Annotated in this window: 44 protein-coding genes and 1 tRNA gene (1 of these 45 running past the window's edge); 17 read left to right on the top strand and 28 right to left on the bottom strand. The window is 59.5% G+C overall.

Features of this window, described 5'->3' with window-relative positions; translation table 11 throughout:
• Positions 1-157, bottom strand: the start of a protein-coding gene (locus tag LC334_RS14605) for a nuclear transport factor 2 family protein (protein WP_085799634.1). 308 nt of this gene lie to the left of the window's left edge; only the first 157 of its 465 coding nucleotides appear in the window; the start codon lies at positions 155-157; the stop codon falls past the left edge of the window.
• A 119-nt stretch (positions 158-276) separates the two neighbouring features.
• Here LC334_RS14605 and LC334_RS14600 point away from each other — a divergent pair, with 119 nt between their 5' ends.
• The gene (locus tag LC334_RS14600; RefSeq protein WP_223413014.1) at positions 277-849 is read left to right on the top strand and encodes a TetR/AcrR family transcriptional regulator; all 573 of its coding nucleotides are present in this window, start codon (positions 277-279) and stop codon (positions 847-849) included.
• Here LC334_RS14600 and LC334_RS14595 read toward each other — a convergent pair.
• The gene (locus LC334_RS14595; RefSeq protein WP_085799635.1) at positions 846-1718 is read right to left on the bottom strand and encodes an NAD(P)-dependent oxidoreductase; all 873 of its coding nucleotides are present in this window, start codon (positions 1716-1718) and stop codon (positions 846-848) included. The two genes, LC334_RS14600 and LC334_RS14595, sit on opposite strands and share 4 nt — an antisense overlap.
• A 77-nt stretch (positions 1719-1795) precedes the next feature.
• Between LC334_RS14595 and LC334_RS14590 the strand changes: the two genes are divergently transcribed.
• Complete coding sequence (locus tag LC334_RS14590; protein ID WP_085799636.1) at positions 1796-4270, top strand: penicillin acylase family protein; 2475 nt, start codon at positions 1796-1798, stop codon at positions 4268-4270.
• Position 4271: 1 nt separating this feature from the next.
• Here the strand turns inward: LC334_RS14590 and LC334_RS14585 are convergent, their stop codons facing one another.
• From LC334_RS14585 to LC334_RS14520, 14 genes are all read right to left on the bottom strand, one after another.
• Positions 4272-5393 (bottom strand): M56 family metallopeptidase, encoded by a 1122-nt coding sequence (locus tag LC334_RS14585; RefSeq protein WP_085799637.1) that lies wholly within the window; start codon positions 5391-5393, stop codon positions 4272-4274.
• Positions 5383-5778: a BlaI/MecI/CopY family transcriptional regulator gene (locus tag LC334_RS14580; RefSeq protein ID WP_085799638.1), complete on the bottom strand. Its 396-nt coding sequence runs from the start codon at positions 5776-5778 to the stop codon at positions 5383-5385. Before LC334_RS14580 ends, LC334_RS14585 begins: the two co-directional genes overlap by 11 nt.
• 73 nt (positions 5779-5851) lie before the next feature.
• Positions 5852-6130 (bottom strand): DUF2160 domain-containing protein, encoded by a 279-nt coding sequence (locus tag LC334_RS14575; protein ID WP_085799639.1) that lies wholly within the window; start codon positions 6128-6130, stop codon positions 5852-5854.
• Between the two features lies 1 nt (position 6131).
• Entirely contained in the window at positions 6132-6929 is a 798-nt protein-coding gene (locus LC334_RS14570) for a carbohydrate ABC transporter permease (RefSeq protein ID WP_085799640.1), read from the bottom strand.
• On the bottom strand, positions 6926-7789 hold the full coding sequence (locus LC334_RS14565; protein WP_085799641.1) for a carbohydrate ABC transporter permease: 864 nt from the start codon (positions 7787-7789) through the stop codon (positions 6926-6928). The genes LC334_RS14570 and LC334_RS14565 overlap by 4 nt, the downstream gene beginning before the upstream one ends.
• Positions 7786-8862, bottom strand: coding sequence for an ABC transporter ATP-binding protein (locus LC334_RS14560; RefSeq protein ID WP_085799642.1), 1077 nt, complete (start codon positions 8860-8862; stop codon positions 7786-7788). The genes LC334_RS14565 and LC334_RS14560 overlap by 4 nt, the downstream gene beginning before the upstream one ends.
• Complete coding sequence (locus tag LC334_RS14555) at positions 8862-9938, bottom strand: ABC transporter ATP-binding protein (protein ID WP_085799643.1); 1077 nt, start codon at positions 9936-9938, stop codon at positions 8862-8864. Before LC334_RS14555 ends, LC334_RS14560 begins: the two co-directional genes overlap by 1 nt.
• 105 nt (positions 9939-10043) lie before the next feature.
• A complete protein-coding gene (locus LC334_RS14550; RefSeq protein ID WP_085799798.1) occupies positions 10044-11783 on the bottom strand; it encodes an ABC transporter substrate-binding protein in 1740 nt (579 codons plus the stop codon).
• A gap of 112 nt (positions 11784-11895) precedes the next feature.
• Complete coding sequence (locus LC334_RS14545) at positions 11896-13632, bottom strand: Mur ligase family protein (RefSeq protein WP_139836332.1); 1737 nt, start codon at positions 13630-13632, stop codon at positions 11896-11898.
• 15 nt (positions 13633-13647) lie between these two features.
• The gene (gene cphA, locus LC334_RS14540; RefSeq protein WP_085799645.1) at positions 13648-16446 is read right to left on the bottom strand and encodes a cyanophycin synthetase; all 2799 of its coding nucleotides are present in this window, start codon (positions 16444-16446) and stop codon (positions 13648-13650) included.
• A gap of 50 nt (positions 16447-16496) precedes the next feature.
• A complete protein-coding gene (locus LC334_RS14535) occupies positions 16497-17360 on the bottom strand; it encodes a cyanophycinase (RefSeq protein WP_085799646.1) in 864 nt (287 codons plus the stop codon).
• Between the two features lie 321 nt (positions 17361-17681).
• Positions 17682-21635: a translocation/assembly module TamB domain-containing protein gene (locus tag LC334_RS14530; protein ID WP_085799647.1), complete on the bottom strand. Its 3954-nt coding sequence runs from the start codon at positions 21633-21635 to the stop codon at positions 17682-17684.
• The gene (locus tag LC334_RS14525; protein WP_085799648.1) at positions 21635-23434 is read right to left on the bottom strand and encodes an autotransporter assembly complex protein TamA; all 1800 of its coding nucleotides are present in this window, start codon (positions 23432-23434) and stop codon (positions 21635-21637) included. The genes LC334_RS14530 and LC334_RS14525 overlap by 1 nt, the downstream gene beginning before the upstream one ends.
• A 236-nt stretch (positions 23435-23670) precedes the next feature.
• The gene (locus LC334_RS14520; RefSeq protein ID WP_085799649.1) at positions 23671-24276 is read right to left on the bottom strand and encodes a response regulator transcription factor; all 606 of its coding nucleotides are present in this window, start codon (positions 24274-24276) and stop codon (positions 23671-23673) included.
• Between the two features lie 218 nt (positions 24277-24494).
• Between LC334_RS14520 and LC334_RS14515 the strand changes: the two genes are divergently transcribed.
• Together LC334_RS14515 and LC334_RS14510 are read left to right on the top strand one after the other, a co-directional pair.
• Positions 24495-25004, top strand: coding sequence for a molybdopterin-dependent oxidoreductase (locus LC334_RS14515; protein ID WP_085799650.1), 510 nt, complete (start codon positions 24495-24497; stop codon positions 25002-25004).
• A gap of 35 nt (positions 25005-25039) precedes the next feature.
• Positions 25040-27583 (top strand): ATP-binding protein, encoded by a 2544-nt coding sequence (locus LC334_RS14510; RefSeq protein WP_085799651.1) that lies wholly within the window; start codon positions 25040-25042, stop codon positions 27581-27583.
• A gap of 82 nt (positions 27584-27665) precedes the next feature.
• On the opposite strand, the gene LC334_RS14505 is transcribed toward LC334_RS14510, so the two are convergent.
• The 4 genes from LC334_RS14505 to LC334_RS14490 all read right to left on the bottom strand — a co-directional run bounded on the left by LC334_RS14505 (position 27666) and on the right by LC334_RS14490 (position 32761).
• Positions 27666-28946, bottom strand: coding sequence for a DUF3422 family protein (locus LC334_RS14505; RefSeq protein ID WP_085799652.1), 1281 nt, complete (start codon positions 28944-28946; stop codon positions 27666-27668).
• 205 nt (positions 28947-29151) lie between these two features.
• Complete coding sequence (locus LC334_RS14500; RefSeq protein ID WP_085799653.1) at positions 29152-30585, bottom strand: NAD(P)(+) transhydrogenase (Re/Si-specific) subunit beta; 1434 nt, start codon at positions 30583-30585, stop codon at positions 29152-29154.
• Between the two features lie 12 nt (positions 30586-30597).
• Positions 30598-32172: a Re/Si-specific NAD(P)(+) transhydrogenase subunit alpha gene (locus tag LC334_RS14495; protein ID WP_085799654.1), complete on the bottom strand. Its 1575-nt coding sequence runs from the start codon at positions 32170-32172 to the stop codon at positions 30598-30600.
• 136 nt (positions 32173-32308) lie between these two features.
• Positions 32309-32761 (bottom strand): methyltransferase family protein, encoded by a 453-nt coding sequence (locus LC334_RS14490; RefSeq protein WP_176237648.1) that lies wholly within the window; start codon positions 32759-32761, stop codon positions 32309-32311.
• A 137-nt stretch (positions 32762-32898) separates the two neighbouring features.
• Here LC334_RS14490 and LC334_RS14485 point away from each other — a divergent pair, with 137 nt between their 5' ends.
• Both LC334_RS14485 and LC334_RS14480 read left to right on the top strand, forming a co-directional pair.
• Positions 32899-33663 (top strand): SDR family NAD(P)-dependent oxidoreductase, encoded by a 765-nt coding sequence (locus LC334_RS14485; protein ID WP_085799655.1) that lies wholly within the window; start codon positions 32899-32901, stop codon positions 33661-33663.
• A gap of 3 nt (positions 33664-33666) precedes the next feature.
• A complete protein-coding gene (locus LC334_RS14480; protein WP_085799656.1) occupies positions 33667-34032 on the top strand; it encodes an MmcQ/YjbR family DNA-binding protein in 366 nt (121 codons plus the stop codon).
• 75 nt (positions 34033-34107) lie between these two features.
• On the opposite strand, the gene LC334_RS14475 is transcribed toward LC334_RS14480, so the two are convergent.
• Positions 34108-34884, bottom strand: coding sequence for a gamma-glutamyl-gamma-aminobutyrate hydrolase family protein (locus LC334_RS14475; RefSeq protein WP_085799657.1), 777 nt, complete (start codon positions 34882-34884; stop codon positions 34108-34110).
• A gap of 270 nt (positions 34885-35154) precedes the next feature.
• Between LC334_RS14475 and pepN the strand changes: the two genes are divergently transcribed.
• The 7 genes from pepN (at position 35155) to LC334_RS14440 (ending at position 42634) form a co-directional block, all read left to right on the top strand.
• Complete coding sequence (pepN, locus tag LC334_RS14470; RefSeq protein WP_085799658.1) at positions 35155-37707, top strand: aminopeptidase N; 2553 nt, start codon at positions 35155-35157, stop codon at positions 37705-37707.
• A gap of 154 nt (positions 37708-37861) precedes the next feature.
• Complete coding sequence (locus tag LC334_RS14465) at positions 37862-38575, top strand: succinate dehydrogenase/fumarate reductase iron-sulfur subunit (RefSeq protein ID WP_085799659.1); 714 nt, start codon at positions 37862-37864, stop codon at positions 38573-38575.
• Positions 38575-38907, top strand: coding sequence for a succinate dehydrogenase (locus LC334_RS14460; protein ID WP_085799660.1), 333 nt, complete (start codon positions 38575-38577; stop codon positions 38905-38907). The genes LC334_RS14465 and LC334_RS14460 overlap by 1 nt, the downstream gene beginning before the upstream one ends.
• Complete coding sequence (gene sdhC / locus LC334_RS14455) at positions 38904-39257, top strand: succinate dehydrogenase, cytochrome b556 subunit (RefSeq protein ID WP_085799661.1); 354 nt, start codon at positions 38904-38906, stop codon at positions 39255-39257. Before LC334_RS14460 ends, sdhC begins: the two co-directional genes overlap by 4 nt.
• Position 39258: 1 nt before the next feature.
• Positions 39259-41016, top strand: coding sequence for an L-aspartate oxidase (locus LC334_RS14450; protein WP_085799662.1), 1758 nt, complete (start codon positions 39259-39261; stop codon positions 41014-41016).
• Positions 41013-41969, top strand: a complete 957-nt coding sequence (locus LC334_RS14445) for a fumarate hydratase (RefSeq protein ID WP_085799663.1) — start codon at positions 41013-41015, stop codon at positions 41967-41969. The genes LC334_RS14450 and LC334_RS14445 overlap by 4 nt, the downstream gene beginning before the upstream one ends.
• Entirely contained in the window at positions 41966-42634 is a 669-nt protein-coding gene (locus tag LC334_RS14440) for a fumarate hydratase C-terminal domain-containing protein (protein ID WP_085799664.1), read from the top strand. Before LC334_RS14445 ends, LC334_RS14440 begins: the two co-directional genes overlap by 4 nt.
• Positions 42635-42688: 54 nt before the next feature.
• Here the strand turns inward: LC334_RS14440 and LC334_RS14435 are convergent, their stop codons facing one another.
• From LC334_RS14435 to LC334_RS14425, 3 genes are all read right to left on the bottom strand, one after another.
• A complete protein-coding gene (locus LC334_RS14435; RefSeq protein ID WP_085799665.1) occupies positions 42689-43564 on the bottom strand; it encodes a LysR family transcriptional regulator in 876 nt (291 codons plus the stop codon).
• 238 nt (positions 43565-43802) lie between these two features.
• Complete coding sequence (locus LC334_RS14430) at positions 43803-45518, bottom strand: coiled-coil domain-containing protein (RefSeq protein ID WP_085799666.1); 1716 nt, start codon at positions 45516-45518, stop codon at positions 43803-43805.
• A gap of 98 nt (positions 45519-45616) precedes the next feature.
• Positions 45617-48046 carry a GcvT family protein gene (locus tag LC334_RS14425; RefSeq protein ID WP_085799667.1) on the bottom strand — a complete coding sequence of 810 codons (2430 nt, stop codon included), beginning with the start codon at positions 48044-48046 and terminating at the stop codon, positions 45617-45619.
• Positions 48047-48324: 278 nt separating this feature from the next.
• Here LC334_RS14425 and LC334_RS14420 point away from each other — a divergent pair, with 278 nt between their 5' ends.
• Both LC334_RS14420 and LC334_RS14415 read left to right on the top strand, forming a co-directional pair.
• A complete protein-coding gene (locus LC334_RS14420) occupies positions 48325-50733 on the top strand; it encodes a GcvT family protein (protein WP_085799668.1) in 2409 nt (802 codons plus the stop codon).
• Positions 50733-51323 carry a nucleotidyltransferase family protein gene (locus tag LC334_RS14415; RefSeq protein ID WP_085799669.1) on the top strand — a complete coding sequence of 197 codons (591 nt, stop codon included), beginning with the start codon at positions 50733-50735 and terminating at the stop codon, positions 51321-51323. Before LC334_RS14420 ends, LC334_RS14415 begins: the two co-directional genes overlap by 1 nt.
• Here LC334_RS14415 and LC334_RS14410 read toward each other — a convergent pair.
• The 3 genes from LC334_RS14410 to LC334_RS14390 form a co-directional block, all read right to left on the bottom strand.
• A complete protein-coding gene (locus LC334_RS14410) occupies positions 51320-52426 on the bottom strand; it encodes a Hint domain-containing protein (protein ID WP_085799670.1) in 1107 nt (368 codons plus the stop codon). The genes LC334_RS14415 and LC334_RS14410 overlap by 4 nt on opposite strands.
• Positions 52427-52699: 273 nt before the next feature.
• On the bottom strand, positions 52700-55075 hold the full coding sequence (locus LC334_RS23070; RefSeq protein WP_085799800.1) for a Hint domain-containing protein: 2376 nt from the start codon (positions 55073-55075) through the stop codon (positions 52700-52702).
• 687 nt (positions 55076-55762) lie between these two features.
• A tRNA-Leu gene (locus tag LC334_RS14390) sits at positions 55763-55848 on the bottom strand.
• Between the two features lie 141 nt (positions 55849-55989).
• On the opposite strand from LC334_RS14390, the gene LC334_RS14385 reads away from it, so the two are divergent.
• Together LC334_RS14385 and LC334_RS14380 are read left to right on the top strand one after the other, a co-directional pair.
• On the top strand, positions 55990-56568 hold the full coding sequence (locus LC334_RS14385) for a YqaA family protein (RefSeq protein ID WP_085799671.1): 579 nt from the start codon (positions 55990-55992) through the stop codon (positions 56566-56568).
• Positions 56569-56570: 2 nt separating this feature from the next.
• Positions 56571-57041, top strand: a complete 471-nt coding sequence (locus LC334_RS14380) for a disulfide bond formation protein B (protein WP_085799672.1) — start codon at positions 56571-56573, stop codon at positions 57039-57041.
• Between the two features lie 417 nt (positions 57042-57458).
• Here the strand turns inward: LC334_RS14380 and LC334_RS14375 are convergent.
• A partial coding sequence (locus LC334_RS14375) for a hypothetical protein (protein ID WP_223413012.1) occupies positions 57459-57671 on the bottom strand: 213 nt, incomplete at its 5' end.

The raw sequence follows: 57671 nt of genomic DNA, 5'->3' as shown, positions 1-57671 counted from the left end.
CGCCAGTGATGAAGGTCGACCGGTTTCGCCAGCGGCTGTCGGTCGTATAAGCCGGCGCCACCACCTCCGGGTCGCGCGTGTTCCACGCATCTTCGGCGGCGCGTATCTTTTGGGCGGCGGTTTCGGCGGTGAAGGGCGGCAGAGGTGGGCGTGGCACGGGAGGTCTCCAATATAGTGTACCGATCGGTAAACTATATGTAAGTGTACCGATCTGTCAACCTTTTTGCTCGCACTTGTGGCGATAATCCTGTATCCCGTTTGATCAACAGCGGAATTATGCGTGAGAAACCCACCATGCGGCAAACCAAGCGGAACGAACTTGTCGAGAAAGCACTTGGTGTTTTTTACCAGAATGGCTTTAACGCCACCGGGATGGACCGGCTGGTGGCGGAAACCGGCATCTCCAAAACCTCGATGTACAAGCATTTCAAAACCAAGGATGACCTGATCCTTGCGGCCCTGAAATTGCGCGACGAGCAGTTTCGAAACTGGATGGTTCAGCGCATCGAAAAAATTGCCGCCACCCCGTCCGACCGTATCCTTGCACTTTTCGATGTTCTGGAAGAATGGTTCGGGATGCCCGGTTTCAGCGGTTGCATGTTTATCAACGCGTCAGCCGAATTTCAGGATAAACAGCATCCGGTCCGCGCGCAATCAGCCGAGCACAAGCTCTTAATTCAAAGCTATATTCGCGGCTTGGCCAAGCAGGCAGAACTGCCGAACCCCGACCGGATTGCCCGCCAGATGATGCTTTTGAAGGAAGGTGCGATCATCGCCGCCCATGTCACACGCAGCGCGACCGCCGCACGTGACGCCAAAGAGGCCGCACGGGTGCTGTTGGCGGCCTAATCCAGCTTGCGGAGCCGCTTGAACAGGCTGGAAGTATCCCAACGCCCGCCACCCATTTTCTGCACATCCTTGTAGAACTGATCGACAAGGGCCGTGACCGGCAGCGAGGCCCCGTTCCCATTGGCGGTAGACAGGCATATCCCCAGGTCCTTGCGCATCCAGTCTACGGCGAACCCGTGCTCGAACTCGTCGTCCAGCATGGTTTCGTACCGGTTGGCCATCTGCCAGCTACCCGCGGCGCCCTGGCTGATGACCTCGACCACGGCGCGACCGTCAAGCCCGGATTTCTCGGCGAAGTGCAGCGCCTCGCTCAACCCCTGAACCAGCCCGGCAATGGCAATCTGGTTGCACATCTTGGTTTTCTGTCCGGCCCCGCTGTCGCCGATGCGGCGGCAGATTTTGGCATAGATCGAGATGACTGGCTCCACCGCGTCATAAGCGGCCTGATCACCGCCACACATGATCGACAGAACGCCGTTTTCGGCGCCAGCCTGCCCGCCTGAGATCGGCGCATCGACAAAAGACAGTCCCGCCTCGGCCGCCGCAGCATAAAGCTCGGTCGTGACCGCGTCGGACACGGTGGTGTGATCCACGAAGATCGCCCCGTCGGACATCCCGGCAAATGCGCCTTCATCGCCCTGACAGACAGATCGCAGATCGTCGTCATTGCCGACGCAGGCCATAATGATTGACGCGCCCTCTGCCGCTCCGCGCGGCGTCTCGGACATCGCGCCGCCATGTTGCTCTACCCATTTCTGTGCCTTTGCCGAGGTTCGGTTATAAACACAGACCTCGTGACCAGCGGCTTGCAGATGCCCCGCCATCGGATATCCCATTACGCCTAGGCCCAGAAATGCCAGCTTTGCCATCTTCTTTCCTCTTGCCATTGTCTCGCTTCGGATTTCTGACTATCCCAGCCTAGGATGCAAGGCAAATCGGGGCGGGCATGGCTCAAGTCTTCAGGTGGTTGTTACGAATTGCGAGTGGCATGGTGCTGCTGTCGGTCATCGTGGTGATCGGTCTTTACTTTCTGCTGTCACGCTCATTGCCCGATTATGACAAGACGATTTCTGTCAGCGGCATCACCTCGCAGGTCGAGATTGTGCATGACAATGCCAATGTGCCGCATGTTTTCGCGGGCAATGATGCCGACGTGTTCTTTGGCTTGGGATATGCCCATGCGCAGGACCGGCTTTGGCAGATGACGATGTTGCGGCGCACAGTGCAGGGCCGCCTTTCCGAGGTGTTCGGCCCCCGCACTCTGAATATCGACAAGGCATTGCGCCGCTTTGACCTTTACGGCGCGGCGGTCAAATCGGTCGAGGTTCAGGACGCGCGCACCAGGGCGGCCCTGACGGCTTATGCCGCAGGGGTAAACGCCCGTCTTCAGGACATCAACAATGCCGCCTTGGGCCGAGGCGCCCCCGAGATGTTCGTATTTTCCAATCCCATCGCCCCGTGGCGACCGGCCGACTCGATCGCGATCATCAAGCTGATGGCGGTTCAGCTCTCGGCGCATCTGGAGCATGAAGTGCTCTATGCCCGGACCTCGCTCCAGCTTGATGACGCGGCACGGCTGGCGGATATCATGCCACTTGATCCGAGCAGCGGTATCGCTGCGTTACCGGAATATGCCAGTCTCTGGCCCGGCGCCGAATTTCCCGTACTCGCGGCAAAAACCGACACCAGGCAAGACCCGCTGTCGCCCTTCCAGAAACGCGCCTTCGCCGGTGCCTCGAACGCCTGGGCCGCGGCGCCCGCACGGTCGGCAGCCGGTGGCACATTGCTGGCCAATGATCCGCACCTGGGCTTCACCGCGCCGGGCATCTGGTATCTGGCCCGGCTTGAATTATCCTCGGGTGGGGTGATCGGCGGCACCATTCCCGGCGTGCCGACGATCATGACCGGGCGCAGCGCCAGTCTGGGCTGGGGCCTGACCGCGTCACATATGGACGATCAGGATGTCTTTATCGAAAAGGTGAACCCGGACAACGCGGGGGAATATCTGACCCCTGACGGATACAAGCCCTTCGTGACTCAGAAATCCATCATCCGGATCAAAGACGCTGACCCGGTCACGCTGACCCGCCGCTGGACGGATAACGGCCCGGTACTACCAGGGTCGCATTACAACCTTGGCCATGTCACGCCCTCGGGCCACGTGGCAAGCGTATCCTGGACGGCGCTCAGTCCCACCGACACGACGATGAGCGCGGCGATTGCGCTCTTGTACTCGAAAACCATTGACGAGGCGCTAGAAGCCGGTGAACGCTATGTCACGCCATCACAGAACCTGACCCTCGTCGATCAGAATAAAATCGCGCTGAAAACCATCGGAGCAATGCCGCGGCGGTCTGCTGATCACGAAAGCAAGGGGCGGCTGCCATCGCGCGGCTGGATCGCCGCCAATCGCTGGCAGGGGATCAGCCCCTACTCGGCCAATCCCGAGTTCATCTCGCCCGCTGGTGGGTTACTGGGCAACACGAATAATAAGACGGTCGACCGCCCATTTCCGCTGCATGTCAGCTTTGTCTGGGGCGACACGCAGCGGGTGCATCGTTGGCGCAAGCTGATGCAGAGCCGCGAAGTGCACACCCGCGACAGCTTTATCGAGGCGCAACTGGACACGGTCAGCTTTACCGCGCGATCGCTGCTGCCGTTGATCGGTGCCGACCTTTGGTTCACCGGCGAATCCGCCCCCGAAGGCACGCCCGAGCGTCAGCGTCAGCGGGCCCTGCAACTGCTATCGGACTGGAACGGCGAGATGAGCGAGCACCGTCCCGAGCCCCTGATCTATGCTGCCTGGCTACGTGCCGTTCAGGACCGGCTGATCCGTGATCAACTGGGACCGCTGGCCGATGAATTCCCTCACCCCGAGCCGATCTTCATCGAGCGTGTCTACCGCGATGTCGATGGCGCCTCAGCCTGGTGTGATATCAAACTGTCATCACCGGTCGAGACCTGCACAGACATTGCCCGCCTAGCGCTTGATGATGCGCTGATCTGGATTAACGAGCGTTATGGCAGCGCGCTGGAAAGCCTCAGATGGGGCGATGCGCATCAGGCCACTCATGATCACCCCGTGCTGGGCGAGGTGCCGGTGCTGCGCTACTTCGTTAACATCCAGCAATCCACCTCCGGCGGCGATAACACCTTGCTGCGCGGCCTCACCAGCGGCAGCGGAGAAGACCCGTTTCACAACGTGCATGGGGCGGGTTATCGCGGGGTCTATGACTTTGCCGATCCCGACAGCAGCGTGTTTATCACCGCAACCGGCCAGTCCGGACATTTCCTGTCACGGCATTACGACGATCTCGCGCAACTTTGGCGCCGAGGCGAATATATTCCTATGTCGCTTGATCCCGAGCTGGCGCGCGCAGCGGCAGTTGGCGTAACTGTGCTTAAACCGGTCGCCGAATAAGTCAGTAGGGATTGGCCAGCGTTCGCTGATCCAACCGTTCCAGATTGACGATGGTCGACAGCATCAGCCTGTCCTGGCTCCAGTCGCCGCTGCCTTGCGATGCGATCGCGCCAACGCTGATCACCGCCAGAAGCGGCACCACCAGAAGCCCGGTCACCCATCTGCCCGGCAGCGGGCGCCTCTGCGACGTCATCGACACGACCCGGCGTTTTAGGAACCTCGCCGCACGACGATTTCGCTCGGATGATACAAGCGGCACGCTGGGCATCAGGACCTGACGCCGCGTACCCTGCCCCAAGGCGTCGCGGCACACCCTGAGCAGGCAATCGCAATAGGCACCGACACCAAACCGGCGGCGCAGCAACACTTGCTGATCGCAGGCCAGCTCGCGCAGCTCGTCGACCTCGCGCTTGAAATACGCGAAGGCCGGGTTCCAGAAGAAAAGCGGGCGCAGGGCCTCCAGCGCTATTTCCCAACCCAGATCGCCTTGCCGCATATGTTGCAGCTCGTGCGAGACAGCGATCCGCAGATCATCCGCATCGGACAATAGCGCCGAGGGCAGCACGATATACCGGCGGCGCCACGCGCGAGTCGAAAACGGCACCGTCACCTTGTCGGACAAGCGAATGTCGATCCCGTTGATCCGACGCAACACATAGCTCTGCCCAATCAGGCGCGAGACCCGCACCACATTTGCCAGAAGCCGCAAAGCAAAGACGGCAATACCAGCGATCCCTAATCCGGCGACGGCCATGCCCAAGGGCGATCCAAGCGTAGTGACGTCTTGCGTGAATACCGTCCGCCACATCCACAGCGTCTCGAACGTGGTTGGTGCCATTTCGAAGCGACCACTAAGATACTGCGCCAGCGCAACATCTGACAGGCTGGGCACGAGGTCGCTGCGCCACAGGCCGATTTGTGAGAGAAGGCTATAGAAGCCCACCACCACCGGCGTGAAAACCACCGCCAGCATCACGCCGTAAACCACCTGCAATTGCAGCGAAAACGCATGGCGCAGGCTGGAGTGGCACAGCGCATAGCGGGTCAGCGCCCAAAGGCATGCCGCCAGTACCAGCATGATATTTGCATCAAGATACGCATTGAAAACTGAGTTAGCCGTCATAATCGGTCAGCCTCCTGTCCAAGAGCGCCCGTATTTCCTCCAGCGCATCCTCCGACAGCCCGTCATCGTCAACCAGCCGCGCCACTAGCGATGCTGGCGTGCCGTCAAAAAGCTTGTCAGAGAGATTGCGCAGGGTCTTTGATTGATAGGCCTCGCGCCGCAGGGCCGGTTTGTAGATCAGGGATTTGTTGCGCTTGTCGCTGGTGACAAATCCCTTCTGCTCCATTATCCGAAGGATGGTCGCGGCCGAGGTGTAAGCCAGGTTCCGCCCCGGTGCCAGATGTGCCAGCACGTCGCGAACACTGCCCTCGCCAAGGGCCCAGAGCTCGGTCATGAATTCCAGCTCGACCTCGGTCAGAAATTCGCTTTTTTTCTTTTGACGCATCCGGTGTCCCGTTCGGTTTCAACTGCTCAGCTTATCCTTACCTCAATTCCGCGCACCGGTCACCGCCCTCTGTCTAAACCTTCCAGAAGCAGAACACGCCCCATGCGATGCTCAGTCCCAGCGGCGCCCAGAGCGGCATGCCGATCAATCCCAGCCAGGCCAGAAAGATATAGACCGTACCCAGAAGCGAGATGAACAGCCGGTCACCGCGCGTGGTAACAAGCCCTAGCACGCCCTTGCGCTCAGCGCCGCCGGGACGCCGGATTTCCAGTATCGTGATGATGCCCATCGCCGAGAATATCCCGATGAAAAGCAACGCCGTGGGCCATGTCCATGCCATCCACCCCAGCATCTCAGACCCTCCCCAGGGCAAAGCCCTTGGCGATGTAGTTACGCACGAAATAGATCACGATAGCACCCGGAATGATGGTCAGCGTACCCGCCGCCGCCAAAAGCCCCAGCTCATACCCTGCACTAGAGGCGGTTTTGGTCATGGTGGCGGCAATCGGTTTCGCGGCGACAGCAGTAAGCGTCTTGGCCAGCAAAAGCTCGACCCAGGAGAACATGAAGCAGAAGAACGCCGCCACGCCCACACCGGCCTTGATCGTTGGCAGAAAGATCGACACGAAGAACCGTGGGAAGGAATAGCCATCAACATAAGCTGTTTCATCCAGTTCCTTCGGCACACCGCCCATGAAACCTTCGAGGATCCAGACCGCCAGCGGGATGTTGAAAAGGCAATGCGCCAGCGCCACCGCCAGATGAGTATCGAAAAGACCCACAGCGGAATAAAGCTGGAAAAACGGTAGTGCGAATACCGCTGCGGGCGCCATTCGGTTGGTCAATAGCCAGAAGAAAAGCTGTTTGTCGCCTAAAAACCGGTAACGGCTGAACGCATAGGCTGCCGGTAACGCCACGGTGACAGAAATCACCGTGTTTACCGACACATAGATGATCGAGTTGATGTAACCCCAATACCAGGACGGATCGGTGAATATCACCCGGTAATTTTCAAGCGTGAAGGTCTGCGGAAAGAGCGAAAACCCCGAAAGGATTTCATTCGTCGTCTTAAAGCTCATCGCAACCAGCCAATAGATCGGCAGCAGCAGGAAGAGGATATAGATGATCGGGATCAGGCTGCGCTTTCTCATTTCGCATCATCCTTCGTCATCAACGTGTAGAACAGCCAACTGACCAGCAGCGTGATCGCGAAATAGATCAGCGACATCGCCGCCGCCGGGCCCAGATCGAACTGCCCGAGGGCGATTTTCACCAGATCAATTGACAGAAGCGTGGTCGAGTTGCCCGGCCCCCCGCCTGTCAGCACGAAAGGCTCGGTATATATGTTGAAACTGTCCATGAAGCGCAGCAGGATCGCGATGGTCAGAACGGTTTTCATCTTCGGCAGTTGGATATAGCGGAACACCGACCAGTTGCTGGCGCCATCGATCTTGGCCGCCTGATAATAGGCATCGGGGATCGACACCAGGCCTGCATAGCTGAGCAGCACCACAAGCGAGGTCCAGTGCCAGACATCCATGATGACGATCGTGATCCAGGCCGCAAGCGGGTTTTGCGTCATGTCATAATCGACGCCCAACGTGTGGTTCATGAAGTACCCCAGAAGGCCGATATCCGGCAGGGTAAAGATGTTCCACATCGCGCCGACCACGTTCCACGGGATCAACATCGGCAGCGCCATTGTCACCAGACAGACAGGCACCCAAATCCCCTGCCGTGGCATGGAAAGCGCGATTATGATGCCCAGAGGCACCTCGATCGCCAGAATGATGCCGGTGAACAGGAATTGCCGTCCAAGGGCCGCGTGAAACCTGTCGGAATTCAGTAGCTCCTCGAACCAGCGCAGGCCCTCGAAGAAAAACACATTGTTACCAAAGGTTTCCTGGACCGAATAATTGACCACTGTCATCATCGGGATCAGCGCATTGAACGCGACCAGCAGCAGCACCGGCAGCACGAAAAACCATGCTTTCTGGTTTTCGGTCTTCATTGCGATGTCCTTTCCGTCGCCAGCCAGCCGTCGCGATAGACCCGCGTGTGTTCAGGGGCGAAAGCCAGATGCACGTCCTCACCTTGCCCCGGCACATCGCCGCTGCTGACCGCCTTGACCAGCGTGTCGCCAACCACGGCGTCGACGACCCGGTGACGCCCGACATCGGCCACTTTGCGAACACGAGCGGGCAGCCCCTCGTCCCCGAGGCCCACGAATTCTGGGCGTACTCCGATCTGGGTCAGACCATCGCCCAGCTTGATCCGGCCTTCGACGGCAAGCTTGTGACCCTCGAAATAAGCCGCACCATTGCGGATATCGGCGGGCAGGACATTCATGCCCGGTGAGCCGATGAAATGGCCCACGAAGGTGTGCGCCGGGCGCTCGAACAGCTCGACCGGCGTGCCGATCTGAACAATCTCGCCTTCCTGCATCACAACCACCTGATCGGCAAAGGTCAGGGCCTCTGTCTGATCGTGGGTCACGTAAATCATGGTTGCGCGAACTTTCTGATGCAATTCTTTGAGTTTACTTCTTAATTTCCACTTCAGATGCGGGTCGATCACGGTCAGCGGTTCGTCGAACATGACCACATTGACGTCATCGCGCACCAATCCGCGCCCCATCGAAATCTTCTGTTTGTTATCGGGCGAAAGATGCGCCGCGCGGGTGCCCAGCATATCGGTCACTTCGAGCATCTCCGCAATCTCGGTGACACGGGCCTTCACGCGCGCCTCGTCTACACCGCGATTGCGCAGGGGAAAGGCCAGATTGTCGAAGACGCTCATCGTGTCGTAGATCACCGGAAACTGGAAGACCTGTGCGATGTTGCGTTGGTTGGGCGGCAGGCCGGTCACGTCTTCACCATCGAAGAGGATGCGCCCTTCGGACGGGGTAAGCAGACCGGAAATGATGTTCAGTAGCGTCGATTTCCCGCAACCTGACGGCCCCAGAAGCGCATAAGCCCCACCGTCGGACCAATCCAGATCAATCTCTTTCAGCGCATAATCCTCGGGCGATGATGGATCGGGATAGTAGCTGTGTCTGAGCTTTGAGAGGGTTATCTTTGCCATCAGATCGTCCCCGAAACGGCCAACTCACCGGTTGGCGCGAAGTAAAAACACGCCGTCGGATCAAGGTGAAAAGCGTGGTTCTCGCCGATCTCGAACGGGTGCACCCCATGCGCCAGCGAGACCCAGTCGGCTGATCGCATCTGAAAATGGGCGCTGCTTTCCGATCCGCTCAGCTCGGTCACCAGAACCTTACCTGTCAGGTCCACGCTGTGCCGATCCGATTTGACCGGCGCTACGTGATGCGGCCGCACCGCCAGCGTATAGGCCCCGTCCGCCAGATCGGCGATTGCCCCCTGCGCCTGCCAACTGGCATCGGCTCCCATGCGGATGGTAGCGCCCTCTTTCGTGACTTCGGCCATGTTGATGGGCGGGTCGGAAAAGACCCGTGCGGCCATCAACGACTGAGGTTGGCGGTAAATCTCGGAGGTCGGTCCGAACTGAACCATGCGCCCGTCCTCCATCAGCCCAGTCTTGCCGCCCAGCAGCAGCGCCTCTTCGGGCTCGGAGGTGGCATAGACCACCACGGCACCCCTGCCCGCGAAAAGCTCGGGCAATTGTTCGCGCAACTCCTCGCGCAGTTTGTAATCCAGGTTGGCCAGCGGTTCGTCCAGAAACACCGCCCGGCTTTCCTTGGCAATGGCCCGGGCCAAAGCCGTGCGCTGCTGCTGCCCGCCCGACAACTCATGCGGACGGCGATGCAGCATGGGACGCAGTTGCAGGATATCCGCAGCCTCTTCGACACGCCCCGCTATCTCGGATTTTGGCATGCCCGCCACCTTGAGCGGCGAGGCGATGTTATCGAACACCGTCATATGCGGGTAATTAACGAAAAACTGATGCACGAGGCTGATGTTACGTTTTTGGGTATTCAGCCGTGTCACATCCTGACCGTCCATCAGGATCTGACCAGTTGCTATTGGGTCGAGCCCCGCCATCAGCTTGATCAGCGATGTTTTACCAGCCCCGGTCTCGCCCAGAAGCACGTTGAAGTGCCCCGGCTCCAGCAACAGCGTTGTCGGCTTGATATGGACCTGACCAGCGACTTCTTTGGTAATGTTTCTTAGTTCAACGCTCATTTTGGCCCTTGCCGGAATTTGCGATGGCAATTGGATGGCCGGGACACTCACGCGCCCCGGCCAGCAAGGTGCCGCACCCCTGCCGCACCTTACAGGAACTTGACGTTACTGAGCCGCCCAGCGGGCAACCAGATCGTCATAGTTGACGGTCTGACCCTGGGGCTTTTCGTTCTCAAGTTTCGCTTTCGGCGATCCAGGCTTGTCGAGCCACTCCTGCGGGTCGCTCTCTTCGTTCAGACGCGGACCACAGCCACCATAGATTTCGGCGCCCTCATCCGCCGCCTGCATTCGCGACATGGTGATGTCCATCTCTTCGGCCAGACGATCCATCGCTTCCTGGGGCGTAAACGCGCCCGAGTTCACGTCGCCGATCTGCTGCCACCAAATCTGCGCCAGCTTGGGATAGTCCGGCACGTTGACACCTGTGGGCGACCACGCCACCCGGTCGGGCGAGCGGTAGAACTCCACCAGACCACCCAGTTTTGACGCACGCTCGCTAAAGCTCTCGTGGTTGACCGAGCTATCGCGGATGAAGGTCAGCCCGACATGGGATTTCTTCACATCCACGGTCTTGGAGGTCACGAATTGCGCATAGAGCCATGCGGCCTGCGCCCGGTCATCCGGGGTGGATTTCAGGAAGGTCCAGGAGCCCACGTCCTGATAGCCCACCTTCTGACCTTCTTCCCAATAGGGGCCATGCGGACTGGGCGCCATCCGCCACAGCGGGTTGCCCTCGCCATCGACGGTATTGTTGCCTTCAGACTGGGGTTTCACCATGTCCGCCGTAAAGGCCGTGTACCAGAAGATCTGCTGCGCCACATTGCCTTGAGAAAGCGCCGGCAGTGACTGGTAGAAGTCATAGGACGCCGCACCGGGAGGGGCATAGTTCCGCAGCCATTCATCCCATTTACGGATCGCATAGACTGCCGCCGGGCCGTTTGCCGCGCCGCCGCGACTGACGCTCGCGCCAACCGGGTTACAGGTGCCCGCTTCCATTCGAATGCCCCATTCATCAACAGGGATGCCGTTCGGCTCGCCCTTGTCTCCGGCGCCGGCCATCGAGAGCCAGGCATCGGTCATCCGCCAGCCAAGGTCGGGCGCGCGCTTGCCGTAATCCATGTGGCCATAGATCGTAGTGCCATCGACCTCTTTCACGTCCTTGGTGAAGAACTCGGCGATATCCTCATAGGCCGACCAGTTAACCGGCACACCCAGATCATAACCGTATTTCTCCTTGAAGGCGGCCTGTAGATCCTCGCGGTCAAACCAGTCCTTGCGGAACCAGTATAGGTTAGCGAATTGCTGATCGGGAAGCTGATAGAGCTTACCATCGGGGCCGGTAGTGAACTGGATGCCCATGAAGTCATTTAGATCGAGCGTCGGCGATGTTGTCGCCGCCCAGTCTCCGCCCATCTGGTCCGTCAGGTTATAGGCCAGTTGCAGCCGCGAATGGGTGCCGATCAGGTCACTGTCGTTGACATAGCCGTCATAAAGGTTCCGACCTGTCTGCATCTGGGTTTGAACGGCCTGAACCACCTCGCCCTCACCCAGGATCTGGTGATTTACCTTGATGCCGGTGATTTCCTCAAAGGCTTTGGTCAGCACGTCGGATTCGTATGAATGTGTCGGGATACCCTCGGACAGAACGTTCACTTCCATCCCGGCATAAGGCTGCGCGGCGTTGATGAACCACTGCATTTCAGCCATCTGTTCGTCTTTCGACAAGACCGACGGCTGGAATTCCTGATCAATCCAACGTTGTGCTGCGGCCTCATCGGCCTGACCTAAATTCGACATTGCAATAACAGCCGAAGCGGCAACCGCTCCCAGCAGATACCTACGCATCACTTCTCCTCCCATTTTTGTCTTTTAGCCGGTTTTAACCGACCGGTTCAGTTTTGTCGGGAACGTGAGGATTTGCAAACTAATTTTTTAGTAGATAACGCAAGGACAGGGTTTACCCTTGTAAAAGCTCGAAAATCTTGTCGCGCTCCGACAGGACCAACAGCAAAGCAACATCGCCCGGCTGCAGCATGTCGATGATTACCCTGACCGCCTCCGAGGGAGATCCGGCCTTGAGCACACGATCCCTCGGCACACCATTCTGCGCGCAGGTTTCGACGATCAGCTCTGTCACCTCGCCCAGTTCGCGGCCCCGCAGGTAGTCCTCAAGCTCGGCGGCAACCACATAGTCAGGTTTCAGGTCCAGCGCGGTCGTAGTCACCTCACGGATGTCATCATCGGACCGGTCCCCGGCATGGCTGAGCAGCACGAAACGGCGTTTCGCCTTGATCCCGCCGATGGTTTCGGCCACCGCCGCGATCGAATGCGGGTTATGCGCGAAATCGACAAAGACCCGCGCGCCGTTGACGCTGAACTCGTTGAAACGACCGGGATTATCATTGGGATCGCTCTGGAAATTGGTAAGTCCGCCGGCGATGTGCTCTGGCGCGATGCCAATAGCATAAGAGACGCAAGTCGCGGCCAGCGCATTGCGGACATTATGGCGCGCAGCCCCAGATATGGTGACAGGAATATTAGCCACAGCAGCAATGGTCACCGCCTCGTGCCCATCGAAAAAGACGATGTTGCCCGCTTCTTCCCACGCGCAGCAATGACCGGCGGCGCACGCCGCCCTGATCTGAGGTGCCTCACCATCGAGTGAGAACCACCAGATATTGGCGTCGGTCTGCTCTGCTTCGGCCAGCACATAGACGTCATCGGCATTCAGTACCAATACGCCATCCTCTGCCAAGGCCCGGTGCACGGCGAATTTGGCCCGTGCCAGTTCTTCGACGGTGTTGACCCCGTATTGCCCCAGATGATCCGCCGCAACGTTGGTGACAACCGCCACCCGGGCCGAACGCGTCGCCAAGCCCCTGCGCAGGATGCCGCCGCGCGCCACTTCGAGATAGGCGATTTCCAACCGTTTGTCGCGCAGCAGCAGCCGCGCCCCACCCGGGCCGGAATAATCCCCCCTGTCCAGCACATCGCGCCCCACCCGCACAAAATCGGTCGAGGTCAGGCCCGAGACCTTGCCCGCCGCCGCCGCAATCGCCGCGCAAAGCCGGGTCGTTGTGGTCTTACCATTAGTGCCGGTGATCAGCGCGACAGGCACATTATGCAGCCGTGACCACTCCACATCCGCCGGATCAGGCAACTCGTTCACCGGCCAGACCTCCGATCCGCTGCCGTGACCGACCGAAACCTCGTCATCGTCGCACAGAACTTCCACGCCCCGCCCCTGCCCCGCCTCAATCAGCCGAATCAGTTCGGGATGCGCCTCGCGGGTCATGACTGATTTCAGATCGGCTATCATCCGGTCGAAATCACCCGCCGCCACCCCCAGCAATTCCGCCGCGCCGAAATGCCAGGCGGTTTCTGCGGCAAAAATCGCCGAGTAAAGCTGGTCCATCGGTGCCGAGATCGCGAGATTATGCCCGTTCTCAAAACCGCGTTCAGTAATCAGCTGATCCGGCCAGCCAATCGCATCCAGCACCCGCCGCGCGTGGGTCCGCCAGAGCGTTGCGACGCGCGCGGGGTCAATCCCGCTGTAATGCACTTCCAGCACCGCCCCGACATGATCCCATAGCAATCCGGGTCCGGTCAGGCGGCGACTATCCTCCAACCGTAGCGCATCGCTTGACGGGATGTTGATTGTCAGGGCGTTTTCAATGTCCTCCACATTGTCCACGATCACTACTCCCCTCTAATCGCCACCTTCATCGGTATCGCGGGCCAGTCGCACGCCACGCTCATCCCGGATCAGCGAGCCACCGCCCAGAAGCTCGTCAAAATCGGCGGGTGCCGGTTCCGGCGCGGCGGGGGTGGCCTCGACCTCGGGTGCGTCCTCGCTCTGGAAATAGATCACCTGTTTCCAGCAGCGGGCACTGTCATCGCCCAGAATAACCAGCAGATCGCCCTCTTCGGCCATGTTGAGCGCGTGATCCACTGCCTCGACCTCATCAGGAATAATCGTGATCGCCGCATCCTCGACGCCATTTTTCATCAGTCCGTCGCGCAGCATCTGCGGGATCTCGTCCTTACCCCGGCCACGCCGATTATCATCGGCCTTACAGATGTAATAATCGAAATGCCCGGCCAGTGTTGCCGCCGCGTCATAGACATCCTCATCGCGCCGGTCGCCCGGCATTGACATCACCACCAGCCGGCGCTCCGACACATCCAGCCGCGAGGCCAGATCGGAGATAGCGGCGATGGCCGCCGGGTTATGGGCATAATCCAGAATGACCTTGAACGGGTGTTCGTCAAACACATTGGTTCGCCCCGGTGCCTGGAAATAGCTAGTGTCAAAAGTGCGCAACCCGTGACGGATATTATCCAGATCGACATCGAAACAGAAAGCCATTGCTGTGGCGAACATGGCGTTCTGCACGTTGAACAGCGCCTTGCCCTCCATCGTCGCCGGAATTAGATGTGACCACAGTACCGGCATATGTGTGCCTTTGTGGTAGATGGTAATCATCTCGCCGTTCATCGCCTTTTCCAGCACCACGGCCATGCCGCCTGCCTGAATATGCTCTTTCACCAGCGCATGATCGGAATTCATCGTGATATAGCAGATCGCGTCGGAATTGGTGAAATCCGCCATCTTCAGGCAGTTGATATCATCGGCGTTCAGCACCACCACATCCGTCGCACTTTCGACCACGACGCGCTTGACCACCGCCAGTTCCTCGACCGTGTTGATGCCGCGCAGGCCAAGGTGATCAGCCGAGACGTTCAGACAGGCCGCCACGTTCGAGCGCTGATAGCCCAACCCGCTGCGCACCAGACCACCACGCGCGGTCTCCATTACCGCGAAATCCACCGATGGGTCGCGCAGCACGATCTGGGCAGATGTGGGCCCGGTCATGTCGCCCTTAACGCTCAGCTTGCCATCCACATAAACCCCATCGGTCGAGGTCATGCCGACAATCTTGCCGCTGGTCTTCATGATATGCCCGAGCATGCGCGAGGTCGTGGTCTTACCATTGGTCCCTGTGATTGCCGCAATCGGGATGCGCCGGGGGGAGCCGACAGGGAACAGCATGTCCATCACCGCGCCCGAGACATCGCGCGGCTCACCCTCGGACGGGGCGACGTGCATGCGGAAGCCCGGTGCGGCATTTACCTCGACAATCGCGCCGCCGATTTCCTTGTAGGAGCGGGTGATGTCGTCAATCAGGAAATCCACGCCACCCACATCCAGGCCCACCGCCATGATGGCGCGTTCGGCCATATCACGGTTATCGGGATGCACCACGTCTGTCATGTCGATCGAAGTGCCGCCCGTCGACAGATTTGCGGTCGAGCGCAGATAAAGCACCTGACCGTCCTCCAGAACGGTTTCTTCTGTGACACCGGCATCCTCCATCAAGCGTTTGGCCTGATTGTCCAGTTCAAGATTGGTCAGCACCTTCTCGTGGCCGATACCCCGGCGCGGATCGCTGTTCACCTCGTCGATGAGCTGCGCAATGGTCTGCTTACCATCGCCGACCACGTGGCCCGGTACTCGCTTGGCCACCGCCACCAGCTTGTTGTTGACGACCAGCATCCGGTGATCGAACCCGGTCACAAAGCTCTCCACCAGAATGGCCCGGCTTTTGGAGTGTTCCTTGGCCTCGGCAAAAGCGGTTTCAACCTGATTGTCCTCGGTCAGGTTGATTGACACGCCACGCCCATGATTGGCATCCAGTGGCTTGACCACCACCGGATAGCCGATCCGTTGCGCGCCACGCACCGCCTCGCGCGCATTATAAACCATGCGCTGCTGCGGCACCGGCAGGCCCAGATCGTTGAGTAGATTGTGGGTGTCTTCCTTGTCGCAGGATATTTCCACCGCGATATGGCGGGTCTGCGACGTAATGGTCGCCTGAATCCGCTGCTGGTATTTGCCATGACCGAATTGCACCAGCGAATAGTCATTCAGTCGTAGCCACGGGATACCACGCTCTTCGGCGGCCTTGACCAGCGATCCGGTCGAGGGGCCGAATTCCTTGCGCTGCGCCCGCAGCACGAAAGATCGCAGTTCTTCCTCCCAGTCGAACTCGGGATCAAAATCATACTCGACCTGTGCCTTAAGACTGTCAGGCAAAAGATGCATCAGAAGGCGTAGTGCCAGCTGTCCGGCAGCAAGCCCGACATCGCGCTGGCGGTACTGGTAGACCATGTTGTATTGCGCCGGGTCGCCGGTGCCACGGGTCCGGCCAAAGGTGACCTCAGTACCGGCGACACCCTGAATTTCCAGCGCGCAATGCTCCATGATATGGCCCATCCAGGTGCCCTCATCCTCGCGCAGACGCCGGATGAACCCGCCCGGCTCGCGGTAGGAACATCCATGTTCGTCAAGACCGGGCAAGGCGGCGATCAGACCGCTAACGAATTCCTCGCCGATCCGCGCCGATGGCCATTCTTCAAGCACACCAAGATCGACAACATGGCGAATGACCGGGAACCGCGCCCAGACATTGGGCCCTACAAAGACATTGGTTGAAACGATTTTCATGGTCGGCTCCCTGTTGTTTTTGACTCCCCCCAAACACAAAACTCGCTTACTTAATCCCCTGATACCGGCAGGCTACAGAAATGCGCGTGTTCGTCCGGCGGATAGGCTTGGCGCGCCGTAAGGTCATAACGGCACCCCTGGCCCAAAACGTCAATACGCAAGCCCAGAAGGCTAAGCGCCTCGCCGGCGGACGCATCCCACATTGACGAATGCGTCAACTGACTGGCATCGACAACCGTCACCGTGCCGCTGCCGACAACCTCGAAGACATTGTCGGGACCGATGAAAGCAGCGGTATCCTCGTCGACGCCCAGACCAATCAAAAACGGGTTATAGGATGACGCGGTCAGCAACCGGCCCAAACGGTTCCGCTGGGTGAAATGCTGGTCGATGATCACGGCATTGGTCAGCCCCATGCCGGGGGCAAGGCTGATATTGCCCTCCGCCGGGGAACTGTTGCTGGGGCCGCCTGCGACCATGTGCTCGGACATGATAGAGGCCCCGGCCGAAGTGCCCGCCACGGGTATCCCCGCCGCATTCCGCCGCCGGATTTTCTGTGCCACCAGCGTTCCGCCGATGATCGTTGACAGGCGCAGCTGGTTGCCGCCGGTCATGAAAATACCCGTCGCCCGGTCCAGCATCTCGGCGAATTGCGGGTTGTCGCAATCCGCCCGCCGCGCAATCGGCAGGTACTCGACCTTGCCCGCCCCGAGATCCGAGAAAATCCGGTGATAATCAGGCCCGGTTTCATCCAGCTGCGAGGCGGTCGGGATCACGATGATGTCTGCCTGCGCACCACCCGACATGTCAACGAAACGTCGGTGAATTTGCCTTTCCCGCTCGCGGTCTTCGCCCCCGCCTATCGGAATGATGAAGCCACGTTGGGTATTTTCAGGTACTGGGGCAGGACACATTCAGGGTCGGTCTCGATTTCTTGGCGCTGCGCGCGTAGCAGATGGCCGACATGCCAATGCCGGAGGTCCCAGTCAATTGAGACAGGCGAGCGGGGTCAATAGCAAATCGGCGAAAATCCACCATATCGGGCCAGATTGAGATGGAAACGCATGTATTAATTTTGGTCTGGGCCGGTCTTCCGTGCGGGTACAGCGCGCGAAATCAAGGTCAAGACTGCGGCGCGGTCGTCATCCCGCAACTTGTTACTTTGGATGAGAACGGCAACTCAAGGGCCATGGGTCGGATCGATCTTATCTAAAACTGAGCCGTCTCACAGAGCCTCAATAATCCTTTTCAAAGAATACGCCGACCCCTGTACCGCCGTCGGACCCCAAAGAGCCGCGCAGTTTCGTCCGGCGCGACAGGTCGATATTGAGGTTGATTTCGCTATTGGATTGGTCGCCGATCTGAACATCAGTGTAGATATTGTCGCTAATGTACTTACCCACGCCCACGGTCGCCGTACCTTCGGAATCGGTACTGACACTGAAATCATCCACGCCCGTGCCCTGACGAATACGTTCGGCAAAGCTTGGGCCGCCCTTTCCGGCCAGTGTCGCTACCGCCGAGGCAAGCTGTAGCGCCTGAAACGCCGACAATGAGCCGAGTTCGCGACCGAAGAGAAGCCGGGCCAGCACCTCATCTTCCGGCAATTCGGGTTGTGACTGGAAACGCACCTCGGGATCATCGGCACGCCCCTCGATGACGATACTCACAACGGTATCGTCATCGCTGACGGTACTCGCCACCAACCTGAGCCCGGGCACGAAATCGCCCTGAAGCCTGGCCGTTCCCTCATCCAGCGTCAGCCGTTTACCAAGGATGTCCAACCGACCCCGGATCAGGTCAAAGCCGCCGATAGGAATGATATCCGCCGCGGTTCCGGTTATCCTGAATCGTCCGCCCAGCTCTGCGTCAAGCCCGCGTCCGCGCACGAAAACCCGGCTGTCGGCCGCAATCAAGACATCCAATCCGATCGTGCCTCCGCCCGACGTGCCAGAGCTATCTTCATCCTTGTCCAACAGCCCGGCATATCTACGTGTCTGGCGGACATCGCGCGGCTCACCGACATGATTGATCTCTGGTATGTTGCCACCGCCAAGGCCCGTTGACGGCACCCGAATTTCGGTGCGATCCAGATTGATGCGCCCCGAGATATCCAGGTTGTTCTGCACCGCGCCGCGCATAATCAGGTTTCCCCGTGCGACCGTCTCAAAGAGTTTCGGGTCACGCAGGACCGCATCGAGTATCTGAATGCCCAGATTGGCCCGGAAAGGCGCCTGCAATCCCACCTGCCCGTCAACGACTAGACGCCCGCCGGTTGCCAGCGCGGCGCTGCTCTTGATCGCCGCTTCGCTACCCCCGAGGGTCACCGTGGCATCAACATCGGTCAACGCATTCTGCAGGTTAGGCAATGAAACGCGCGCGTCAGCAGTCGACAATTGCCCCGACAGCGACGAAAGGCCGAGCGGGCCATCAAGCCGCAAATCAAACCGCGCCACCCCCTGTGCAGCGCGCGGTTGCAGGCGGCGGTTTGCCAGCGCCAGCGGCAAGATTCCATCGATATCAAGAATGGCACGGCTGGCATCGGACTGGATCAGCCCGGCCACCGCGAATGTGCTGCCGCCCGGCCCCTGCCCGGTCGTATCGATTGCCCAGCTATCGCCCTGTTGTTGTGCCTTTGCGCTAAAACTGGCACTGCCCGGCAGGTCGGGAATGATCGCGCCGACATTACCGATAGTGCCCGACAGCTCCGCGCGCGGCTCGCCCCCGTCAGGCGCGCTCAGGCGACCCTCGACAACCGACTGAAACGGCCCGCTGCCCTGCACATCGGCAATCCAGCCCGTACCATCGTCGGCGGCCATGCCGCTCAGCTTTACCGGGCCTGCAAAACCGCTCACAAACCGGCTGAGATCATCGACTGCCGCCGCAAATGCGAAATCGGCCTTCTCCGGGGTCATGAACCCCTCCGCCGAGGCGGTGAGCGATGGTGATGCAAGCTCTGCCGCGCGCAATGTCAGGCCGTTTTCATCCCGCTTGCCAGAGGCCGCAAACCGGCTCTCGCCGGTCAGAGCCGCATCCAGCTTGTCGATGCCTACGCTCAGATCATTGCCCGTCACGATCACGTCGAGATCAAAGATACCTGTCTGCAGCGTCGCAGCCCCCTCAAACTCGGCAGCGACCGATCCCGAAAGCGGCCGCGCCGCCACCTGTGAAAATGGCGTCAGATCATCGACCCGCGCCCGGATTTTACCGTCAAAGCCCGGGGATGTATCGAGCCCGGTCAGGGTGCCTTCCACCGATACGTCACTGCCGCCGGGCCCCTGAGCGTTGGTGTCGATCAACCAGCCAGCGCTTGTCTGCTTTGCATTGCCGCTTACGCGCAAAGGGCCCACGGCCCCGGCGACAAAGCGGCCAAGATCATCAAGCGCTGCGGCAAACTTAAAATCCGACTCGTCTGTTCTGAGAAACCCGCTTGCGATAGCGGTTCCCGCCGCGGCCGTCACCTCTGCCGCGCGCAGCCTAAGGCCGTTTTCATCCCGTTTGCCCGAGGCAGAAAAAGTACTTTCCCCAGCCAGTGCCGCATCGACATTATCGATACCTATGCTCAGATCCCTGCCGCTGGCATTCAAGTCCAAGTCGAAAGCGCCGGTCAACAACGCCGCTTCGCCGTTAAGCTCGGCAGCAACCGCGCCCGATAGCGGACGCCCGGCAATATCAGAAAGCCGTGCCAGATCATCCACCCGGGCCATGAACGCACCATCGAACGTGACCGCTTCTTCCAGCCCGGTCACGTCGCCCGCACCACTCAGTTCAAGCCCCTCGCCGGTCAGAAGAAGATCAGTAAGGTTAAGCGGCTCTCCCTCGCTCCAGTCCACGTTCCCGCCGAGCGTCAGAGCATTGCCGATCGCCCGCGTCAGCGCCTGATCGACAAATTCGATGCCTCGCGCCATTCCATCAATGCGCGCCGTGACCGTACGGCTGTCACCGCCTTTGATCACGCCATTAGCTGCAACGTTCAGCTTCGCCAGCGTCATATCCGGTCGCTGAAACCCGCTCAGATCAGCGTCAACGATCCAGGCATCACCTTCGCTGGCATCAAATAGTGCCGTGATCTCGGCCCGCTGCACCCAGGTTTCCGGCCCCGCGATCGGCAACACAACCGGTTCCTGATCGGGACCTTCCAGCAGACCCATAAGTTCAAACTTCTCCGGCAATCCGTCGGCAGATACGGCAAACGCACCTTCCAGCGAAAGAGATGCCGCTTGCAGCTTTAGCTTTTCCAGGTCTACCCGTCCGTCTGGATAAAGTTGCACAAGGCTTTGCAAAGCAACGTCCTTGCCAAAGAAGGGCCGATATTGCGGTGCAAACAGCGGCGTCATATCACCGGCAATGTCGACCGAAATAATACGCGGGCGTTCCGGCGCGTCCTCGAGCGCGGGGCTGCCCTCGTCGCTGACAGCCTGCGTGCTGACGCGGCCCGTCAGCCGATCTTCGCCGTCGCTTTTCAGGGCGATGTCGGCGACAAATTCGTCAATCGGCGCATCGCCTTTGACACTCAGAGCCAGAGCGGGCCTGCCGGGCAGGTTCAAAAGCGTGGCGGCAATGCCGTCCTTGGCCTCGTCCAGGGCCAGGTCAATGGCCAGTTGGCGGGTAACATTACCATAGCTGCCCACCAGCGCGAACATCCCGCGCGGGCCGTTGAGACGCTCAATGCTTAGTGTCGCCTGCCCGTGCCCGCCTTCAAGCGTGACCGCCCCCTCGACGGTTAATGTGATCGGCTCGCCAAGGATCGGCGCGCCCAGCGCCACCTCCTGCGCGGCAAGAGTTTTGATATCAACACTGACCGGCAAGTCCGGCAGCGAAAATCCGGCAGAAGCTTCCGGGCTTGCGGGCTCATCGGACACCGGCAATCGTGCTATATCTATCTTCTCGGCGGAAATCCGTTCAATCTCGATTTCGCCCCGCAGAATCGCGGTACGATTCCAGTCCAGCACCGCTCCGGTCAGGGTCAGCCAGACGCCGTCAGCGTCAGCGATCGTCATCCGGTCCATACTGACCTGCGAACTCAGCGCACCCTGAAAGCCAGCGATCTGGACGTCGCGGCCAAGACTCGAAAGCGTTTCTTCAAGGTAGCGGACAATGCGACCCTTATCTTCGTCGTTGTCGTCGTCCTGCGCCCCGGCAACCAGCGGCCAGACCATCGCCAAACATATGATCAATAACCTGCGCATCAGTAGGCCTGCCCTATGCCGATATAAAACTCGAACCCGGATGTGTCGGGACCCGTCACCGGCACCGCCACATCAAAACGGATCGGACCGAACGCGGTTTTGTATCTTACACCCAACCCGGCCCCGCTGTGCCAGTCGCCGGTATCATCGGGAAAGCTGTTGCGCCCGATATAGCCAACATCATAAAAGGCAACGCCGCTGAAATTGCCCCTGACGGGGAACCGTGCTTCGCCTGAGATGCCGATGAATGAGCGCCCTCCGGTCCGCGCCGTCCCGGTAAGGACCGACAGCGATTGAAAGCTTTGCCCGCGCACGGTGCCGCTGCCACCAGACAGAAACAACAGATCCGGCGGTGTGCCGGCAATCGACGATCCTATGATCGTGCCGAATTGCAAGCGCGTCGCCAACACCACATCGCTCTTGCCCAGTGTCCAGTAGCCGCGCGCATCGGCATAGCCGCGCGCCCCGCTTTCACTGCCGTTCAGCCCGTAATACGGCAGGCCTTCGATCGCCAGATAGAAGCCTTCGGTGGCATCCAGCTCATCATCGCGCTTGTCCCAGGTGGCCGAGAGTGGCAGCGTCAGATGGCTGAACGTCCGGCTGCCCAGTTGGTCCCGTGCGTCGGAAAAGCGGTAACCGACACCGATCCTGCCCTCCAGCTCTTCCGAGTAGTAGTGGCTGATGCCCGCCTCGACGTTGATCTGCTCCGAGAAGAACAGATCCTCATCCAGTTGCTCAATTTCCAGCAATGCGTAGAGATCGGTATCGGAATCGAAGGTAGAGGGCCGGGTGAAGTTGATGCGCAGTGTGGAATCTACGCCATCGGTATCGCCGCCCAGCCCGCCCACCTCCGCCTCGATCCTCAGACGCTCGGCGCCGCCTAAGAGATTGCGATGCAACCAGAAACCGGAAATCGTCGCCCCTTCGATGGATTCGATCTCGGCGCCGAACCCGAACCGCCGCGGCTTTGCATCGACCACATCAAGTTCGATATCCATCGTATCACCCGGGCCAAGATCGTCGGCCTCGCGAATGGTAACGGAACTGAATGCCCCGGTGCGACGCAATCGCCTGGCGGCGCGTTCCAGTTCGACCGGATCAAAGGGCTTGCCTTGCGGCACACCAGCGATGCGACGGATACGGTCCTTGCGCACGGCGCTTTTCTTGGGCACCCGGGACTGTCCGAACGTGACAGCTGGACCGGTTTCGAGGCCCAGCCTGACATTCAGCAACGCCTTGTTGTGGTTGGCAGTGATTGTCTCGTTCGAGATCCGCGCCTTGGCGTAACTCAATGCGCGCCAGCCAGAGACAGCCTCGCCTGCCGCCGCCCCGATCACGTCGATCCGCGCGGGTTGACCGGGCGCGAAACCTTCGGGCAGTTCGGTATCGGGTGCAACCGGCCTGATCTCGGCCCGTCCCAGCGTGAAGGCGGGGCCGGTGTCGATCAGGATCGCCACCTGTCGGATGCGTTCAATCCGCGACAGAGGTGGAATGGTCGCCGCCTCGCGCCCATCGACAAGGATCTTGATGACCGGACCGAAATAACCGCGATCATAAAGCGCTGACAGCAGATTACCGTAATCCGCCTGCGCCGCGGCCAGGATATCCAGCGGCGCAGTCACCTCTTCTGCTTTGGCGGTCAGTACCAGCGAGGATTGTGACAGCCCTTCACGCAAGGGTTTATCCACCCGCGTCAACTGGAGAAACGCATCAAAGGCCAATGCGGGCATTCCAAACACGATCAGGAACGCGGCAAGCGCCCACCGACACCGGCCAACGCACCAAACTCTGTCAATCATAATCAGCCCGTTTCGGCAGTCGTTTCACCCCGCGCCATCTGATCAGATCGCCAGCCAGACAGCTTTACATGTGGAAGTTATGCCAAGTGCCGCGTTGCGTCCATGTGATAGTGAGAAATACTCTCATAAGAGCGACCATGCGCTGTTTTGCCAGCGAGACGACAGATGGCAAAAACCCGTCCCGTGCGAGAAGCATCAATCCCTTGTCCCAGGACGTGAAACCAAAGCGCGGCGGCTTACATCAGCCCCAGATCGCGACCCAGCATAGCCGCGTGGGTACGGTTGCGCGCGCCCAGCTTGCGCGACAATGTCTTGACGTGCAGCTTGACGGTCACTTCCTGAATTCCCAGATCGCGGGCAATTTCCTTGTTGGACTTGCCCTCGGTGATCCCCAACAGCACATCACGCTCGCGCGGTGTCAGATTGATGTCTGCATCGGCTTCATTCTCAGTCTCAAAGAAATCCAGCGGCATATAGATTTCACCCGACAGCATGTGTCGCACAGCGCTGACCAGCGATTGCGGGGCCAAGGTCTTGGGCAGAAATCCAGCTGCACCCGATGACAGCGCCCGACGCGCCACATCCGGCGTCGCCGTGCCCGACAGGATCGCCACCGGGCAGCCGGTCTGCGCCCGCATCTTGGCCAGCCCCGCAAGCGCGTCCATGCCCGGCATAGAATAATCAAGCATCACCAGCTCAAACGGCCCTTGCGCCTGCGCAACGCTGATCGCCTCGTCAAAGGACTGCGCAGTGGCAACATTGAACCCGCCTTGCAGGCGAAGAAAATCCGCGACTGTTTCGCGTACCAGTTCGTGATCATCTGCGAGCAACAGTTTTTGCATTCGGCTTCTCTTCAACACGCTACACAAAGCGAAATCCGCACGTCGGCCAGCTTTCGGCCGCCAATTCCGTCCTGCTCAATGCGTTTCTCGTGATGCAATTAACTTGTCAATGCAGGTTCAATGATACGCCCTGACTATCCGATTGCATAGGGGGCTGGTGAATCGACAAAGAAACTGTGTTGATTGCGGCGCGTAACAGGTAAGAAAGACCGGTAAAAATGCTCCAGTTGAAGTTCGCGGTTTTGGCTGCGCTTAGCCTGACGCTGGCTTTTCTGACCCCAGTTGGTGGCACGGCCGAAGCGGATGAACTCGTTCTTCTGACGATCGAAGATGGCACGACCAGTGATGCCGGACCTAAAGTTGTCGAACTCAACCGAACCGATCTTGAAGCCTTTCCATCCGTAAGCTTCACCACCACCACCAACTGGACAAGCGGGCCGCAGACATTCGTCGGCGTTCCCCTCCTTGCGCTGCTTGAAGAGGTTGGCGCGACCGCCGGCAGTATCGAGGTCAGCGCGATCAATGATTACAGCCAGTATTTTCCAATTGGCGACCCAACCAACGAAGGCGCCATTGTTGCGTATCTGGTGAACGGCCAGCCGATGACGCCAAGAGACAAAGGGCCTCTCTGGCTTGTCTATAACTACGATTCCGATAGCCGCTACCGGACCGAAACGGTTTATTCGCGCAGCATCTGGCAACTGGACCGGATCGTCATTTCGCGCTAGCACTCGATAGTTGCAACAATGAAGGGCAGATCAACGTGACAGCCCGCAAGGTGATTCGTCGCATCATGGCCCGGCGCACTCAGCTGACTTTGCTAAGTGCGGCAGCGATTGTTTGCTTTATTGCAACCGCCATTCTGACAACCCAGGTCTTCCTGAAACTTGGCGATTACCGGACTGCCTATAGCGACAATATTCAGTGGACGGTGGCCAAGCTCGAGGTTGAACATGCAAAATATGTCTTTGCAGTCGAACGGCTGGGTCATGAGACAGGTAACGAGCTTCAGGAGATGCGTCGCAGGTTCGATATTTTCTACAGCCGAGTCAACACGCTTGAGACCGCCCGGACGTATCGGCAGGTTCTGAGCGCCGAACGCGCCCGCTCTCTTGTCATGCTACTCGGCCAAAGCGTGCGGGAACAAGCCAAGATCATTGATGGCGATGATGCCTCGGTCCGCCGCAATCAGCCCCATTTGCTTCAGCTGGCAAAAGACCTGACCACGCCGATTCTAAGCCTGTCCAGCATGGGCATCTCCTACGATGTCGATCGACGCGAGACGCAGCGCACGCTGCTCGCCAAGAAACTGACACAGCTCATATTGCTTAGCCTGAGCCTGCTGACGACTCTCTTCGCCCTGTTGGCGCTTTTCTGGCAGCTCTACGTACGCTACCGCCGCCGCGCGATGCAGAATCGTACCACGCTGAACCGCCTTGCTACCATTATCAACACATCGCAGGACGCCATTTTGGTGATATGCCCATCTGGCGCCATACTCGAAGGCAACCGTGTCGCCGAAGCCATCTTCGACCTGCCCCACGATGACAAGTCTCGCGCGGCAATCACTGATATCCTGTTCAAGGCCAATGACGAGGGCACCCTGATGCCGGTCTCGGGCGAGACGCTGATCGGCTCGTGCGCCCAGGGGCCCAATCTCTGTACCAAGCTCAATGCTCGCGACAAGACGGGCCGCACCTTTCCGGTCGAACTGTCAGCCAGCATGGCGTCAAGATCCGGCGATAACGTCTGTATCTGCTTTCTGCGGGACATTTCGCAACGCGTCGCTACCGAGGCCGAAATGCACGCCGCCCGGGACAAAGCCCTGGCGGGAGAGCGCGCGAAGGCCCGCTTTCTCGGCATGATAAGCCACGAGATGCGCACGCCGCTCAACGGTATTCTCGGCGCGCTGGATCTGCTGGACGACACCCCGCTCACCCCCGAACAGACACGCTATTCGCAGATCATGCAATCGTCTGGCCAGCTGGTGCTGAACCAGATCAATGACGCGCTTGATATTGCCCAGGCCGATGGCAAATACCCAAGCTTGTCAAAGGAACGTTTTGATCTCGACACGCTGCTTGATGAGTTGAGGCAAGGCCAGCAAGCTCATGCGGACGCACAGCAAAGCACCATCGAGCTGATCCGGTCACCGATCCCGCTCGGTCCGGTCCTGGGGGATCAGAACCGCCTGCATCAAGTCCTGCTCAACCTGCTGTCCAACGCTGTCAAATTCACCCGCAATGGTCAGGTCACCATCGAAGCAACACGCCTTGGCGCACCCGGCGCACCGCTTGACGAGGTCGAATTTCAGATCAGCGATACCGGCATTGGCATAGCCGAACAGAATCTGCCGCGTATTTTTGATGATTTCGTACGGCTTGAGGATATCGATAGCGCCGAAGGTACCGGCCTGGGCCTGGGCATCGCCAAGCATCTGGTTACCCTGATGGGAGGGGAGATAGGTGCGGAAAGTGTCCACGAAGAAGGAAGTCTTTTCTGGGTGCGCGTCCCACTTCCCATTGCCCGCGAAATCGACGTCACCATACCCGGACCCGAAATACACCACCTACCGCCCCGCATCCTCAGCGTGCTGGTGGCCGAAGACAATGAGACCAGCCGCTTTGTCCTGCACGAAATGCTGCAGAAAGATGGCCACTACGTCACGTTGACCAACAATGGCGCCGAGGCCGTGGCTGCAGCGTATAACTGGCGTTTTGACCTGATCCTGATGGATATTAACATGCCGGGGATCGACGGAATCGAAGCCAGCCGCCGGATCCGCAACGGCAACGGGGCCTCCCGCGACAGCCGCATCGTTGCCCTGACGGCACACTATCGCCCAGAACATAACGAACGTTTCCGCGACGTCCCGATCGATTCGATCTGTACCAAGCCACTGCGCCGCGCCGCGCTCCGGGACATTCTTTCAGGTGGGCCAGTGCGTGAACGTCCCCCGGCAACGCGGACCGGCTTTGACACCCAGGTGCTGGATCAGCTTTGCGCCGTGCTGCCCGCGCCGAATTTCAGCCGCATCCTTGATAAATTCATCGCCGAAGGTCAGGGCTTCATCGACGCATTGCAGGATACCCACGACAGGCCCTCGCAGGATTTGGTAGGCCAACTCCACCAGTTCGCGGGCTCCGCCGCCACCTTTGGCGCCGTGGCGCTGCAATCCGCGCTATGCCGGGCCGAAAACGCTGCACTGGCGGATGACAAAACCTGTCTGGATCGTGAGTTGAGCACACTTCCCGACCTCTGGCGTCAAACCATCGACGAGATCAATAACCGCCGATACGCCGCCTGATGACGCCATCGCCTGAGCGGGCGATACCGGTGCGATCAGATAACCTCGCCGTACATACCATCAGTCGCGCCCCCGAACAGCATCAATGCATCCGGTTATGGATGCGACGGATCATCCACCAGACCACCGCGATCACCGGCAGGGTGATCAAAGCCGTGATCATGCCCTTGCTCAGCCCCAGCATGTCACCCGCCGGATAGAGCAGATACCCCGCCAGCGACACCGCATAATAGCTGATCGCCACCACGCTCAAGCCCTCGACCGTGCGCTGCAGGCGCAGTTGCAGATCGGCGCGGCGGTTCATGCTTTCCAGCAGACTTTGGTTCTGGGCGCTACGCTCGACATCCACCCGTGTCCTGAGCAGGTTACCGGCACGTAATGCCCGGTCGGACATGTTGCTCAGCCGGTCCTTGGCCGAGGCGACTGTACGCATCGCAGGCGTAAACCGGCGCATCATAAATTCCGCAAATGTCTGGCGCCCCTCAAACCGCTCTTCGCGCAGCACCTCAATTCGCTGATCCACTATCCGGGCATAGGCTTCGGTCGCGCCGAACCTGAACGAGGATTGCGCCACCATCAATTCAAGCTCGCCGGACACTGTCAGCAAATCCCTGAGTGTCTCTTCAGAATCGGCCGCGCCATCGGCCATATCACCCACAAGCCGTCCCAGCTTGCCATCTATCTCGCCCATCCGGTCGCCTAGATCACGCACCCGGGCAAAGCCCAGCATCGACATCGCCTTATAGGTTTCGATCTCGCACAGCCGCTGCACGATCCGGCCGACCCGCCGAGGTCCGGTACCGGGATCGACACTGACCAGAAACCGCAGGTGCCCCGCCGGGTCGATCCGGAAATCCCCAGCGATAATCGCCGCGTCATCCAGCACCCGTGCCACGGCCACACTTTCAGGCACGAACCATTCGTTGATATTCTGACGCAACGCCTCGGCGCTGCCCCAGGGGGCGACGCGGACAAGTGCAGATGTGATGCGCTGCCCCGGCGCCGCCGCAAGCCATTCCTCCGAGAACACCTCAAAATCCGCAGAGTCAAACGGGCGCGGGCCGACGCCGTCGGACAACAGGGTGTATGTAACGAATTCGGTATGGCTTTCCCATTTCAGCATATGCCGCCCAAGCTGCCCGAAGTAGTGCGTGGCGTCTGGTTGCGGATGCGGCGCGCCGTACCGATCCAGCAGAGACAGCAAATGGGCGCGGTCCACCGCGCGGTCGCGTTTGGCGGCATCCGAGGGCTGTTTGATCGCCAGAAAGGCCGCCATCGCCGGTACACCGACGAACGGAAACGGCCGCGCATGCAGCTCATTTGCCAGGGCATATCGCAGCGGGTGATCATCTATCGGGGGCATCTGCGCGTTCCTCAAACTTGCCCGCACCCTAACCGCACCGATTGGCCAATGAAATGGATTCTTTTGTCACAGCAATGACTTAGCGGCACACGACGGCATACAGCCACACCCCGGGCTCATCTTCCGCCAAAATACAGCAATCCAGTCATGCGAACAAAAAAGGGCGCCCGATCAGGACGCCCTTTTCCTAAATCCTCGACCCTGATCAGTCGATCTTGGGCAACAGGCTCGACACGCTGTCTTTGGCATCGCCATAGAACATGCGGGTGTTTTCCTTGTAGAACAGCGGGTTTTCGATGCCGGAATAGCCGGTGCCCTGCCCGCGTTTGCTGACAAACACCTGCTTGGCCTTCCAGCACTCCAGCACCGGCATGCCCGCAATAGGACTGTTCGGGTCGTCCTGCGCGGCCGGGTTCACGATGTCGTTCGACCCGATCACGATCGCCACATCTGTCGACGGGAAATCCTCGTTGATCTCGTCCATCTCCAGCACGATGTCGTAAGGCACCTTGGCCTCGGCCAGTAGCACGTTCATATGCCCCGGCAGACGCCCGGCGACCGGGTGAATGGCGAAACGCACATTTTTACCCTTGGCGCGCAGCTTGGTGGTCAGCTCGCTCACCGCCTGCTGGGCCTGCGCAACCGCCATGCCGTAACCGGGGATGATGATGACTGAATCGGCTTCGTTCAGCGCGGTCGCCACGCCATCGGCGTCAATTGCGATCTGTTCGCCTTCGACCGCCATCTGTTCCCCCGCAGGGCCGCCAAAACCGCCCAGGATCACGCTGACAAAGTGACGGTTCATCGCCTTGCACATGATGTAGCTGAGGATCGCACCAGACGAGCCGACAAGCGCGCCGACAACGATCAAAAGGTCATTGCCGAGGCTGAAGCCGATCGCCGCCGCGGCCCAGCCCGAGTAGCTATTGAGCATAGAGACAACGACGGGCATGTCGGCACCACCGATGCCCATGATCAGGTGATAGCCGATGAACAGCGCCGCCAGCGTCATCAGGAAGAGCGGGAAAAACCCACCCGTGTTGAAATACCAGATCAGGCAGATCAACGACACGCCCGCCGCCGACGCGTTCAGCATATGCCCGCCTGGCAGTTTTGTCGCGGCAGAGGTCACCTTGCCCGCCAGCTTGCCATAGGCAATGACCGACCCGGTAAAGGTGATCGCCCCGATGAAGATGCCCAGGAACAACTCGACCCGCAGAATGCTGATCTCGACACTGTCTTTCTTGGCCAGAAGGGCTGCAAACCCTTCGGTCGCCTTCTTCGCGGCCTCGTCCATCGCCAGCACATTGCCCAGCTCGAAATGTGCGTTGAAACCCACGAAGACCGCCGCCAGACCGACAAGCGAGTGCATCGCCGCCACAAGCTGCGGCATCTCGGTCATCTGCACCCTCTGGGCAACGATGTAGCCGATTGTCCCACCGCCCGCGATCAGCAGCAGTGACAGCAGCCACAGCCCCGATCCCGGCCCGATCAGCGTGGCCAGCACTGCCAGCCCCATGCCGACAATGCCGTACCAGATTGCGCGCTTGGCGCTTTCCTGTCCCGAAAGCCCGCCAAGGCTCAGAATAAAGAGGATGGCGGCGACCACATAGGCGGCCGTTGTAAATCCATAATCCATATCTCTGCCCCCTTACGACTTCTGGAACATGGCGAGCATGCGCCGTGTCACCATGAAACCGCCGAATATGTTGATCCCGGCCATAAAGACCGACAGCGCCGCCAGCAATATGACTAGGAAAGACCCTGATCCGATCTGCATCAGCGCGCCCAGAATGATGATCGACGAGATCGCGTTCGTCACCGCCATCAGCGGCGTGTGCAGCGAATGCGACACATTCCAGATCACCTGGAAGCCCACGAAGACCGCCAGCACGAAGACGATGAAATGCTGCATGAAGCTGGCCGGGGCCACCAGACCCACGCCCAGCAGCAGCGCACCGCCCACCGCCAGCAACGTGACCTGGCTTTTGGTCTGCGCCTTGAAGGCCGCCAGTTCCTGCGCCTTTTTCTCTTCGACCGTCAGTTCCCTGGCCGCCGGTTTCTTGGGCTGCGCCGCAATCGCGGCCACCTTGGGCGGCGGCGGCGGGAAGGTCACTTCCTTGGCATGCGCCACGGTGGCGCCACGGATGACGTCATCTTCCATGTCATGGTTGATAACGCCGTCTTTTTCCGGCGTGAGATCCGTCATCATGTGGCGGATATTGGTGGCGTAAAGCGTCGAGGCCTGTGTTGCCATCCGGCTAGGGAAGTCAGTATAGCCGATAATGGTCACACCGTTGTCGGTCACGATCTTCTCATCCATCACGGTAAGCTTGCAGTTGCCGCCCTTTTCCGCTGCCAGGTCGACGATGACCGAGCCGGGTTTCATGGCGTTCACCATATCCTCGGTCCAAAGTTCCGGCGCCTCGCGGTTCGGGATCAGCGCGGTGGTGATCACGATGTCCACTTCCGGCGCCAGCTCGCGGAACTTGGCCAGCTGTGCCTCGCGGAATTCCGGTGACGAGACCGAGGCATAGCCGCCAGTCGCTGCGCCGTCCGTCTGCTCCTCTTCGAAATCGAGGAACACGAACTCCGCGCCCATCGATTCAACCTGCTCGGCCACTTCGGGGCGCACGTCGAACGCGTAGGTGATCGCGCCCAGCGACGTGGATGTCCCGATCGCGGCCAGACCGGCGACGCCCGCACCCACCACCAGAACCTTGGCCGGGGGCACCTTGCCCGCCGCAGTGATCTGACCGGTGAAGAACCGGCCGAAATTGTTGCCCGCCTCTATGACCGCCCGGTAGCCCGCGATATTGGCCATCGAGCTCAGCGCGTCCATCTTCTGCGCCCGCGAAATACGCGGCACCATCTCCATCGCCACAACGGTCGCGCCCTTCTCAGCGGCAGCTTTCATCTGCTTTTCATTGGCACCAGGATTGAAGAACGAAATGAGCGTCTGACCCTCGCGCAGCCGCTTCATCTCGGCATCCTTCGGCTGGCGCACCTTGGCGACCACGTCTGCGGCCTTCCATAGCGCCGCGGCGGTCTTGACCACCTCCACGCCCGCGTCCTTGTAGTCTTTGTCCGAGAATCCCGCAGCCGCACCGGCCTTGGTCTCGATCACACATTCATGGCCCAGCTTCTGCAACTGCAGCGCTGAATCGGGCGTCATCGCAACACGATTTTCGCCCTCATTGACCTCTTTGGGTGTCCCTATCTTCAATGTCCTGTTCCTCTTACTGGCAAATTCGATTGCCCGACCGGCCCTGATCGGTCGTCGCCCTCTTAGCGTCAAGCGTCGTTATTTCACAAGGTATACCAAAATACGACAGCCAGATTGTCCCATCTGTTACATCCAGCTAAGTCCAACGCCGCGTTTTTTCACAATATCGCGCAAAATCCATCCGGAACTTGCGCCTCAGGCGATCTTCTTCCGCGATAATGAAGCGTTTTTCAATCACCCAGACGAAGATCGGCACCAATGGAAGCGCCAAAACCGCGTCCGAGCGCAGAATCAACCCCGCCAGAATCAGCGCGTCCCCCAGGTAGATAGGATTGCGCGAGCGTTTGAAAATGCCGCTGGTGATCAACCGGTCGGCTTCCTGATGCGGAATCACCGTGGTCTTGTGGCGGCGAAATTCGGCAAAGGCCAACGCCATCAGCACCAGACCGCCGCCCACCAGCAAACCACCTGCGAAATCCGCCCAGGTCCCGCCAAAGCTCAGCCCCATCGGGACATGCGCGACCTGAAGCCAGGCCAGTACAGCAAAGCCCAACAGCCACACGGGCGGAATGTCGATCCATTTCAGCATGGCCGCGTCCCTACCCCGTTCTGCCCGCAGGTGAAATGGCGCGACTTGCCGCAGCCCTTGCAGGCTAGACGCAGAGCCGAGAAGACGCAGCGCGATTGCTGGCTTGCCCCTTCCCGCCCATCCGCTAGGCTGACCCCATGACAGTCTCAAGAACACTCACCGGCAAACACGCGCTTGTCACCGGCGGCGGCACCGGCATCGGCCTTGCCGTCGCCCGGGCACTGGCTGCGCAGGGCGCGCAGGTCACCATCACCGGACGCCGCGCCGAGGTGCTGGAAAGCGTCGCAGGTGAAAATCTGCACGCAGCCGCGATGGACGTGACCGACGAGGCGCAGCTCAAAGACACCATCTCCGCCGCCGTGGAACAGCGCGGACCAGTTCAGATCTGCATCGCCAATGCGGGCATCGCCGAAGGCCGCGCCCTGCACAAGACCGACATGGAGTTCTGGCGCCGCACCATGGCCACCAACCTCGATGGCGCGTTCTTGACCATTCGCGAAAGCCTCACGTCGATGCACCAAGCCGATTGGGGCCGTGTCATCGCCATCTCCTCCATCGCCGGGTTGAAGGGGCTTAAGGGCGCTGCCGCCTATACCGCCTCCAAACACGGGATGATCGGCCTTATCCGCGCCCTCAGCGAAGACTACCTGGGCACCCCGTTCACGTTCAACGCTGTTTGTCCGGGCTATGTTGATACAGAAATTATCAGCCGCAACGTGACCTCGATCCAGGAACGGGCCGGGATCAGCGCCGATGACGCCCGCGCGCTGATGGTCGATGCCAATAAGCACAAACGCCTGATCCATCCCAACGAAGTGGCGCAGACCGTGCTCTGGCTCTGCGGTCCGGGGTCCGAAAGTATCAACGGACAGGCCATCGAAATCGCCGGAGGACAATTCTGAGCCATGACCCGTGACGAATTCAACCAGTTTTGCGGCTCACTCACCGCCACCAGCCATGTGGTGCAATGGGGCAATGCCGATGTCTGGAAAGTCGGCGGCAAGGTTTTTGGTATCTGCGGCTGGAACGACGGCAACGATGCCTTCACCTTCAAGGCGTCCAAGATCGCCTTCGAAGTGCTCCAGGATCAGCCCGGCATTCGCCCGGCCCCTTATCTGGCGTCGCGTGGTCTGAAGTGGCTGCAGGTTTACTGCGATCCGGGCCTCAGCGACGATGAATTACGCGAACACCTCATCGCCTCGTATCACATGGCGGCGGCAAACCTGTCTAAGAAGAAACGTGCCGAGTTAGGCATCGAGGATACAACCTAATTAGTTTCAACCTCTTGAAGCGCTGTATTTATCCAAGATCCGCTCTGAATCCTTTGCACACCGCTGATCCGATGATCAGGCTGTCCTCAATTGCGGGGCACGGCGCCCATCCGCCCAGGCTCGCGCGGCATTCCCAAGCGCTCCGAAGAGCGACACGCTGACCGGATCATTGGCGGCATTCCATTCCGGATGCCATTGGACGGACAGCGCAAATCCCTTTGCACCTTCGATATAAATCGCCTCAGGCGTCCCATCGGGCGCGCGACCGTCAATGATGACCCGCGCACCAGCCTCTTCGATCCCCTGGCCGTGCAGCGTGTTGGTCAATACCTCTGCATCACCGAGCAACTGGTGGAACGGGCCACCTGGGGTAAAATGCACCTTGTGGCGCAGGGCAAACTGCTCTTCCAGGGTGCCATCGGGCGGCATCCGATGATTGTCGCGGCCGGGCAGATCGCGGATTTCCGGATGCAAAGTCCCGCCCATCGCCACGTTGACCTCCTGAAACCCACGGCAGATGCCCAGCATCGGCTGCCCCCGGTCAACGCAGGCCCGCACCAGCGGTAAGGTCAGCGCATCCCGCGCGCGATCAAAATCCCCATGCGCTTCGGTCTCGGCATGACCATATTCCTCGGGGTGGACATTCGGGCGGCCGCCGGTCAGCAAGAACCCGTCACAGACTTCCAGCAGATCCTCGACCTGCACCAGTGCCGGGTCAGACGGGACGATCAGCGGCATGCATTCAGCCACATCCGCAATCGCCGCCGAGTTCATCTCGCCATTGGCATGCGCCATATAGCCGTTATGCAAATCGTACCGGTTGCCGATAATGCCAATAATCGGTCTGGCCATCTTGTACCCCTTCGTTACTCCCGTCCTGAATATATCGGTCGAATTGATAATAAAACATCAATCCGCGCACAGGTTTCCACGCAGATGTGCACGTGATGGTAATGCCCGCCCTCTAGCATCTGGCGCCGTGGGCGGCAGCACCTGCGATTGCACCTGCCAAAATGCATCCCGGCCGGTGCTAGGGTGTTGTCGTCCACACCGCTCATGCCCGGTTGCGGCCACGCGTCATTGCGCTAAACCTGTCCACAGCCGGTGACAGGAGACCATCAGATGCGCGACGCTGCCCCTCAGACCATCTATCTCAAGGATTACACGCCTTTCGGCTATCTGATTGACGGGGTCGAGCTGACGTTCCGACTGCATCCCACGGCGACCCGCGTGATCTCGCGCATCCGGTTTCGACCCAATCCCGATGCCACCGACCACCGGTTTTTCCTGCATGGTGAAGGTCTGACCCTGATCAGCGCTGCAATTGACGGTCAGACGGTTACGCCCGATCGGACCGATACCGGCCTTACCTGCCCTGTTCCCGATGCGCCCTTTGTCTGGGAAGCGGAAGTGGAGATTTCACCCTCGACCAACACCGCACTGGAAGGGCTGTACATGTCCAACGGCATGTATTGCACCCAATGCGAGGCTGAGGGGTTTCGCAACATCACCTATTACCCCGATCGCCCCGACGTGATGGCGCCGTTCAGTGTACGCATCGAAGGTGACGAAAAAATTCTACTGTCAAATGGCAATCCGGGCAACAGCGGTACCGGTTTCGCCGAATGGCACGATCCCTGGCCAAAGCCGGCGTATCTTTTTGCTCTGGTGGCCGGTGATCTGGTCAATCACCCGGACACCTTCACCACCCGATCCGGCAAAAAAGTGGAGCTTAACATCTGGGTCCGGCCCGGTGACGAGGGCAAATGTGCCTTTGGCATGCAGGCGTTAAGGGACAGTATGACATGGGACGAAGAGGTTTATGGTCGTGAATACGATCTCGACATCTTCAACATCGTCGCGGTGGATGACTTCAACATGGGCGCAATGGAGAACAAGGGGCTGAACATCTTCAACTCCTCCGCCGTACTGGCCAGCCCCGAAACCTCGACCGATACGAATTTCGAGCGGATCGAGGCAATCATCGCCCATGAGTATTTCCACAACTGGACCGGCAACCGCATCACCTGCCGCGACTGGTTTCAGCTTTGCCTCAAGGAAGGGTTGACCGTCTATCGTGATTCTCAATTCACCTCGGATATGCGCTCGGCCCCGGTCAAACGCATCTCGGACGTGATCGCGCTCCGCGCCCGGCAGTTCCGCGAGGATAACGGCCCGCTGGCCCACCCCGTGCGCCCAGACAGCTTTGTCGAGATCAACAATTTTTACACCGCCACGGTCTATGAAAAGGGCGCCGAACTGATCGGGATACTGAAGACGCTGGTGGGCGATAACGCTTATGCCAAGGCGCTTGATCTCTATTTCAATCGCCATGATGGCGAGGCATGCACGATCGAGGACTGGTTGCAGGCGTTCGAGGATGCGACAGGGCGCGATCTTTCGCAGTTCAAGCGCTGGTATGAACAAGCCGGCACCCCGCGCCTGAGCGTGGCAGATGACTTCAAGGACGGCACTTATACACTTAACTTTGAACAGAAAACGCCAGCAACGCCTGGGCAAGATATCAAAGATGCGCGCGTAATTCCGATTGCCGTCGGCCTGATCGGCCCCAATGGCGACGAGGTACACGAAACCACCGTGCTGGAGATGACCGGCGCACGACAAAGCTTCCGTTTCGACGGCCTTTCTGCAAAGCCGATCCCGTCGATTCTGCGCGGTTTCTCGGCCCCGGTTATTCTGGAGCGTGAGATCACCAATGCCGAGCGCGCCTTCCTTCTGGCCCACGACACCGACCCGTTTAACAAATGGGAAGCCGGGCTGAGCCTCGCGCGGGATGGGTTGATAGCGATGATCCACGACGGGGCGGCCCCCGATAGCGCCTATCTTGATGCGGTTCAGACAATGGCGCGCGATGACAGTCTTGATCCGGCCTTCCGCGCCCTGGCGCTTGGCCTGCCCAGCCAAGACGATCTGGCGCAGGCGCTTTATGATCAGGGTCATACGCCCGATCCGCAAGCCATATGGGAGGCGCTTGAAACCCTCCGTCACGCCAAGGCGCAGGCGATGCAGGACCTCGCCCCGCGGCTTTATGCCCAGTATCAGGTGACCGGTCCGTATCAGCCAAACGCCGAACAATCGGGCGCACGATCACTGGCCAATGCAGCACTGGCGATGATCACACGGCTGGATGGCGGCGCGCAGGCGCAGCGGCAATATGACAATGCCAGCAACATGACGCAGCAGCTCGCCGCCTGGTCGTGCCTCTTGCAAGCCGGCAAGGGTGAGGCCGCCACCGCCGCGTTTTACGACCAGTGGCAACATGACCGGCTGGTGATCGACAAATGGTTCATGCTGCAAATCCTGAACGCCGATCCGGCCAAGACCGCCGATACCGCCGCGCGTCTGACCAAGCATCCCGACTTCACGATGAAAAACCCCAACCGGTTCCGATCTACCCTTGGCGGGTTGACGGCCTCTTCCGCCGGGTTCCACCATGCCAGCGGGAAAGGTTACGAACTACTGGCGAACTGGCTGATCCGGCTAGACCCTCTGAACCCGCAGACCACGGCACGGATGTGTTCGGCGTTTGAAACGTGGAAACGCTACGATTCCGACCGGCAGGTCCACATAAAGGCTCAGCTTGAACGTATCCTCGATACGCCCAGCCTCAGTCGAGACACGACGGAAATGGTCACACGTATTCTTGCAGGGTGATACGTGCGCTTAGTCCGCCTCACGTCACCGTCGAGGTTGAGGAGGTTTTATAAGTATAGCTAACAAGAACATAAAGAATTATTCGCATTCGTTAAGTCAATCTATCGGTTATAAGTATCTCACACACTGAAATACTGGACAATGCGAGACCATCATGAAGTCAGATATCCTGAAGGTAACGATAGAACGTGGCGCCGACAGGCGTGATGTTTTTGAGGTGCCTGCCTATGACAATCAAACGGTTCTGGATGTGGTGTCATGGGTGCAGCAGAACACTGATCCGACGTTGAGCTACAGATTTGCCTGTCGTGTCGGCATGTGCGGCAGCTGTGCGATGATGGTCAATGGCGTGCCCCGCTGGACATGCAGGACGCATATTTCGAAAGTGCTGGACGGAAACGCAGTAACAATTGGCCCGCTGCGCAACCTGCCGGTGATCAAGGATCTCGCGGTCGACATGGACCCGTTCTTTGACAAATGGGTTGCAGCCGAGGGCGTGCACCACGGCGGGTTGACCCGCGATGATCCGATCGCCCCTGTCGATCAGACAAGCCCCGCGCGGGTTGAGGCCAATGCAGGTATTGAGTGCATCAACTGTTCGGTCTGCTATGCGGCCTGTGACACGGTCGCAGGCAATCCAGACTACCTTGGTCCTGCCGCCTTGCAGCGAGCATGGAGCCTTCTGAACGACGCCAAGGACGAGGGCCGCAGCGCCATTCTTGAGGCCGTGTCGGGCAGCGACGGGTGCCATAACTGCCATTCGATGGGCTCCTGCACCACCTATTGCCCGAACGAGCTGGACCCTATGTCGGCCATTGCCGGTCTCAAACGCGAAACCGCGAAATCATTCTTCAAGCGGGGGCGCTGATGCTAACCTTGCGTCTTTACATGTTGCAAAGGATCACGGCGCTGCTGATGGCACCGCTGGTGTTGGGGCATCTGGCAATGATGATCTACGCGGTTCAGGGCGGACTGTCGGCGGCGGAAATCCTGGGACGCACCCAAGGCTCGATCCTGTGGTTCCTGTTCTACGGCATCTTTGTCATGTCAGCGGCAATCCACGGGGCAATCGGGCTGCGAACAATCGCCCATGAATGGGGTGGTGTGAAAGGCGTCGCCCTCGATTTGGTGATGTGGGTGATCGGACTGGGATTGTTTGCACTCGGAGCGCGCGCCGTCTGGGCCGTGAGCTTCGCATGAAAGCGGCGCAAGGCATCACTTCGCGGGCGCATCCCCTGTGGCTGGCTTATATGTTGCACCGCCTGTCCGGCCTTGGCCTCGCACTGTTCCTGCCTTTTCATTTCTGGGTGCTATCAATGGCGATGACAGATCCCGCGCGGCTGGATGGTTTTTTGCGGCTGACCGACACGGGCTTGGTCAAGCTGGTTGAATTTGGTCTGGTGTTTCTGCTTGCCGTGCACTTGTTCGGCGGTCTGCGTCTGATCGCAATGGAATGGCTGCCGTGGTCGGCGCCGCAGAAAACCCTTGCTGCCAGCGTGGCGGCCCTATCTTTTCTGATAGCTGCCCTCTTTTTCATGAAGGCGATCTGAGATGCGTATCGCAGACATCGACCGGCACGATACCGATATCCTGATCCTCGGGACCGGCGGCGCTGGCCTTTTTGCGGCGCTCCACGCCCAACAAAGCGCGCCCGAAGGGACCCGGATCACAATTGCGGTCAAGGGTCTGATCGGCAAATGCGGCTGCACACGTATGGTGCAAGGCGGTTACAACGTCGCCCTTGGCGGCGGTGACACCGTAGAACGCCACTTCATGGATACCATTCAGGGCGGCAAGTGGCTGCCCGATCAGGACATGGCCTGGCGTTTGTGCGAGCAGGCCGTGGTCCGCATCCGCGAATTGGAAAACGAGGTCGGGTGTTTTTTCGACCGCAACCCTGACGGCACGCTGCACCAGAAAGCCTTTGCCGGGCAAACTGCGGACCGCACCGTGCACAAGGGCGATCTGACAGGCATCGAGATCATCAACCGCCTAATGGAAAAGGTGCTGGCCAGCGGGGTTGAGAAACTGCAGGAGCACCGCGCTGTCGGGCTGATCCCGACAAAGGACGGCAGTGCCATTGCCGGTGTGTTGATGATCGACATGCGCAGCGGAAAATTCCGGCTGGTGCGCGCCAAGACCGTGCTGATGGGCACCGGCGGCGGACCGACGATGTACAAGTACCACACACCCTCGGGCGACAAGACGATGGACGGGCTGGCGATGGCCCTGCGCGCCGGGTTGCGATTGCGCGATATGGAGATGGTGCAGTTTCACCCCACCGGCCTGCTGGCGGGTGACCATACCCGCATGACCGGCACCGTGCTTGAAGAGGGCCTGCGCGGCGCGGGCGGCCAACTGATCAGCCATGCAGGCCAGCGGTTCATGTTTGACTACGACACCAAAGGCGAGCGCGCCACTCGCGATGTCGTCAGCCGCGGCATCTATGCCGAGATGCGCAAGAACAATAACCCCGAACAAGAGGGCGTCTTTATCTCAATGTCCCATCTGGGACCCGACAACGTGCGTCAGAAGTTTCCCGGTATGGTCAAGCGCTGCGCCGATAGCGGCTTCGATCTGGCCGCTGGCAAAGTCGAAGTGGTGCCGACCGCACATTATTTCATGGGCGGTATGGTCGTCGATGTGGACACGCGCACCGCGATGGAAGGGCTGTACGTGGCGGGCGAGGACGCGGGCGGCGCGCATGGGTCGAACCGGCTGGGCGGCAACGGCGTGGCCAACTCGACTGTCTATGGCGGGATCGCAGGCGATATGATGGGGGCTGACGTGGCGGGCATGTCGCTGCGCGACCCTGATGAAGATGTGCTGATGTCCGAGCTTGACCGCGCGATCCATCCCCTGACCCGCAAACCCGATCTGGTCCTGCCCCTGCGCAAGCAGCTTCAGAACCTGATGTGGGAAGATGTGGGCGTGATGCGGACCGAGGCCGGGATGAAACGCGGCCTGACCGGTATTGCCAAGGTCTCGGACGCGCTGATGGAGGTTGGCGTCGAGGCCAGCACCCTCGCATTCAACCTGACCTGGCACGATTGGCTGAACCTGCGCTCGCTTTGTGATATATCCGAGGTCATCACCAAGGCGGGCCTTGCGCGCGAGAATTCACGCGGCGCGCATTATCGCGAGGATTTCCCCGACGAAGGCGCGATGAAAGACAGCGAATTTACCGTCGCGCAGATGAAAGACGGAAACGTGCACGTATCGCGAGAGCCCGTTCAATTTACCATCGTGAGCCCCGGCGAAACCATTTTGCCGGAAGGTGAACCTGAAACGCTGGTGGCAGCCCTATGATAGCGATCGATCTTATCCAAAAGACCGCCGAAACCCTGATGGACAAGGCGGCCATCGAAATCCCACAGGATTATCTTGATGGTCTGCAAGAGGCTGCCAGGACCGAGGATGGCGACTTGTCCTCCTTTGTCCTCAAGGCCATGCTTGAGAACTACAAGGCAGCCAAGGAGGACCGCCGCGCCATGTGCGGTGACACCGGCGTGCCGCGATGGTTTGTGAAGCTGGGCAATGAAGCGACGGTTGAAGGCGGTATGGTGGCGCTTGAGGCCACACTGCGCCGGGCCACGGCCAATGCCACCAATGGCGTGCCGCTCCGGCCCAATCGGGTGCATCCTCTGTGGCGCACGGACCACGACAACAATGTCGGCATTGGCGCCCCCGAGATTGAATATGGTTTTGAACCCGAGGGCGAATGGATCGACCTCATCACGGTCCATAAGGGCGGTCTTTTCGGGACGGACTATCGCATGCTCTTTCCCTCAGATGGCCTTCAGGGGATCAAACGGTTTTATCTCGACAGTTTGATGGCCTTTGGCAAACGCGGCCTCGCCTGTCAGCCTGCGATCATCGGGATCGGGCTTGGCGGGTCCAAGGACATCTGCATGACACTGGGCAAACGCGCCTCGACCCTGCGGGTTGTCGGCAGCCGCAATTCCGATCCGCGCATTGCCGAGATGGAAGATGAGTTCAAGAAGCTCGGCAACTCCATCGGCATGGGCGCAATGGGCTTTGTCGGCAAGAACATGGTGATCGATTGCAATATCGAGGTGGGCTATTGCCACACCGGGGGCATGCCCATGTCGGTACACGCCTTCTGCCTGTCCTCACGCCGGGCCGTGGCGCGGTTATTTCCCGATGGCCGGGTGGAATATCGCACTGATCCCGACTGGTTCACTGATTATCAGCGCCGCGAGACCGTCGATTGGACACCGCTACAGGAGGCAGCAGAATGAGTGGCCCGCGCGAAGTACGGCTGTCGACGACCCCCACCTCCGAGGCGATTGCGGACCTGCGGCTGGGCGACGTCGTCTATCTTGACGGTCTGATGTATACCGCGCGTGAAGGCGTCTACATGCGCGCGCTGGAAGACAAGGCCAACATCCCGATGGAACTGCCCAGCCAGTCCGCCGCGAACTTCCATTGTTCTCCGGCGGCTCGGATCAACCCGGATGGGTCGTTTGATCTGGGGGCGGTAACGGCCACGGCCTCTTTCCGGTTTGCCAAGTGGCTGCCTGAATGGATGGCAAAGACCGGCGCCAGGCTGATCGTCGGCAAGGGCGGCATGACGTCAAAAGACTACAAGGAATATTTCGTACCCAACGGCGCGGTTTACCTCTCGACCGTCGGTTATGGCACCGGTGCTTTGTTGGGACGGGGCGTCGAAAGCGTCGAGGCCGTGCACTGGAATGAAGAACTGGGATTGGCGCAGGCGATGTGGGTCATCAAGTGCAACAGGATGGGGCCGTTCATTGTTGCCTCGGATCTGAACGGTGATTGCCTCTTTGAACGCGAAAACGCCAAGATCGCGGAAAATGTTGCGCGTGTCTACGAAGGCACAAAACCCGCCGTGATGAAGCGCTATGGCGAAAGCGATGACCGTACCGATGAGGTGATCTAGAACTACCGCGCAAGATCAATAAGCTAGAATCCCGCTTGCAATCTGTTGCGTTGCCTAAGCCGTCTGAATGACGTCGTTCAATGCCTCAAACAGTTCATCAAGGGCCCGGGTCTTGATCTGGTTCTCCTGATAAATCAGGCCAAGTGTCCTGTGCGGTGCATCCGGCCCCAGGCTCAACGCCTTCACAGGGATGGCATCAAGTGGTTTAACGGCGAGGTCCGGCACGATAGAGACGCCAAGATTGGCGTGCACCATGCTGGCAATGGCCTCGGGGCTGTCCAATTCCATCGTCTCTGTCACCCGGATGCGGTTTGACAAAATCCAGCTGTCAATCAATGCGCCCACAACCGTGCGCCGGTTGAAGCGGATAAAGGGTCTCGTTTTCAAAAGCTTGATTGGATCGTCTTCGGCCTCCTCAATCGCTGCAATCAATTGCATCGGCTCGTTCGTAAGTTCACGAAACTCCACACCCACAGGCATCAGGTTTGGCTTAGTGATAATGGCCGCATCCAGATTGCCGCGCTCGATCTCGGCGAGAAGCGTTCCGGTCAGCCCGGGTCGAATGTGCAGGCCAAGCTTGGGATACTTGGATTTCAGGGCGGCCATCGCCCGGGGCGTAAGACCGGTCAGGGTAGTGCGCAAGACACCCAGCGTGATGACACCGCCCAGACCGCCATCACCCAGCACCGAAGGCACCAGATTGTCGTAATCCGCGATCAGATCACGGGCCTTTGCGACGATCTGGTGCGCTACCGGGGTCAGTTCAGGCGTTCTGGTGCTGCGATTGAACAAGGCGATTCCAAGGTCGGCCTCCAACGCCTGCATCTGCTGACTGACAGCGGCATGGGTGACGTGCACGAGCTTCGCCGCCTCGCTAAAGGTTTTGGTATCGGCGATCGCTACCAGAGTGCGGAGGCGTCGAATGGTCATATCTCTCTCACCCAGACATTAAGCTATGCTGTCACAAGGTATAATTTTTACCCACCAGCATAAAGAGAAACTTACTTCCGCGTAGGCTAAGACCGCTCACCGTATTCACCCAAAAATACGATCCCTGCCGAAAGGCTTTTGGGAGGTTCCCGCCAAATCTTTCAGCTATAAAGGAAACACGCCCTTTCAGCGCCATGCTGTTTGGGTTGGCAACTGGCGCCCTTCAGCGGGTCTCGCCCTAATCCACCGCCCGGTGCACCACCACTTGCTGGAACGGGATTTCCCAGTCGTTTTCAGTTGCCAGCTCCACAAGGATACGGGCCAGTTCGCGCTCGATTTCCTCGAACCGGGGCGCCGCCGCACCGCCGACGTCAACCTCGACCTCGTAGTCGATTGACGAAGTTCCTGCGCGCAGCAACTCGACCTCGACTGCGCGCAGGCTTTCGTCGCGCAGGAATGCCTTTATCCGCGCTTCGACCCCGTCGCGCATGAGGCGCGGAATTTCCGTGGCCGCCTTGGCCTGATGGCGATAGCTGATGCCAAATTCCACCTCGACCCGGAAGCCATGCGACAGGTTCTCTGGTGTCTGGTCCAGATAGTCCGAGGTTTGATACGTCACCTGCGCACCACCCAAAAGCTTCAGCACCACCATTTCCGGTGTCTGCGCAACAACCTGCCCCGCATGGCCATCGGTCAACCGCACCCAGTCGCCCTTTTCGGATGGAAACCAGCTTTCGTTTTCCGCCGCCGGACGCGAATGCAGCCCGACAAGCTCCCGCACGGGCAAGGTGAATTCGCCTCCGTCCAGCGCCGGGTTCACCAGATCGGTGTAAAAGCTCAGCTTCGACACACGAAACGGCACGCCATTGAACAGCACGCGCTCATCCTCCTGCACCGCACCCAGATTGAGCAATACGGTGATCTGTTCAAGAAGATTGGGCAGCATGCGTATCGCCAGCCAAAGAAGCGCGAAAGTCAGAAGACCGGCAAGCCCCAGCAGCAACCAGTCATTGCGCAGGTTGAACACAATAATCATCGCAACAAAGCTGCCCAGAACCGTAAAGCCGGTGAAAATCAGATTGGACAGGCGCGCCGCGAAACTTGTGGGGCGTCCGGTGAAACCATAGATCCGCAATGCGAGCCAGCGGATGAGACGGCAGGCAACCAGAAAACCAGTAAAGGCTGAGAGCCCCAACAGGATGCTAAGCCCCCGGTCGCGAAAAAAACCGCTCAGCGCGGAATCGACATTGCGCCGGGCCGATGCACGTTCCGAGGAAAGATCCGTCAGTTGCTGGGTCAGGGCGTCATATTGCGACCGGTTGATCTCGACCCGTTCTTTCCAGAGTTCAAGCTGCTGGGTCAGCAGGGTCAGAACGGTGTCATTGCTGGCCTGCGGGATCGCGGCTTCGGTATTTTCCACAGCCAGTTCGGCATCGGCCAGACGCCGCCCGGTGGCGGCGAGCGCGCGGCGTGTACGCTCGATCTGGCGCGCGTTTTCGGTAGCCCCTTTCAGCCCAGAGACAAAAGGTTCAACAAGCGCCTCCAACTCGCGACGCAGGTCAAACTCGGTGGATTCGAGGTTTAGATATTCCTGTTCAGAGACACCGGTGACGACGATGGATATCTGATCGCGCACAAGGTCAATCTCGGCCCCGAGTGCCTCCAGTTCCTCTTGCAATGCGGCCTGTTCGGCCTCTGACGCCGCTTCTGTCTGCGCCGAAAGGTCCTGAGCCTGCGATTCAAGCGTTGCGAGGCTTTCCAGTAGCGGCTCAAGCGTGACAATGGTGGTCTTGGCCCGTTCGACCAGTTCCTGCGCGGCAATATCTTCGGCGCTGGCGTCTTCGGCACCCTCCTGCGCAGTACCTGGCGAGGCCGCCAACAAGATCGCGATCGTAACACTGATCAGAAATGCGCCAAAAGCGCGGGTGATCTTTCCAAAAACCGTTATCTGCACCGTTATCCCCTGCCCAACTATCCCAGGTGATAAAGCCAGCAGACGGCCCGGTGCGCAAGCCTCTGCACGACCGGGCCTTGTTAACGGGGAAGCTGCGATCAGGCGCGAAGTTTCTCGCCTTTGGGGTCAAACGGCGGTTCGTGCAGGATGCGGGCCTTGTGGGGCTGGCCCAGCACCATCACGTCAACCTCGTCTCCGGGTTCAGCCTCACCTGTCCGGACATAGCCAAGCGCGAGGCTCATACCCACCGTATAACCATAGGTGCCGGATGTGACACGCCCGATACCTTTGCCATTCTTGAAGATCGGCTCGCCACCGGTTGCATCGGCGTTCGAGGCCTTTGTGGCCTCTTCGTCGATATGGATCAGCACCAGATTTTCGCGGGTTGGCTTCGACAGCGCCTCCTGCGCGGCGGCCTTGTTGAGGAAGTCCTTGTCCATCTTGCAGAGCGCATCAAAGCCAACCTCGTGGGGGAAGTATTCGGGCGAATATTCGCGCGACCACGAGCCATAGCCCTTTTCGACCCGCATAGACATCAGAGCCCGGGCGCCCACGGGGCCAGCGCCGAATTCCTTACCTGCCTCAATCAGCGCCTCGTAAAGCCGTTTCTGATCCTCGGTGTTGCAATGCAGTTCCCACCCCAGGTCGCCGGTGAAGGAGACTCGCAGGGCAAGACATTTCACCCCTGCCAACTCGATCTGTTGCGAGCGCATGAAGGGGAAATCTTCGGTTGCCAGCGAGGCATTGGTGAGGCGTTGCAGCAATTCGCGCGATTTCGGCCCGGCGACGTTGAAGCCACACATAGCCTCGGTAAAGCTCTCGAATGTGGTGCCCTCGGGCAGCAGGACGCTGTCGAAAAAGCGTTTGTGATAACGCTCGGCCATCCCCGATGAGACGATCCAAAATTCATCTTCGGCCACGCGGGTCACCGTGGCGTCACCGGCAATGCCGCCACGCACACCAATCAGTGGCGTCAGGCAGGACCGGCCGATGCCCTTGGGCATGCGGTTGGCAAAAACCGAGTTTAGCCAGTCGGACGCCCCCGGCCCCTTGCAGCGGTACTTGGCAAAGTTCGAGATGTCGATAATGCCCGCCCGGTCGCGCAGCATCTTGCATTCATCGCCCACGGGGCCCCACCAGTTCTGGCGGGTGAAACCGTTGGTGTCTTTCGCACCGGCCTCCCCGGCGAACCATTGCGGGTGCTCCCAGCCGTAGTTGAGGCCAAAGACACCGCCCATTTCCTTTTGCATCTCATAGACCGGACGGGTTTTCAGCGGGCGGCCCGCGGCGCGTTCCTCGTTCGGGTAATGGATGGCGAAGCGGTGTCCATACTGGTCGGCAACCTTGGCTTTGACGAATTCCTTGTTGTTCGCCCAAAGGCCGAAGCGGGCGATGTCCCAGGGGAACATGTCATATTCCATCTCTCCGGTGGTCAGCCATTGCGCCACCATCAGACCCATGCCCGCCGATTGCGAGAAGCCAGGGATGATGCCGCCACAAACGAAGTAGTTCTTCAGTTCCGGCACCGGACCCAGGATCACGTTACTGTCGGGCGACCAAATCATCGGGCCGTTGATCACCCGCTTGACGCCCGCCTCGGCGGCAACCGGCACGCGGTCCATAGCGCGCATGACGTTGTCCATGATCCGGTCCAGATCATCGGCAAATAGGTCATGGGCAAAATCGAGCGGAGTGCCGTTTTCCGCCCAGAATTTCATGTCCTGTTCATAGGCCCCGATCAGCAACCCCTTGCCTTCCTGCCGCAGATAATATTCGCCATCTCGATCGGCGACCGAGGGCAGGCGCCGATCCATCTGATCGATCTCGTCAATGGTCTCGGTCACGAAATACTGGTGTTCGGTCGGTTGCAGCGGCAGTTCGATCCCCGCCAGTGCAGCCACTTCACGGCCCCAGAGGCCCGCCGCGTTGATCACCCACTGGGTTTCGATATTGCCCTTGGGGGTTTCGACCGTCCAGGTGCCGTCAGGTTTCTGGATCGTACCGGTGACCGGTGTGAAGCGGTGGATTTCCGCCCCGCGCTGCCGCGCACCGACCGCATAGGCGTTGGTCACGCCCGAGGGGTCGACATTGCCGCCATCGGGTTCCCACATGATGCAGCGGATACCGTCGAAATTGACCAGCGGGTGCAGTTCCTCGGCCTGTTCGCGGGTGATTTCGCTGAAATTCATGTTATAAAGCTTGGCCTTGGCCGCTTGCAATTTCAGCTGATGTTCGCGTGCCTCGGTCTGCGCCAGATAAAGCGAGCCGGGCTGGAAGACGCCGCAGGACTGGCCGGTTTCCTCTTCAAGCGAGTTATAGAGGTTCATCGTATAGTGCTGCAGACGTGAGATATTGGCGCTGTCATGCAGCCCGTGGATATTGGCCGCCGCGTGCCAGGTGGAGCCTGACGTCAGCTCATCGCGTTCCAGCAGGACAACATCGGTCCAGCCGAGTTTGGTGAGGTGGTAGAGGATCGAGCATCCAATGACGCCGCCGCCGATGACAACTGCCTGTGCATGAGTTTTCATGGTTCTTCCCTTGGTATCCTTTGGGCCAGAGTGCCGATTCTGCGACCCAGCCGGTTGCCCTTTCGCGACAAGCTTAGCCGTTACCTTACAAATTCGGTTAAGGAATGCGTCAGGTTCTGTCGGATTTCAGTCATCAGGTACAAAATTGGTGATTTTGGTACAAATCCGGACCTCTGACGCCAACAACAGCCGAGTTGCGACGTAACCTGTCGGTTTTTGACAGGCTGGTCAGCGGGCGGCGATTGAGGATACAAAAAAACCAAATCGGGAGGGGTCTCATGCAAACCACCACAAGAGTGGCTGTGATCGGCGGCGGTGTTGTCGGGTGTAGCGTCCTATATCACCTGACCAAGCTGGGCTGGTCGGATGTGATGCTGATTGAACGGTCCGAGTTGACCAGTGGCAGTACCTGGCACGCAGCTGGCGGATTCCACACGCTCAATGGAGATACCAACATGGCCGCGCTGCAAGGCTACACGATCAAGCTCTATAAAGAGCTGGAAAAGATCACCGGCATGTCCTGTGGCTTGCACCATGTCGGCGGCGTAACGCTGGCGGATAATCAGGACCGGTTCGACATGCTGCTCGCTGAGCGCGCCAAGCATCGTTACATGGGGTTGGAGACCGAAATTGTCGGCCCTGATGAGATCCGCAAGATTGCGCCGGTGACCAATACCGACGGAATATTAGGCGCGCTATACGATCCGCTCGATGGCCATCTGGACCCGTCGGGCACGACCCACGCCTACGCCAAGGCCGCGCGCATGGGCGGGGCCACGATCGAAACCCACTGCAAGGTGATCGAAACCAACCCGCGCGATGACGGGACATGGGATGTCGTCACCGAAAAGGGCACGATCCATGCCGAGCATGTGGTCAATGCCGGGGGCCTCTGGGCGCGCGAGGTGGGGGCGATGGCGGGGGTCTACCTGCCGCTGCACCCGATGGAGCATCAGTATATCGTCACCGACGAGGTGCCCGAGATCGTCGAACGTGACGAAGAGCACCCGCATGTGATGGACCCGGCGGGCGAAAGTTATCTGCGGCAGGAAGGGCGCGGGCTTTGTATCGGGTTTTACGAACAGCCCTGCAAACCCTGGGCCGTCGATGGCACGCCCTGGGATTTCGGGCATGAACTCTTGCCCGACGATCTGGACAAGATCGAGGACAGTATCGAGTTTGCCTATCGACGCTTCCCGGCGCTGGAGCGCGCCGGCGTCAAATCGGTGATCCACGGGCCGTTTACCTTTGCCCCCGATGGCAACCCTCTGGTGGGTCCCGTGCCGGGGATGAAAAACTACTGGTCGGCCTGCGGCGTGATGGCCGGGTTCAGCCAGGGCGGCGGCGTCGGGCTGATGCTGGCACAATGGATGGTCGAAGGGGAATGCGAACGCGACGTGACCGCGATGGATGTGGCCCGTTATGGCGACTGGATCACACCCGGTTACACCCGCCCCAAGGTGATCGAGAATTACCAGAAACGCTTCTCAGTGGCCTATCCGAACGAGGAACTGCCCGCCGCGCGCCCGTTCCGGCAGACGCCGATGTATGATGTCTTTGACAGCATGGGCGCGGTCTGGGGGCAGCAATATGGGCTTGAGGTGGTCAATTACTTCGCCGAAGGGGAGGAGCCGCGCTATGAGACGCCTTCCTTCCGCCGCTCCAATGCCTTTGAGGCCACGGCGCGCGAGGTCCGGGCGGTGCGCGAGGCGGTAGGTATCAACGAGGTGCATAATTTCGGCAAATACCTAGTCACCGGCAAGAATGCCCGCATCTGGCTTGACCGGATCATGGCCGGACGTCTGCCCAAGCCGGGACGGATCAGCCTCACGCCAATGCTCTCGCACAAGGGCCGACTGATCGGGGATTTCACCGTCTCGTGCCTCTCAAACGAGGCGTTCCAACTGACGGCCTCTTACGGGGCGCAGGGCAATCATATGCGCTGGTTCGAGACCAACGAGGTCAAGGGCGTGATCGTCGACAATATCAGCGACCGGCTGAACGGTTTCCAGATCGCCGGGCCAAAAGCACGCGAGGTTTTGCTAGCCTGCACCCGCGCTGATCTGGGCGACATGCGCTTCATGGACCTGCGCCATGCCACATTGGGCATGGTCGATTGCCTGATCCAGCGGGTCAGCTATACCGGCGATCTGGGCTACGAGATCTATTGCGATCCGATGGCGCAGCGGGCTCTTTGGGAGGTGTTGTGGGAGGCGGGACGACCGCTTGGCATGCGCCCCTTCGGCATGCGGGCGATGATGTCATTGCGCCTAGACAAGTTCTTCGGCTCGTGGCTGAACGAATTCTCGCCGGATTATACGCCCGCCGAAACCGGGATGGACCGGTTCACCAGCTTTGCGAAACCTTTCGAGTTCATCGGGCGTGAAGCGGCCAAGATTGAACGCGACAATGGCGCCGCACGCAAGCTCTGCGCCTTTGAGGTTGACGCGCTGGATGCCGATGTGGCGGCGTACGAACCGATCTGGATCGATGGCAAGGTCGAAGGCTTCTGCACCTCTGGCGGGTATTCGCATTATGCGGGCAAGTCGATTGCATTGGGCCTGATCCCTACAGAAAAGGTACGGAACGGGCGGGCGGTCGAGATCGAGATACTGGGCGAGATGCGCCCTGCGCGCCTGATCACCGAGCCGCTGTTCGACGCCGATGGCGCGCGGATGCGGGGCTGATGCTGATCGTCATTCCGGCGGCGGGCGCCTCCTCACGGATGCGCGGACGCGATAAGCTGCTGGAACTGGTGGACTATCAGCCGCTTCTGGCACAGCGGATAGCCGTGGCGCTGGAAACCGGTGCCGACGTGCTGGTGACTTTGCCGCCAGACAACCCCGAGCGTCGCGCGATCGCCGAAGGCATCGTGGATGATAGACTTGATCTTGTGATCGTCGATGACGCCGCTGAAGGCATGGCCGCCTCGATTCGTGCGGCGGCGGCATTTGCCCAGCAGCAAGATGCCGATGCGCTGATGCTGGTGCTGGCCGACATGCCCGAGATCGACGTGAACGACCTGCGCACGATGATGCGCGCCTTTGACAGTGAAACCGTCATGCGTGGGATGGATACCCGGGAACGGCCCGGGCACCCGGTGCTTTTTCCCGCACGGTTGTTCCCGGCGCTTGCGGAGGTTTCAGGTGATCAGGGCGCGCGGGACGTTCTGGCGGACGAAAAGGTGGTCATGATTCCATTGCCGGACTGTCACGCCACGACAGATCTGGACACGCCCGAAGACTGGGCGGCGTGGCGTGGGCCTAACTCTCCCTAGCGGCCGATTTCCGAGATCAGCAGCTCAGCCTCGTGCGGCTTTAACGACAGGCGGGCGGCTTGATATCCGTTCAGCCCCGATGGCGCGGCCAGCTCCGGAAAAAGCGTCAGGATTTCGTTGCGTTGCGCCCGCCCTACGCTGCGTAAAGAATAATCGCCGGGCTGGAAGCTTTCGGACCACGCACCATTCGCCAGAATGACCTCATGACGGCGGAACATCACATGCACATAGGTGACGCCCGAGGTCTCGGGACATTCTACTCCCTCGAGGTTTATCAGGTTTTTGGCGGCGATCAGCACCTCTCGTTCACCGAACATGACCTCTGCCAGCTCGTTCCTCAGAAGCATGCGGTGGTTTGGGCTGACCCGGATGTCACGATCCGGCGTCTCAGGTCCCAGCGCCCCGGCACGAATAAGAACCGGTCGCAGGTCGGGAGCCGACGCCAGCGCTTTGGCATCAAGCATGTGCCGGCCGGTCCAGCGGACTTCCTGCAGGCCGTTGTCGCGGGTCACCACCCGGTCGCCCGGACGCAGCTCTTCGACCGGGCGTTCCCCCTTGATTGTGGCGATCAGGGTGCCGGGCGTAAAGCAAGGTACGAAATTTGTGGCAAAGCGATCACCGGTCAGATTATAGCCCTGCCCCCGCTGACCACCGGCATAGAGCGGTGAGTTCAACGTGATCGAGGCAATCGGCCCGGAGCCAAGCACCGCCGCGTCGGCGTTGTTGGCAAATTCGGGCATAAGATAAACATCGCCATTGGTGTCCTGTGACAACACCGCGCTGACTGTTCCGGTTGTGCCATCCTTGAAAGTGATGGTGGCGTTGAACAACATCGTCGCGTCATGGGTCTTCTCAACGCCGTCGATGGTGAACGTGTCATTCGATGCATTGTTATCGGTATCGTAGACGCCGGCGCTACCGCCGCCAAACCCGGTGGAACCGGGGGCAAAATCCCGAATGGCCGTCTCGGACAACGGATTAGCCAGCGAGCCATAGGTGCCCAGCCAGGAATTCACTGCCCCCTGGCTTACGCGCGTATTTCCCTCAACGGGATCGATATCGCGCAGATTGCCGATAAAGATAACTTCGAAACTTGTTGACATGACCCGGTTCCTACAAAGGGCGCAATACATTGTCCTGCAACCCGCGCCGCCAGACTTAAGTTACGCAGAGGCAATTGCAACTCAAAGGGGAATTTCTCACGTAAAGTTGCAGGATTTAGCTTATTCCGTGAGGTTGAAGCCTTGCCCAGCTGTTCGAATGCCGGAAACGAAACAATCCCGGCCAATGGCCGGGATTGTTTACGCTGAAATCGAACAGCCCCCGCAGTCGATTTCCGGGGCCAACCTGTGCACAGGCCGGCCAGCTGCATTACATTACTTTGCCAAAAGCCTCGCTTCATGGCGTTTAAGTGTTTTTCGCGCCGCCTGGTAAGCGTGAACCCCCTCCTGGTTGCGCAGCTCTGGGAAGAGATCGAAAATCTCGTCGCGTTGATCGTCGCTCATCCCATCCAGCACCTGATCACCGGGCTGGAAACTTTCCGTCCAAGAGCCATTAGACAATACAACCTCATGTTGTGCAAACATGAAATGGATATATGTCACGTCGCCGGCGTCAGCTTGCGCGACGCCCTCCATGTCGGTCAGGTGTTTGGCCGCCGCCAACACTTCGCGTTCTTCAAAGTAAAGCGCGGTCTTGTCGTTGTTTACGAGGATGCGGTGCTGCGGACTGACCAGTAGGTCACGCTCGGGCAGATCATGGCCCAGCGATCCGGCGCGAATCAGGATCGGTTGCAGATGCGGCGCCTGTTGCAGCTCTTGCGCGGTCAGGCCACGCTTGCCAATCCACTGGATTGGCTGCAGGCCATTGTCACGGGTGATCACACGGTCGCCCGCCTGAAGGTCCTGCACCCTGACCTCGCCGCGTGGCGTGGCGATCACCGTGTCAGGCGTGAAACAGGGAATGACATTTTCGATATTGGCGAATTGCATTGTGCCGGTGACAGTGCCGCCCGCATTGACGAATTCCACAAACCCGTCTTCTTGATCGGGCGACCTATAGTTGACCCGCAAGCTGCCACCCGGATTTTCCGCCTCTGCCGCGCCGGTCAGATCGAGCGTGTCGAAATCATCCCCCGACTCGTTGCCATCAACCACATCGCCTGCGGTGATGCCGGTAAAGGTATCTCGGTCAGCCCCGCCCAGCAGATCGTCGCGCCCCCGGCCACCCGAGATGATGTCGTTACCCGAACCGCCGATCAGCGTGTCATCACCTCGACCACCGGACAGATCATCATCCCCGACGCCGCCAAACACCAGATCATCGCCCCGGCCACCTGAAACCTCGTCATCACCGTCGCCCGCCAGAACCGTGTCATCGCCGCCGCGCGCCCGAACGATATCGTCGTTGGGCCCTTCGCCGGGCAGAATTTCATCCAGATTGTCGATGCGGTCACCATCCGGGTCGCCGGTGTAGGCGATGTCGATCAGGTCGTCATCGCCAGTGCCATCGACGATCCCGTCGCGCATGTCGGCCCCCACGGAGACGGTCACCGTTGCTGTATCTGTTCCGCCAGCGCCGTCGCTGATCGTGTAGCTGAACGTATCTTCGCCGACGAATTCGCTATTGGGCGTATAGGTGATTGTTCCGTCGGGATTGATCGCGGTGATGCCATTGGCACCATCAGTGGCACTCGTGACCTCAAGCAGATCGCCATCGACATCGCTGTCATTGTCCAGCACGTCAATCACGATTTCATCGCCGAAACCCGTCGTTGCGATATCGTCAACCGCGTCGGGGTCATCATTGACCGCCCTGACGGTGACCGTCACCGTCGCCGTGTCAGTACCTCCGTCGCCATCGCTGACGGTATAGCTGAACGTGTCGGTGCCGTTGAAATTGGCATCGGGCGTGTAGGTGATCGTGCCGTCCGGATTGATCACTGTAGTGCCGTTCGCGCCATCACTTGCCGCACTCACCTCCAACGGATCACCATCAGGGTCGCTGTCATTATCCAACACTTCGATGATGATGTCGGTATCCTCATCCCCCTCGGCATCGTCATCGGCAGCCACGGGATCGCCCCCGGCGAGCGTATCTGCATTGTAAATAGCGACATAATCAATGGTGCCGTCGAAGTGATTGCCGTACCGGCCATCATCGACCTCTCGCGCGCCGAAGGTCCAGCTTTCGTCGTCGTTATCGGTGACGTCCATCGTCAGGCCGGGATTGTCGGCGGTAAGCGTGACCTCGGTATTCTTGGTCAGATTCTCGACCTGAAAGGTCAGCCCGCCGTCAGGTGACCAGGAATAGGTGGCCTTGATACTGTCACCCTCCTGGAGAAATTCAGGACCGGTTACGAGGTTTACATCGAATCCGTTGTCGCAGTGCCAGACCTGCACCGCGCCATCCTGCGTCACGCTGAGTTCAAACCAGCCTTCCTGATTTGCGTCCGCCTGCTCGCCACGATTCACGATCGTGTCGGGCGATGTGCCGATATGGCTGTTCTGGGTGAAGGCGACGGCAATGGTGCCTTCGGCCAGATCGAACGGTTCGTCATTGCCGCCCGCGACCTCGAACATGCCACAACCACCGGTATGCAGCGCGCCGTCCGAAATCCGGGCATCCCCCTCAAGCTCGCCATTTTGGGCGACGCCATCGGCAAGGCCGGTATCTTCTGTTGGTCCGGTATTCAGAAAGTCCCACAGCCCGATCAAATTGGCCGCAAATGGATCATCGAAATTATTCGACATCATCTTCTCCTACCCTGTGGCTGGCCGGTGCCGAAGGGCCGGGCCACAGAAACCATTTACCTGTACCCGCACGCGAGAATCACGCCTGGGCCTACTGCACACACCTCGATACTGGCCGGGAGATGATCCATCGACTGTCGATGGAAAGGACCGCGACGAACAAATGTCGCACTCCGATAAACGTTCGCAATGCCCTTTCAGGCTCAGCGCTCGCAGCTCTCCCGCATCTTCGGTGATGCGCGTCTTGTGCGGTCGCCCCCGTGACCTAAAAACATCGCCCCCCAGTTGGGCCCACCAGTTGTAACAAACCGATATGCGCAACAAAGCGAAAATTGTCAGAAATTTGTCATTATGGCGGCGAACGAGGCGCGATCCGGCCAGTTTTAAAGACACTGATTAACAACCCTGAGTTTAGTTTCACTTCTCCCGGATAATACGAATCCAGCTTTTTGCAAGAAAAACAGTGTTAATTTTCACAAGTTTACAACCCTGAAGATGTATCCCTGCACGATCTCAACCACCATCGCAGCGATATGAACAAGCCACACGCGCTCCGACCTGACCGCAGTGCCACGACTAGGCGAAAACTATCCAATAGCGGCATATTCGAAAGACAGTCGCAAAAACGGAAACAATGAAACCACGGCGCCGAATCGACTTCGGGTCTTGTTTACGACTGCGGAGAGCTGGTACCCAAGGCCGGACTCGAACCGGCACGCCCGTTAAGGCGGGGGATTTTGAATCCCCTGCGTCTACCATTCCGCCACTTGGGCACGGGCCTAGCTCTACCCAAGTGGCGCGGCCACGTCCAGTACCGTTTCGCCGTTTTTTGACCGGTTCAGACGCCGCGGGGTTGACCCGCCCTGCCCTGCATGCTCTGTCGCGGCCATGACGCAACGGAAAGACCTAAGCCTATGATCCGACGCCTTTATGACTGGACCATCCGCATGGCCGATCACCCGCGCGCGCTGTGGGTTCTGGCCTTCGTGGCCTTCATCGAAAGCTCGGTCTTTCCCATCCCGCCGGATGTGCTGATGATCCCAATGATCCTGGCGCGGCCGAACCGGGCCTGGCTGGTCGCAGCCGTGGCGATGATCGCCTCGGTGGTGGGCGGATTGCTGGGCTATGCCATCGGCGCGCTGGCCTATGAACAGATCGGCCAGCCCATCCTCGAGTCGCTGGGCAAAACAGACGCAATGGGCGAATTCAGCACAAGATTCAACGATTTCGGCTTCTGGGCAGTGCTGACCGCTGGTATCACCCCCTTCCCCTACAAGGTGATCACGATCATGTCGGGCTGGACCGGTATGCCACTTGCGACCTTCATCATCACTTCGATCCTGGCGCGCGGGTTGCGGTTTTTCCTGGTGGCGGGCCTGTTGTTGAAATTCGGCTCACCCATTCGGGAATTCATCGAAAAGCGCCTGGGCTTGATGACCATCCTGTTTGTGGTCTTGTTGTTCGGTGGGTTTTATGCGGTGAGGTATTTCTGACCATGACCACGCGGCAACGCTGGATCGTGATGGCGGCAGGCGGATCGGCCCTTCTGATGCTGGGCGCGCTGGCGTTTCAACATCTGGGGGGGATGGCGCCCTGCAAGCTTTGTATCTGGCAAAGATGGCCACATGTCGCCGCCATTGTTATCGGTGTGATTGCCTTTGTCATCCCCGGACGGTTGCTGCCGCTGATGGGTGCTGTCGCGGCGCTTACCACGTCGGCGCTCGGGGTTTACCATGTCGGCGTCGAACAGGGGTGGTGGGAAGGCCCAAGCTCTTGCAGCTCTTCCGGCGTGTCGGGAATTTCAACCGACGATCTCTTTAATCAAATCATGAACGCGCCGCTGGTGCGGTGTGACGAGATCCCCTGGCAGATGTTGGGTCTGTCGATGGCAGGCTGGAACGCTTTGATCTCTCTTGGGTTGGTCGTGTTTTGGTTGCAGGCGGGACAACGTCAAAGCCGCGCATAAGGCGCCATAACGAAAGCCTCAAAGTATCCTCCCCCCGCAGCGCGAGTATACGGTTGAATTCCCCAACCCGGCCAAGCAGGTCGGTAGCCAGCCGTTTCTTCACATCTAATATTTTTGTCAAATACGAGTAATTCGGTGTATACACCGACCTCAGCATACCCAAATCACATAAAACGGACTTTGTAATTTAATATTGACGCAGACCAATGCAGGCATAATCCTAGCTCATGAGGGGGGCACAAACCTGGGCAGTTTGGCAATGTAGTTAGAGGAGTAACAATAGCCATGATTAACAATGAATATTTGGAAGAAACAATTTCGCGTAGCAACTCACTGCTCAGAATTGGCCTAATCGGAATACTCGCAAGTACTGCGTTTGGCGTCGCTACTTTATCAACCACAACCGTTGCATATGCTCTAAGCGGCGAAGGTGGCAGTGAAGGCGGCGGTGAAGGCGGCGGTGAAGGCGGCGGCGAAGGCGGCGGTGAAGGCGGCGGTGAAGGCGGCGGTGAAGGCGGCGGCGAAGGCGGCGGTGAAGGCGGCGGTGAAGGCGGCGGCGAAGGTGGCAGTGAAGGCGGCGGTGAAGGCGGCGGTGAAGGCGGCGGCGAAGGCGGCGGTGAAGGCGGCGGT

The organism is Roseovarius aestuarii (genome assembly GCF_019966515.1).
GTDB lineage: Bacteria > Pseudomonadota > Alphaproteobacteria > Rhodobacterales > Rhodobacteraceae > Roseovarius > Roseovarius aestuarii.
This window is presented reverse-complemented; position numbering and strand designations above follow the sequence as displayed.

Coding starts and splice junctions, on each gene's coding strand:
- LC334_RS14600 (WP_223413014.1), top strand. CDS start 277: ATGCGTGAGAAACCCACCATGCGGCAAACCAAGCGGAACGAACTTGTC.
- LC334_RS14595 (WP_085799635.1), bottom strand. CDS start 1,718: ATGGCAAAGCTGGCATTTCTGGGCCTAGGCGTAATGGGATATCCGATG.
- LC334_RS14590 (WP_085799636.1), top strand. CDS start 1,796: ATGGCTCAAGTCTTCAGGTGGTTGTTACGAATTGCGAGTGGCATGGTG.
- LC334_RS14585 (WP_085799637.1), bottom strand. CDS start 5,393: ATGACGGCTAACTCAGTTTTCAATGCGTATCTTGATGCAAATATCATG.
- LC334_RS14580 (WP_085799638.1), bottom strand. CDS start 5,778: ATGCGTCAAAAGAAAAAAAGCGAATTTCTGACCGAGGTCGAGCTGGAA.
- LC334_RS14575 (WP_085799639.1), bottom strand. CDS start 6,130: ATGCTGGGGTGGATGGCATGGACATGGCCCACGGCGTTGCTTTTCATC.
- LC334_RS14570 (WP_085799640.1), bottom strand. CDS start 6,929: ATGAGAAAGCGCAGCCTGATCCCGATCATCTATATCCTCTTCCTGCTG.
- LC334_RS14565 (WP_085799641.1), bottom strand. CDS start 7,789: ATGAAGACCGAAAACCAGAAAGCATGGTTTTTCGTGCTGCCGGTGCTG.
- LC334_RS14560 (WP_085799642.1), bottom strand. CDS start 8,862: ATGGCAAAGATAACCCTCTCAAAGCTCAGACACAGCTACTATCCCGAT.
- LC334_RS14555 (WP_085799643.1), bottom strand. CDS start 9,938: ATGAGCGTTGAACTAAGAAACATTACCAAAGAAGTCGCTGGTCAGGTC.
- LC334_RS14550 (WP_085799798.1), bottom strand. CDS start 11,783: ATGCGTAGGTATCTGCTGGGAGCGGTTGCCGCTTCGGCTGTTATTGCA.
- cphA (WP_085799645.1), bottom strand. CDS start 16,446: ATGAAAATCGTTTCAACCAATGTCTTTGTAGGGCCCAATGTCTGGGCG.
- LC334_RS14535 (WP_085799646.1), bottom strand. CDS start 17,360: ATGTGTCCTGCCCCAGTACCTGAAAATACCCAACGTGGCTTCATCATT.
- LC334_RS14530 (WP_085799647.1), bottom strand. CDS start 21,635: ATGCGCAGGTTATTGATCATATGTTTGGCGATGGTCTGGCCGCTGGTT.
- LC334_RS14525 (WP_085799648.1), bottom strand. CDS start 23,434: ATGATTGACAGAGTTTGGTGCGTTGGCCGGTGTCGGTGGGCGCTTGCC.
- LC334_RS14520 (WP_085799649.1), bottom strand. CDS start 24,276: ATGCAAAAACTGTTGCTCGCAGATGATCACGAACTGGTACGCGAAACA.
- LC334_RS14515 (WP_085799650.1), top strand. CDS start 24,495: ATGCTCCAGTTGAAGTTCGCGGTTTTGGCTGCGCTTAGCCTGACGCTG.
- LC334_RS14505 (WP_085799652.1), bottom strand. CDS start 28,946: ATGCCCCCGATAGATGATCACCCGCTGCGATATGCCCTGGCAAATGAG.
- LC334_RS14500 (WP_085799653.1), bottom strand. CDS start 30,585: ATGGATTATGGATTTACAACGGCCGCCTATGTGGTCGCCGCCATCCTC.
- LC334_RS14490 (WP_176237648.1), bottom strand. CDS start 32,761: ATGCTGAAATGGATCGACATTCCGCCCGTGTGGCTGTTGGGCTTTGCT.
- LC334_RS14485 (WP_085799655.1), top strand. CDS start 32,899: ATGACAGTCTCAAGAACACTCACCGGCAAACACGCGCTTGTCACCGGC.
- LC334_RS14480 (WP_085799656.1), top strand. CDS start 33,667: ATGACCCGTGACGAATTCAACCAGTTTTGCGGCTCACTCACCGCCACC.
- LC334_RS14475 (WP_085799657.1), bottom strand. CDS start 34,884: ATGGCCAGACCGATTATTGGCATTATCGGCAACCGGTACGATTTGCAT.
- pepN (WP_085799658.1), top strand. CDS start 35,155: ATGCGCGACGCTGCCCCTCAGACCATCTATCTCAAGGATTACACGCCT.
- LC334_RS14465 (WP_085799659.1), top strand. CDS start 37,862: ATGAAGTCAGATATCCTGAAGGTAACGATAGAACGTGGCGCCGACAGG.
- LC334_RS14460 (WP_085799660.1), top strand. CDS start 38,575: ATGCTAACCTTGCGTCTTTACATGTTGCAAAGGATCACGGCGCTGCTG.
- sdhC (WP_085799661.1), top strand. CDS start 38,904: ATGAAAGCGGCGCAAGGCATCACTTCGCGGGCGCATCCCCTGTGGCTG.
- LC334_RS14450 (WP_085799662.1), top strand. CDS start 39,259: ATGCGTATCGCAGACATCGACCGGCACGATACCGATATCCTGATCCTC.
- LC334_RS14445 (WP_085799663.1), top strand. CDS start 41,013: ATGATAGCGATCGATCTTATCCAAAAGACCGCCGAAACCCTGATGGAC.
- LC334_RS14440 (WP_085799664.1), top strand. CDS start 41,966: ATGAGTGGCCCGCGCGAAGTACGGCTGTCGACGACCCCCACCTCCGAG.
- LC334_RS14435 (WP_085799665.1), bottom strand. CDS start 43,564: ATGACCATTCGACGCCTCCGCACTCTGGTAGCGATCGCCGATACCAAA.
- LC334_RS14425 (WP_085799667.1), bottom strand. CDS start 48,046: ATGAAAACTCATGCACAGGCAGTTGTCATCGGCGGCGGCGTCATTGGA.
- LC334_RS14420 (WP_085799668.1), top strand. CDS start 48,325: ATGCAAACCACCACAAGAGTGGCTGTGATCGGCGGCGGTGTTGTCGGG.
- LC334_RS14415 (WP_085799669.1), top strand. CDS start 50,733: ATGCTGATCGTCATTCCGGCGGCGGGCGCCTCCTCACGGATGCGCGGA.
- LC334_RS14410 (WP_085799670.1), bottom strand. CDS start 52,426: ATGTCAACAAGTTTCGAAGTTATCTTTATCGGCAATCTGCGCGATATC.
- LC334_RS23070 (WP_085799800.1), bottom strand. CDS start 55,075: ATGTCGAATAATTTCGATGATCCATTTGCGGCCAATTTGATCGGGCTG.
- LC334_RS14385 (WP_085799671.1), top strand. CDS start 55,990: ATGATCCGACGCCTTTATGACTGGACCATCCGCATGGCCGATCACCCG.
- LC334_RS14380 (WP_085799672.1), top strand. CDS start 56,571: ATGACCACGCGGCAACGCTGGATCGTGATGGCGGCAGGCGGATCGGCC.